General features: G+C 56.6%; 47 protein-coding genes and 1 pseudogene (1 of these 48 cut by a window edge). 18 read left to right on the top strand and 30 right to left on the bottom strand.

The window, feature by feature from the left end; all coding sequences use genetic code 11:
* Nucleotides 1–5: the start of a GH36-type glycosyl hydrolase domain-containing protein gene (locus BN2684_RS03910; protein WP_058300860.1), read on the bottom strand. It extends 2,737 nt beyond the left edge of the window; only the first 5 of its 2,742 coding nucleotides appear in the window; its start codon is at nt 3–5; its stop codon lies beyond the left edge, outside the window.
* Between the two features lie 329 nt (nt 6–334).
* Here BN2684_RS03910 and BN2684_RS03905 point away from each other — a divergent pair, with 329 nt between their 5' ends.
* Nucleotides 335–1,357 carry a LacI family DNA-binding transcriptional regulator gene (locus BN2684_RS03905; RefSeq protein ID WP_058300859.1) on the top strand — a complete coding sequence of 341 codons (1,023 nt, stop codon included), beginning with the start codon at nt 335–337 and terminating at the stop codon, nt 1,355–1,357.
* Between the two features lie 311 nt (nt 1,358–1,668).
* On the opposite strand, the gene BN2684_RS03900 is transcribed toward BN2684_RS03905, so the two are convergent.
* Nucleotides 1,669–2,646, bottom strand: a complete 978-nt coding sequence (locus BN2684_RS03900) for an aldo/keto reductase (RefSeq protein WP_058300858.1) — start codon at nt 2,644–2,646, stop codon at nt 1,669–1,671.
* A gap of 222 nt (nt 2,647–2,868) precedes the next feature.
* On the opposite strand from BN2684_RS03900, the gene BN2684_RS03895 reads away from it, so the two are divergent.
* Both BN2684_RS03895 and BN2684_RS03890 read left to right on the top strand, forming a co-directional pair.
* Nucleotides 2,869–5,040 (top strand): YhgE/Pip domain-containing protein, encoded by a 2,172-nt coding sequence (locus BN2684_RS03895; RefSeq protein WP_058300857.1) that lies wholly within the window; start codon nt 2,869–2,871, stop codon nt 5,038–5,040.
* Between the two features lie 101 nt (nt 5,041–5,141).
* Nucleotides 5,142–6,107: a DUF4850 domain-containing protein gene (locus BN2684_RS03890; protein WP_058300856.1), complete on the top strand. Its 966-nt coding sequence runs from the start codon at nt 5,142–5,144 to the stop codon at nt 6,105–6,107.
* Between the two features lie 95 nt (nt 6,108–6,202).
* On the opposite strand, the gene BN2684_RS03885 is transcribed toward BN2684_RS03890, so the two are convergent.
* From BN2684_RS03885 to BN2684_RS24870, 9 genes and pseudogenes are all read right to left on the bottom strand, one after another.
* Complete coding sequence (locus BN2684_RS03885; protein ID WP_058300855.1) at nt 6,203–11,083, bottom strand: carbohydrate binding domain-containing protein; 4,881 nt, start codon at nt 11,081–11,083, stop codon at nt 6,203–6,205.
* Between the two features lie 718 nt (nt 11,084–11,801).
* Entirely contained in the window at nt 11,802–13,901 is a 2,100-nt protein-coding gene (locus tag BN2684_RS03880) for an elongation factor G (RefSeq protein WP_058301007.1), read from the bottom strand.
* Between the two features lie 175 nt (nt 13,902–14,076).
* Nucleotides 14,077–14,826 carry an ABC transporter permease gene (locus tag BN2684_RS03875; protein ID WP_058300854.1) on the bottom strand — a complete coding sequence of 250 codons (750 nt, stop codon included), beginning with the start codon at nt 14,824–14,826 and terminating at the stop codon, nt 14,077–14,079.
* A 1-nt stretch (nt 14,827) separates the two neighbouring features.
* Entirely contained in the window at nt 14,828–15,562 is a 735-nt protein-coding gene (locus BN2684_RS03870) for an ABC transporter permease (protein ID WP_234340149.1), read from the bottom strand.
* Complete coding sequence (locus BN2684_RS03865) at nt 15,559–16,470, bottom strand: ABC transporter ATP-binding protein (RefSeq protein WP_058300853.1); 912 nt, start codon at nt 16,468–16,470, stop codon at nt 15,559–15,561. Before BN2684_RS03865 ends, BN2684_RS03870 begins: the two co-directional genes overlap by 4 nt.
* Before the next feature lie 747 nt (nt 16,471–17,217).
* The gene (locus BN2684_RS03860; RefSeq protein WP_058300852.1) at nt 17,218–18,621 is read right to left on the bottom strand and encodes a sensor histidine kinase; all 1,404 of its coding nucleotides are present in this window, start codon (nt 18,619–18,621) and stop codon (nt 17,218–17,220) included.
* Nucleotides 18,618–19,325: a response regulator transcription factor gene (locus BN2684_RS03855; RefSeq protein ID WP_058300851.1), complete on the bottom strand. Its 708-nt coding sequence runs from the start codon at nt 19,323–19,325 to the stop codon at nt 18,618–18,620. Before BN2684_RS03855 ends, BN2684_RS03860 begins: the two co-directional genes overlap by 4 nt.
* Before the next feature lie 21 nt (nt 19,326–19,346).
* A complete protein-coding gene (locus BN2684_RS24875) occupies nt 19,347–19,808 on the bottom strand; it encodes a DUF3898 domain-containing protein (protein ID WP_234340165.1) in 462 nt (153 codons plus the stop codon).
* Between the two features lie 240 nt (nt 19,809–20,048).
* Nucleotides 20,049–20,798 (bottom strand): annotated as a pseudogene (locus BN2684_RS24870) (DUF3900 domain-containing protein); the annotation flags it as partial.
* Nucleotides 20,799–21,062: 264 nt separating this feature from the next.
* On the opposite strand from BN2684_RS24870, the gene BN2684_RS03845 reads away from it, so the two are divergent.
* Nucleotides 21,063–22,208, top strand: coding sequence for an MFS transporter (locus BN2684_RS03845; RefSeq protein ID WP_082651761.1), 1,146 nt, complete (start codon nt 21,063–21,065; stop codon nt 22,206–22,208).
* A 21-nt stretch (nt 22,209–22,229) separates the two neighbouring features.
* Here the strand turns inward: BN2684_RS03845 and BN2684_RS03840 are convergent, their stop codons facing one another.
* Nucleotides 22,230–23,441, bottom strand: coding sequence for an SLC13 family permease (locus BN2684_RS03840; RefSeq protein ID WP_082651737.1), 1,212 nt, complete (start codon nt 23,439–23,441; stop codon nt 22,230–22,232).
* Between the two features lie 232 nt (nt 23,442–23,673).
* On the opposite strand from BN2684_RS03840, the gene BN2684_RS03835 reads away from it, so the two are divergent.
* The 5 genes from BN2684_RS03835 to BN2684_RS03815 all read left to right on the top strand — a co-directional run bounded on the left by BN2684_RS03835 (nt 23,674) and on the right by BN2684_RS03815 (nt 27,800).
* Entirely contained in the window at nt 23,674–24,381 is a 708-nt protein-coding gene (locus BN2684_RS03835) for a queuosine precursor transporter (RefSeq protein WP_058300849.1), read from the top strand.
* Between the two features lie 212 nt (nt 24,382–24,593).
* On the top strand, nt 24,594–25,130 hold the full coding sequence (locus BN2684_RS03830) for an RNA polymerase sigma factor (RefSeq protein ID WP_082651736.1): 537 nt from the start codon (nt 24,594–24,596) through the stop codon (nt 25,128–25,130).
* Nucleotides 25,123–26,277, top strand: a complete 1,155-nt coding sequence (locus BN2684_RS03825; RefSeq protein ID WP_058300847.1) for a hypothetical protein — start codon at nt 25,123–25,125, stop codon at nt 26,275–26,277. The genes BN2684_RS03830 and BN2684_RS03825 overlap by 8 nt, the downstream gene beginning before the upstream one ends.
* A gap of 312 nt (nt 26,278–26,589) precedes the next feature.
* Nucleotides 26,590–27,060 (top strand): YcxB family protein, encoded by a 471-nt coding sequence (locus BN2684_RS03820; RefSeq protein ID WP_148449874.1) that lies wholly within the window; start codon nt 26,590–26,592, stop codon nt 27,058–27,060.
* 329 nt (nt 27,061–27,389) lie between these two features.
* Nucleotides 27,390–27,800: a hypothetical protein gene (locus tag BN2684_RS03815; protein ID WP_082651735.1), complete on the top strand. Its 411-nt coding sequence runs from the start codon at nt 27,390–27,392 to the stop codon at nt 27,798–27,800.
* A 144-nt stretch (nt 27,801–27,944) separates the two neighbouring features.
* On the opposite strand, the gene BN2684_RS03810 is transcribed toward BN2684_RS03815, so the two are convergent.
* Nucleotides 27,945–29,771, bottom strand: coding sequence for an ABC transporter ATP-binding protein (locus BN2684_RS03810; protein WP_234340164.1), 1,827 nt, complete (start codon nt 29,769–29,771; stop codon nt 27,945–27,947).
* Complete coding sequence (locus BN2684_RS03805; protein WP_058300843.1) at nt 29,764–31,599, bottom strand: ABC transporter ATP-binding protein; 1,836 nt, start codon at nt 31,597–31,599, stop codon at nt 29,764–29,766. Before BN2684_RS03805 ends, BN2684_RS03810 begins: the two co-directional genes overlap by 8 nt.
* Nucleotides 31,600–32,277: 678 nt before the next feature.
* On the opposite strand from BN2684_RS03805, the gene BN2684_RS03800 reads away from it, so the two are divergent.
* Nucleotides 32,278–32,736 (top strand): DUF1062 domain-containing protein, encoded by a 459-nt coding sequence (locus BN2684_RS03800; protein WP_234340148.1) that lies wholly within the window; start codon nt 32,278–32,280, stop codon nt 32,734–32,736.
* Nucleotides 32,737–32,913: 177 nt separating this feature from the next.
* Entirely contained in the window at nt 32,914–33,228 is a 315-nt protein-coding gene (locus tag BN2684_RS03795; protein ID WP_058300841.1) for a hypothetical protein, read from the top strand.
* Nucleotides 33,229–33,404: 176 nt separating this feature from the next.
* Here BN2684_RS03795 and BN2684_RS03790 read toward each other — a convergent pair whose 3' ends face one another.
* Nucleotides 33,405–34,481, bottom strand: coding sequence for an FAD:protein FMN transferase (locus tag BN2684_RS03790; RefSeq protein ID WP_058300840.1), 1,077 nt, complete (start codon nt 34,479–34,481; stop codon nt 33,405–33,407).
* Between the two features lie 215 nt (nt 34,482–34,696).
* Between BN2684_RS03790 and BN2684_RS03785 the strand changes: the two genes are divergently transcribed.
* Genes BN2684_RS03785 through BN2684_RS03765 form a run of 5 tightly spaced genes read left to right on the top strand, consistent with a single transcriptional unit; the run spans nt 34,697 to nt 38,228 of the window.
* Nucleotides 34,697–35,095 carry a NusG domain II-containing protein gene (locus BN2684_RS03785; RefSeq protein WP_058300839.1) on the top strand — a complete coding sequence of 133 codons (399 nt, stop codon included), beginning with the start codon at nt 34,697–34,699 and terminating at the stop codon, nt 35,093–35,095.
* Nucleotides 35,079–35,624, top strand: coding sequence for a Gx transporter family protein (locus BN2684_RS03780; RefSeq protein WP_058300838.1), 546 nt, complete (start codon nt 35,079–35,081; stop codon nt 35,622–35,624). The genes BN2684_RS03785 and BN2684_RS03780 overlap by 17 nt, the downstream gene beginning before the upstream one ends.
* A complete protein-coding gene (locus BN2684_RS03775; RefSeq protein WP_234340147.1) occupies nt 35,621–36,544 on the top strand; it encodes an ATP-binding cassette domain-containing protein in 924 nt (307 codons plus the stop codon). The genes BN2684_RS03780 and BN2684_RS03775 overlap by 4 nt, the downstream gene beginning before the upstream one ends.
* Nucleotides 36,520–37,383, top strand: a complete 864-nt coding sequence (locus tag BN2684_RS03770) for an ATP-binding cassette domain-containing protein (RefSeq protein ID WP_058300837.1) — start codon at nt 36,520–36,522, stop codon at nt 37,381–37,383. Before BN2684_RS03775 ends, BN2684_RS03770 begins: the two co-directional genes overlap by 25 nt.
* 53 nt (nt 37,384–37,436) lie before the next feature.
* Nucleotides 37,437–38,228, top strand: coding sequence for an energy-coupling factor transporter transmembrane component T family protein (locus tag BN2684_RS03765; RefSeq protein WP_058300836.1), 792 nt, complete (start codon nt 37,437–37,439; stop codon nt 38,226–38,228).
* Between the two features lie 124 nt (nt 38,229–38,352).
* Here the strand turns inward: BN2684_RS03765 and BN2684_RS03760 are convergent, their stop codons facing one another.
* The 9 genes from BN2684_RS03760 to BN2684_RS03715 all read right to left on the bottom strand — a co-directional run bounded on the left by BN2684_RS03760 (nt 38,353) and on the right by BN2684_RS03715 (nt 48,624).
* Nucleotides 38,353–39,252 carry an AraC family transcriptional regulator gene (locus tag BN2684_RS03760; RefSeq protein WP_058300835.1) on the bottom strand — a complete coding sequence of 300 codons (900 nt, stop codon included), beginning with the start codon at nt 39,250–39,252 and terminating at the stop codon, nt 38,353–38,355.
* Nucleotides 39,253–39,474: 222 nt separating this feature from the next.
* Nucleotides 39,475–40,086, bottom strand: coding sequence for a sugar O-acetyltransferase (locus BN2684_RS03755; RefSeq protein WP_058300834.1), 612 nt, complete (start codon nt 40,084–40,086; stop codon nt 39,475–39,477).
* Complete coding sequence (locus BN2684_RS03750) at nt 40,083–41,303, bottom strand: MFS transporter (protein WP_058300833.1); 1,221 nt, start codon at nt 41,301–41,303, stop codon at nt 40,083–40,085. Before BN2684_RS03750 ends, BN2684_RS03755 begins: the two co-directional genes overlap by 4 nt.
* A gap of 153 nt (nt 41,304–41,456) precedes the next feature.
* Nucleotides 41,457–42,597 (bottom strand): IS630 family transposase gene (locus BN2684_RS24150; protein ID WP_234340146.1). Its coding sequence is split into 2 segments (ribosomal slippage): nt 41,457–42,159 and nt 42,158–42,597, totalling 1,143 coding nucleotides; the frame shifts between segments, so codons are not numbered across the junction.
* Nucleotides 42,598–42,869: 272 nt separating this feature from the next.
* Nucleotides 42,870–43,874, bottom strand: coding sequence for an ROK family protein (locus tag BN2684_RS03735; protein WP_058300831.1), 1,005 nt, complete (start codon nt 43,872–43,874; stop codon nt 42,870–42,872).
* A gap of 196 nt (nt 43,875–44,070) precedes the next feature.
* Nucleotides 44,071–45,078, bottom strand: a complete 1,008-nt coding sequence (locus BN2684_RS03730) for a polyprenyl synthetase family protein (protein WP_058300830.1) — start codon at nt 45,076–45,078, stop codon at nt 44,071–44,073.
* A 10-nt stretch (nt 45,079–45,088) separates the two neighbouring features.
* A complete protein-coding gene (locus BN2684_RS03725; RefSeq protein ID WP_058300829.1) occupies nt 45,089–45,559 on the bottom strand; it encodes a hypothetical protein in 471 nt (156 codons plus the stop codon).
* A 188-nt stretch (nt 45,560–45,747) separates the two neighbouring features.
* Nucleotides 45,748–47,631: an NAD(P)/FAD-dependent oxidoreductase gene (locus BN2684_RS03720; protein WP_058300828.1), complete on the bottom strand. Its 1,884-nt coding sequence runs from the start codon at nt 47,629–47,631 to the stop codon at nt 45,748–45,750.
* Nucleotides 47,632–47,721: 90 nt separating this feature from the next.
* The gene (locus tag BN2684_RS03715; protein WP_058300827.1) at nt 47,722–48,624 is read right to left on the bottom strand and encodes an FMN-binding protein; all 903 of its coding nucleotides are present in this window, start codon (nt 48,622–48,624) and stop codon (nt 47,722–47,724) included.
* A 465-nt stretch (nt 48,625–49,089) separates the two neighbouring features.
* Here BN2684_RS03715 and menA point away from each other — a divergent pair, with 465 nt between their 5' ends.
* Nucleotides 49,090–50,052, top strand: a complete 963-nt coding sequence (gene menA / locus BN2684_RS03710; RefSeq protein ID WP_058300826.1) for a 1,4-dihydroxy-2-naphthoate polyprenyltransferase — start codon at nt 49,090–49,092, stop codon at nt 50,050–50,052.
* 146 nt (nt 50,053–50,198) lie between these two features.
* On the top strand, nt 50,199–51,551 hold the full coding sequence (locus tag BN2684_RS03705; RefSeq protein ID WP_058300825.1) for an alpha/beta hydrolase: 1,353 nt from the start codon (nt 50,199–50,201) through the stop codon (nt 51,549–51,551).
* A 120-nt stretch (nt 51,552–51,671) separates the two neighbouring features.
* Here the strand turns inward: BN2684_RS03705 and BN2684_RS03700 are convergent, their stop codons facing one another.
* The 6 genes from BN2684_RS03700 to BN2684_RS23790 form a co-directional block, all read right to left on the bottom strand.
* Entirely contained in the window at nt 51,672–51,872 is a 201-nt protein-coding gene (locus BN2684_RS03700; RefSeq protein ID WP_058300824.1) for a cold-shock protein, read from the bottom strand.
* Between the two features lie 300 nt (nt 51,873–52,172).
* Nucleotides 52,173–53,192, bottom strand: coding sequence for a siderophore ABC transporter substrate-binding protein (locus BN2684_RS03695; RefSeq protein ID WP_058301003.1), 1,020 nt, complete (start codon nt 53,190–53,192; stop codon nt 52,173–52,175).
* 164 nt (nt 53,193–53,356) lie between these two features.
* Nucleotides 53,357–54,115, bottom strand: a complete 759-nt coding sequence (locus BN2684_RS03690; protein WP_058300823.1) for an iron ABC transporter ATP-binding protein — start codon at nt 54,113–54,115, stop codon at nt 53,357–53,359.
* The gene (locus BN2684_RS03685; protein ID WP_058300822.1) at nt 54,112–55,062 is read right to left on the bottom strand and encodes an iron chelate uptake ABC transporter family permease subunit; all 951 of its coding nucleotides are present in this window, start codon (nt 55,060–55,062) and stop codon (nt 54,112–54,114) included. The genes BN2684_RS03690 and BN2684_RS03685 overlap by 4 nt, the downstream gene beginning before the upstream one ends.
* A complete protein-coding gene (locus BN2684_RS03680) occupies nt 55,052–56,008 on the bottom strand; it encodes an ABC transporter permease (RefSeq protein WP_058300821.1) in 957 nt (318 codons plus the stop codon). Before BN2684_RS03680 ends, BN2684_RS03685 begins: the two co-directional genes overlap by 11 nt.
* Nucleotides 56,009–56,370: 362 nt before the next feature.
* A complete protein-coding gene (locus BN2684_RS23790) occupies nt 56,371–57,597 on the bottom strand; it encodes an MFS transporter (protein WP_082651733.1) in 1,227 nt (408 codons plus the stop codon).
* Nucleotides 57,598–57,671: the final 74 nt, after the last annotated feature.

Raw genomic sequence — 57,671 nt, 5'->3', positions numbered from 1 at the left:
GTCATGCTTCTCATCCTTCTCCCTATCAAGAATCCCGGTCCGCCTGCGGCTACCTTTCCGCAAATACTAGCTTCTGCTTTTCGATCCTTTATCAGCATCTTCGATACCCTAATATTCCGCAGCAGTTCACGAAACGAAACCGGTTTCGTTTCCTTCATTATTGCGAATGAGCGGCGGTTTGTAAAGAAAATCTTCTCCCTTCTCCTCACCCAATCGCGACCTATTCGCTTGTTAACATTTGGAGCACTGCGATATAATACGGCTATCGACTGCCCCACTTGTCCGTACTTGCGGATAAGGGGGCCAGGTCGCAAGCGAATCGAGGTTCGAACCCGTGAACATCAAAAAAATCGCCCAACTGGCTGGAGTATCCGTCTCGACGGTCTCTAAAATTATTAACGATTATCCGGAAATTTCGGAGGATACCAAGCTACGCGTCCGGAAGATCATGAACGACACCGGCTATATTCCCTCCAATTCCGCCAAGACGCTCGCCACCAAAACCTCTCATCTCATCGGCGTCATCTTTGCCGGTAAGCTAAATATCGATATGACCCATCCCTTTTTCGTGGAAGTCGTGAACGCCTTCAAGAAGCAGATGGGGATTCTCGGCTATGACCTGCTGTTCTTCTCGAACGAAAAGTTCCAAGGGCGAGGCGATTACCCGGCGCGCTGCCGCCATTTTCATGTCGACGGCTGTATCCTGCTCTCCGGTGAGGAGCTTGAGCCCTCCATCCGCGAGCTTGACGCGAGTGATATCCCCTGCATGGGGGTGGACCTGACGCTAAGCGGCCCAAATTCCGCCCACATCAATTCCGACAACCGCGAGATGGCGGAGCTTGTGGTCAATCACTTCTCCGGGCTGGGGTATGGGCAGTTGGGCTATCTGGGCAGCACAGAAAGCTCGGAGATGTCGCGGGAACGCGAAGCAGGGTATCGTGAAGCCATGAAGAAACAGGGTTTGCCGATCCGGGAAGAATGGTTTCTTCATGCCGATAGCTTCTACGAGGACGCTGGGTACTGGGCGATGAAGCAGCTTCTGACGAAAGGGCCGCTTCCGCGGGCGATCTGGGCCGCCTCCGATCTTCTCGCCTTTGGCGCATACCGGGCCTTGAACGAGCACGGGCTCCGCATTCCGGAGGATGTCGCACTCGTCGGATGCGACGACATCGAAGCTAGCCGGTATATCCGCCCTTCTCTCACGACCATTCGTCAGGACAAGGAAACGATTGGCAAATATGCCGCTCTCCTGCTTTTTGACTTGATCAACCAGCAGTGCAGCAGCCCCTCTCTTAAAGTTAAGCCTGAGCTTATCATCCGGGAATCGTGCGGGACAACGAAGCGCTCGCAGCGGTAACCCGGTCTTTCTCAAGCCTGCCTGATTAGTCGGTGTCGGCCTTTACTCGGATTGAACATCCGAACAGTCGGTTCGATATTTGAGCGCTACCGGATAATTCTGAACGCGAAAAGCCTTTCTCACCAAATGCGTGAGAAAGGCTTTTTTACCGTGTACCGATGCTTCAGGAGCGGTTGAGTTTGCTCGCTCCTCCCCATCGACTCAGCAGCAATGGAAGGACTCCGCTGTTCCCCCTCACTGGTGCGAAGCCCGGAGTCACTCGACCATCCCGTTCTTGGAGAACACGCTCCAGCAGGGGGTTGGATCAAGGTTCAGGGCATCGCATCTCCGCGAGCTCGGCTGTATAGCTTGTACCAGTCTTCCCGGGTCATCTGCTCCGCCACCTTCGCCGAGTCCTGGCAGGCGATGATCCGTTTCGGGTTGACGGACCCGAGGATCGGTTGAATGTTCGCAGGATGCTTCATCAACCAGCCGAGCACAACCGACTCCGGCGTTGTCTCCATCCGCCCCGCAAGCTCATTCACGAAGGCGGCCGTCCGAGCTGTCGTTTCATCTCCGGGGCTCACCGGCCGGCCGGTATACTTACCTTGCTCCAGCGGCCCCCAGCCCTGAAGCTGAATATCTTCCATCTGACAGTATTCCAGAATGCCCTCGCCAAAATTGACGTCCACGCCATCCCTGCGATTGACCCACAAGCCCTGATTGAGAAAATCGAGATGGCCGAGGCCAAGCCGAAGCTGGTTCACGACAAGAGGCTGGGAGATCGCCCGCTGAAGGAAAATCATCTGCGAAGCTCCCATATTGGACACGCCAAAATGCCGCACCTTCCCAGCGCTCGAAAGCTTGAGGAACGCTTCGGCAATCTCATCCGGCTCCATGAGCGGATCGGGGCGATGCAGCAGAAGAATATCCAGGTACTCGGTTCCGAGGCGCTTCAGAATACCGTCCACGGACTGAAGAATGTGATCCCGAGAGAAATTATAGTGTTCCGGCAATACGTCATCCCGGAGAATAATGCCGCATTTGGATTGCAGGACGAGCTTCTCGCGCATGCCGGGGTGGGCGGCCAGCCACTCGCCGAAGGCGGCCTCCGATTTCGTCCGACAGTAGATGTCCGCATGATCGAACATCGTGATTCCGATCGACAACGCCGCTTCCACCGCCTCTGCGGTCCTCTTGCGATCCTCCGCCGTCAGCGGGACCGGCTCCCAATTCTCGGCCAACCCCATGCACCCAAGAACCAGGCGGCTGTCTGAGACTCCGCGTTTTTGCAAAGGCATAACCTTCATCCCTTCACTCCTCCCATCTTCGTACAAGGACAAGTGCTCGCCCGGCCGCTTCCTTCCTCACTTGGCATGCGGTCTCGTCCCTTCCCTTCATTCTAGCAAAAGGGAACTCCTTCCTGCCAGCGCGCATCTTCGCGGCGGATTCATTCTTCTCTTCCGATCCCGCATGAAATCCGGCTGCGGTTGGAAAACTGAATCGGACAACGCTCTGGATCGGAGGCTTTTATGCGCCGCATTCTTTCCATTTACCGGAACGATCTGAGGAACTTGGGCAAAAGTCCGGCGGCCATCGTCATGCTGCTCGGACTTGCGTTCCTGCCATCCCTGTATGCCTGGTTTAACATCGAGGCCGCCTGGGACCCGTACGGCAACACGCAGGGCATCCGGGTAGCCGTCGTCAATGAAGATTCAGGAGCCGAGATTCTTGGTCAGCCGGTCCGGCTCGGCGATGAGATCGTGTCCTCTCTTCAGAATAATCATCAGATTGGCTGGATCTTCACCACGGAGGAAAAGGCTCTCTCCGGCGTTCATCACGGAGAGTATTATGCCTCTCTGATCATTCCGGAGGCCTTCTCCCGCGACATCTCCTCCGTGCTTACCAAGGAGCCCGTCAAGGCGGAGATAATGTATTATGTGAATGAGAAAATCAACGCCATCGCCCCGAAGATTACGTCCAAAGGAGCGAGCGGCATCATCGAGGAGGTCAGCTCCACCTTCGTCCAAACGGCTAGCGAAGCGCTGTTTCGAATGTTCAACACGCTCGGGGTGGAGCTGGCGCGCGAGCTGCCCGTCATCGAGAAGACGAAGACGCTTGTTTTCCGCCTGGAGGATATGCTCCCTGAGATCCACACGGCGATCGATACCGCGGGGAGCGATCTGGACAAGGCCTCTGGCATCGTCGGCAAAGCGCAGAAGGCTTTACCGGTGGCGAATGACATTCTGGGGAACGGAGAGACGTTTGCAGCCGAAGCGGCGAAGGTGGTCGAGCGCAGCCGTGACGTCCTCGCCGCAGCGAAGCCGTATATCCGCCAGGATCTCACCGTCATCCGCGAAACCGCCGATTCGGTCAAGGCGACGGCGTCGCTCCTGGCGGATGCCGCGGCTGAACCGAAGCTGGTGGATGACACACTCGCGGCGGTGATCAAGAAGCTGGAAGGCGCAGCATCGCTCACCCAAGGGGTGCGAGACTGGTTCGCCGGGCTCGATCGCTTTGCCGCAGGCGGCGCATCAACCGGCGGTACCAGCGCCTTCCACACGGAGCTTGCGTCGCTCGATCAGCTCACTAGCCGAATCCAGGGGGAGCGCACGCTGCTCGGCGAAATCCAGGACAGCCGCAAGCAGGGCAAAGCCATTGCGGCAGCTGTCCTCGACAAGCTGTCCGATCGGGCCGGCGAAGTTTCGCAGATCAGCGGCAGCCTCGCCGACCGCTTCGACTCGGACATCGTTCCGAAGGTAAGCTCCGCTTTTGATAGGGCGGACAAGACGATTGCCGAGACCCGCAGCCTGCTGAACGAAGCCGTTGCCGCGCTGCCCGACATTCAGAAGATTCTTCAGGATGCGGCATCCGGTGTCGCCTTCGGCACCCGTGAGTTGGCGGAGGTGCGCAAAGCATTCCCCACCGTCGAAGAGAAGCTGCACGGTATTGCCGACCGGATTCGCGCCTTTGAGCAGCGGGGAGACATTCAGGAGATCATCGATCTGCTCGTGAACGACTTCGAGAAGAAGAGCGATTTCTTCGCCCACCCGGTCTCCCTCGTCGAAAACAAGCTTTATCCCATTCCGAATTACGGGTCGGCGATGTCGCCCTTTTTTACGACACTGTCTCTATGGGTTGGCGCCCTACTCCTCGTTTCTCTGCTCTCCGTCGAGGTTCAGGATTGCCCGGGAGGCTGCCGGGAATATGAGGTGTATTTTGGCCGATACCTGATCTTCCTCCAGACGGCACTGCTTCAAGCACTGTTCGTCACGCTGGGGGACATCTATCTGCTGAAGGCGTATGTCCATGATCCGCTCTGGTTCGTGCTTTTCGCCCTGCTGCTCAGTTCCGTCTTCATGCTGATCGTCTATACGCTGGTGTCCGTCTTCGGCAATGTGGGCAAGGCGATGGCGATCGTCCTCCTCGTGCTGCAGTTGGCCGGATCGGGAGGAACCTTTCCCATACAGGTGACGCCGCCGTTTTTTCAAGCGATCTATCCCTATTTGCCCTTCACCTACGGCATCAGCATGATGCGGGAGGCGACCGGCGGTATCCTCTGGGATATCGTGCAGCTCGATTTCCTGCGCATGGCCGTGTATGCGGGGGTGGCTCTGCTTCTCGGGCTGGCGCTCAAAGCCCCGATCAACCGGGCCTCCTCGTCACTCGTCCGGCAGGCGAAACGCAGCAAATTGATCCATTGAACCATTTGCTCATGAGATGGCAACAACGGAGCCTTCCGTTTCGTCTATTCCGTATAACGGCCGTAGACCGTGATCTTCTGTCGAATCGGGAGGGTTCCGTTTTGAAAAAGTCCATACTCTCATGCTATCTCCTGGCGGGTATCCTGCTGCTGTCCGGCTGCGGCGGCAGCGTCGGTCAAGCAGGCGCTCCGGCCTTCGATCCGCCGGAGGAATCCGTCGCAGCTATCGGTTCTGCGGAGGACGGAACAGCCGCCGCTCCGGCTTCCCCGCCCTCCGAGCCCGCCTCTGGAAGCAAATCCTTGGCATCGGTCGGCGTTACTGCGTCAGCCTCTCCTGCAGACGCTTCCTCTCAACCTCCCGTTTCCTCTGCGCCCGCATCTGAACCGGCTTCTCCCGGAGAGGAGAGCAGCTACTCCTGCGGCGAGCTGACATTGGGAGAGGGAGACGCCGCCGTCAAGCTGCCGCTGTCCTGCATACGCGGGACGTATGGGCTCGATGCTCCCCGAACGCAAGAGCCGCCCTCCCCGATTCAGATTGATGGGTATTCCGTCTCGCCCGCTATGTCCGCCAAGCTTGCCGGCTATTGGTTGAGCGAGGGCTGGGATGATCCCGCGCGGGGGCTCTTGCTTCTCGCCCCGAACCATTGGACCGTGCGCCAAGGGGAAATCGGCGCAAATGGGTCCAGCGCAATCCGGGTGGAAGATCCCCGGGACTCGAATCAATACGTTCGCTTCCAGGATGACGGGGCATGCGTCGGCTGCATCGCAAGCCAAATCGGCGCCTATTTCCCCGAGCTTCGAACATGGGCGGAGGAGTCGGGTTTCCCTCCGCTTAATACACCCGACTTTCAAAAGCAGTCCTTGCTCAACCCGAACTTCATGTTCTACAGCCGAGAACCCAAAGCGAAGGAGCTTGAAGTCCTTGGCGTCGCTTATCAGGAGCATGATGGAGATCCCGTCTTCCGTTCGTTTGAGGTACAGTTGCCAGTCTCCCGTCACGACGAAGCGATTGCTCTACTGCAATTCTTCCTCTTTCAGAACGGGTATTCAGGAGAGCCTTTGAAATAGCGCCACTCGCGGCAAGCAAAAGAACGGGATGCCCCCGGATCCAACCGGAAGCTCCCGTTCTTTTATCATTTCAACCCCGCCACCGTACCGATCGGTCAGGGGGCCGTCACTTCGCGGATAACCACATCCCGGATATAGAGGGTATGCGGACTGTTCGGAGTTCCCGTGACATTGCCGATCAGGAAATTCAGCTTGGCCGTGGAGCTAGTGGCGGTGAACGTCGCTGTATAGACACCCTCCTGACTGGTCAGCGAAAAGCTGCCCAGCCCTTTTCCCACCTCATACTCGGCCATGATGGACCGGGCGAGGGTTGAGGAGGCTTTGAAGGAAACCTGATAGGTCTTGCCAGCGATGATCGGTATTCCCTCCTGATGGAACTGAATCGACCAGTTTTGCGGGCCTGTGGCGGAAATATCGATCTTAGCGCCGCTCGCCTCATACGAGACTGCCGCCGCTCCACCGTCTCCCTCCCAGTGCTTCCAGTCCCCCGAATCGGAGGTGAGCGATCCGTTCAGAACCAAGTTCCCATCCGCGTCCCAGATCGGCTGCTTGAGAAGGGCATCCTTGTAGCCTTCTGCCATGACCTTAATCTGATACGTGCCGGATACGGGGAAATTGTCCCCTTTTACAACGAGCATTCCGCCGTCAAAATAGACCGATTCCGTTACCGTTCCGTTTACGGATACGCCGGTCACCGCGCTCCGCCAAGCTTCGTCACCGTCATACCCGATCTCGACATTCGTTCCCACGATGGGGTGTTCAGGACCGGACGTGAGCTTGGGAGCGGCCTTAAGCGAAGAGGGCAGGCTCGGAACCTGTGCCAGCCTAACATTGTCGATCCACACCGTATGGGCATCGATTCGGCTGTCCTCAGCAGGTATCCGGCCGAGGCCGAGCATGAATTTATACGTACCGTCAGAGGAAACCTCGGCATAAGTCCGGTACGTCTTCCATTCGGTGCCGACCTCCACGGTTTGTTTGCCGGAAGCGCCGCCGACGAGCTCTGCGTAGAGAGGCCGATCGATCGTCGCCTTGGCATCAAACTGGATCACATAAAACCCTTTGGTCATTAGCAGCCCGGTCTGATACAGCTGGATTTGCCAATAATCCCAGCCGACCTGCTTCACATCCGCCTGCATTATTCCATCCTCGACACGAACATCGGCTAAGCCTGCCCACTCCTCATACTGACCTTGATTATGCAGCTTCCACGGCAGAGGATCATCCTCAGAGGCTCCAAAAGCCGTGGTGTTGGCGAAGCTGCCGTCCGCAAGCAGGCTCGCTCCAACCGGAGCGAAGCTGACATTATCCAGGTGCAGCTGATGAGGCACCGGCAAGGAAGCATCGCTGTTCGCTTTGCCATAACCAAAGATAAGGCGGTAGTCCCCGGCGGGAACCTGAACCTGCCATTCGAAGGTCTTACGCTCCGGCGTTATCTCGTAGGATTGCTGCGGGAGGCTATCCGTTCCGTTTCGTCCCTGCAGCTCTACCCGAATGCTCCGGTCGACCGTCGCGCTTAAGTCAAAGCGGACTCGATAGGTTCCGGCTGGGACGGCATCGATGTCCTGATAGAACTGGATATTCCACCAATCCTGGCCCAGATCGGTTACGGTCGCGTCCGCTATGCCGCTCTCCACCGCGAAATCCGCCGAACCGGAATTGCCGCTCGATGCATGGTTATACACGTTCCATCCGGTTAAATCCTGATCGAAGGTGCCATTCACGATCTGACTTGGCGCAAGCTCGACCCATTCGGCGGGCTTGGCGACATGGATCAGCTTCACGCTATCAATCGTGACAGTGCCTGGGGTGCCTCCGAGGAGAAAGCGGAAAACGCCTTCGCTCGCAACCGCTTGCGGCAGAGTCAGCTCGACCGTCTGCTCGGTCATCGCTTCGGTGAGAGCGACCTCCGAATCGGCGTAGATGGCCGAACCGGACGGCTCCGTAAGCTGAACGCGGATCGTCCTTGGGGCCGAAGCCTTGGCCTGGAAGGAGAGCTGGTACTCCCCTTTCGCCGTCAGCTTCAATCCAGCTTCGGACAAGATCGCGTCACTTTGCTGCACGGATTCTTCCGGCAGGGTAACTTCCAACTGCCGATGAGTAGGATTGACGGAAGCCGCCGCGCCTTCCACCGCTTTGGTGAAGGTCCAATAAGTCATCCGGTCGATGCGCCCCAAATCGAAGGAGCCGTTGTAGAGCAGATTGCCGTCCTTCAGCGGGGTTTTCATCGCATTTTCCTTATACGGGTCAACAGGCTCGATCTCCTGGATGCGGACATTGCCGATCCAGACGGGGTTGGCATTCAGCCCCATGCTCAGCTCCAGCCGCGCCAGACGGTCCGTATCCGGCTCCATCTGGAACATGTACTCGTAGGACTGGATTTCGTCCTTCAATGCAGCCGAACCGCTGTAATAAGTGGTGTAGCCGCGGCTCGGACCGCCGCCGACCTTGAAGGTCAGGCTGCGGGTGGCGGATGACTTGGCGTCGAAAGTCAGCTTGTAATAACGCCCTTTTACCGCCGTGAAATTCTGAATCAGCTGGATGGCGTACGACTGATTGCCGGGTTGGGCAATGCTCACCTTGGCAAAGGCTTTTCCATCCAGGAGCACTTTCTCCGCCGTCGCATTCCCGCCGAATTCCGTCATGGCGACAAGATTCCAGCGCGCCGGATCGGTGACGTCGTAGGTTTCGAGCGGAGTCGGCATAGAAGTGACTTTGTTGAAGCCCTGCTCGTACTCGGCGTCATACAGATAGTTGCCATCCGTGGTCGGCAGCTTCGCATTCTCCGGAAGCTCACCGACGGGAATGGCCGGCTCAACGGGGGCTGGATAAGCACCGTTCTTCGGTTGATAGACGCGGACATAGTCGACTTCCATCTGATTCGGGAACAATTCGGGTCCGGGAACGAGATTTGAGACGTAATTCCCGCCGACGGCCAAATTCAATATCAAATAAAACGGTTGATCGAAGGGCGCGGGATGCGCGTATTTGGCCGGTTGACCATCCCCCTTGCTGTTCCAGTTGGTTTGGGTGGAGTAGAGCTGATCGTCCACGTACCAACGGATCGCATTCGGCTCCCATTCTACCGCATACGTATGGTACCCGGTGAACGATTCGCCTTCGGGGAAGGTATAGGATCCGGTCGCCGATTTGTTGTTCGGCCACACTTGACCATAGTGGATGGTCCCCTGCACTTCCTGCGGGTTTTGGCCGCGCGCTTCCAGGATGTCGAGCTCTCCGGAGGTCGCCCATTCCCCGTACACATTGTCCTTCGGCATCATCCAGAAGGCCGGCCAAAAGCCCTGCCCGGCCGGAAGCTTCATGCGCGCTTCGAACCTGCCGTAGGTTTGGGTGAACGTATTGCCGGTATACAACCGGGCAGAGGTATAAGGCTTGCCTTGGTAGCCGTCATTAATGGCGGTGATGATCAGCTTACCGTCCTTCACCTGGGCATTGTCCCGGCGATAGTACTGCTGCTCGTTATTGCCCCAGTCCGTCAGGCCGTATTGCGCGCCCGTTCCTTCCTGATAGCCCCACTTTGTCAGATCCACCTCGGCCCCATCGAATTCATCGTTCCACACCAGCTTCCAGTCCGCGGCAGGACTCGTGGTCGGGGTTGCGGTGGGGGTCACTGTCGGCGTCACTGTTGGAGTCGCTGTTGGTGCTATTGTCGGCGTTGCTGTTGGTGTCGCTGTCGGCGTCTCCGTCGGAGTTGCAGTTGGCGTTGCTGTTGGTGTTACTGTCGGAGTTTCCGTCGGAGTTGCCGTTGGCGTTGCTGTTGGCGTCGCCGTCGGGGTTCCCGTTGAGCCTGGCGTCGATGAAGGTGCAGTGCTTCCTCCGATCACGGTGGTGTAGCCCTTCCCCCGCTTCACGCCATTGATCGTAGCGGAGTCTCCGATAACCGTCAGGTTTTCGACGCTGCCCTCCACGGTCACAACGGCTCCATCCCCTACCAAGACCTGCCCGAACGATCCGATCAGGCGGACGTTCACGTTGGCCGCAAGAGTAACCTTGCCAAATCCTTTCCCAGCTGAAGCTTTGCTTTCGAGAACGGCATCGGATTCAACCGTCAAAGCTTCGATGGAGGATGTACCCTCCAGAGCGATACGGGCGGAGCCGCCCTGTCGGCGAATGACCATCTCGGCAAGCGCGGAGTCCTTCAGAACAAGACCGGGTTCTCCGCCGCCATTGATATAGGTCTTGCCCTTTACCTTCACGCCATCCAGGTGAACGCGGCCTTCGCCGATACCCGGAGCGAGGTACAGATTTCCTTGAATGACCAGGTTCCGCAGAAGCGCATCCTCCGCGTTTACAATCACACTGTTGTTAGCGCTTCCAACTGCAGGCGAGGAAGACGTCACCCAGCGTCCGACGATCCGGTCGAGGATCACGGCGAGCTGGCCGCGAGTCAGCCCATCGTTCGGCAGAAACTTTCCAGCGCTTCCTTGGATAAACCCGAGCCGTACAAATTCTTGCACGGCAGCTTTGGCATAGGGAGCGATGGCCGCATCATCGGAGTAGCTTGTCGCCGGTTCAGTAGCCGCAAGGCCCGAATCGAACTGATAAGCCTTATTCAGTACGACTATCGCCTCCTGTCGGCTGACGACTTGATTCGGCTTAAACGTACCGTCCGAATACCCCTCCATTAGGCCTGCAGCGTGCAATCCCTTGAGGTCGGAAGCATACCAGGCCGCTGCCGGCACATCGGAATACGGCAGCTCTTCGTTGCCCGGGTACCCGAACAAGCGCTGCAGCAATACAGCGAATTCCGCGCGGGTCAAAGCTTGATCCGGCCTTAAGCTTCCGTCGGAATAGCCCTTCAGCAAGCCGGCTCGCTGCCACTTGGCCATTGCTTCGCTTGCATAGTGGTTCCCGGAGCCGGGGACCGCTGCTGCGTCCGCTGCAGCCGTTACCGGCAGGAGCGGAGGAACCAGCAGCAAGAAAGCCAGCAGCAGATGAGTGATGCGTTTGTGCAAAACAATCATCCTCCTTTTGTCTCGTTTCAGGATCAAAAAGGCAAAATCAAAAGCTAAAGAAAGCAGTTTCGCTAAATTATCTTATCAATTGGAAACCACTCCGAATAGGCTCCTTTTTTTGGAATAGGGATGATAATTTCGGAATTTGAAATCGCTTCCACAAATGCGAACACAAAAGAGTGTCCCAAAAGATAACCTTGGAACACACTTAGATTCTCTATACGGTGACATTTAAAAGGAAACCAAGTAGCTAAGCGAGAACAAGCCGCTTAGCTACTTGGTTTTTGTTGTCTACTTCAGCCTTTATGAGTTGATGCAGGCAGGGGAAAGCTCTCCAATCTCCAGACTTACGTCCGGCAAGTCTGGAAGCAGGAACCGCTCAAGCATCGGCTGTTCTCCAGCGGATTCGACTTTAACGGAAGCAGCAGCTGCTAATCAGCTCAAAATGGCACTCTTCTCCATCTGACGGAAATGGACGCCGCTATTTGGCTTCCTTTGGCGTGCTAATGGGCGATTTGCCCCCATTAGCGGCGTGCAGTTCCGCTAGAATTTCAAACCCCTACCTATCGACGAAATAGCGGCCGTGGCCTCCATTAGAAAAACAGCACCAGAGCAGCCTTGGATTAACCCCTTGGTATTTCCACTGGAAAGCCCGATCATGTCTTTGAAAGCACTCCCCTGATCGATCGGTGGCTTTCGTACACCCACAAGGCCGAAATTACGAGAGCGCGCTCCGGGCGGCCAGGATGTACTTGGCCTGATCGAGCGGATTCACTCCCCGGCGCGCTCGCTCGGCGTGAACATCCGGCGGACACTCCCGATACCCGGCATACGAGCTGGACCAGATGCCCCTCCCTTTGGTGAGCGAGCCGATCCGCGCCGGGAAGTCCAGGGAGGTGGCGAGCGGGACCGTGCCGGTGATCTCCATCCTCTCCCCGTGAAGCTCAGGAGCGGAGAATTCGCCTCGCATGACCACGAGCTCGTTCATCAGCTTCCCGCCGAATTCCTCCGGTACAGACAGACGAAACCGCAGCATCGGCTCCAGCAGACGCACTCCGGTCTCCGCAAGTCCGTTCATAATTCCCATCGGCGTCGCCACGACAAAATCGAGCGGGTGCGTATGCCAGACATGATGCTCCCCTTCCAGCAGCGTCACCTTCACATCGGTGACCTCCCACCCGAACAGCCCTTGCTGAAGGGCTTCGGGCACCCGGCGGGCCACTTCGTTCTGATAGCTTTCGAGCAGCCTCTCCGGCCGGGCGAGCGACCGGTAAACGATACCGCTGCCGCGTTCGCCCGGCTCGATGAGAAACCGCAGGATTGCCCAGCACGGCTTCGGCATCGTGTAGGCGATGAAGCCTTCTCCCGTCCGGGCGGGTGTCTCCTTGTAGATCACCGAAGGCGCTCCAAAGCGGACATCGAGCCCGAATCGGCTCTTGACCAGCTCTGTCAGCACCTCGATCTGGATCGGACCCATCACTTTGAGATGGAGCTCACGATCCTCTTTTATCCACTGGAGATCAAGCAGCGGGTCCTCGTCGGCCAGCTCCTGAAAAGCGGCCACCACCGCCATGTAGTCCGCAGCAGGAGGCCACTCGACCTGCACCGTGAGGAGCGGAACCGCGAGCGTTTTTCCTCCCGGAACCTCCGCTTCCGCCCCGAGGACATCGCCGATCCGGGCACGGGACAAGCCATACACCGCAGCGATATCTCCTGCTTCAAGAATGCCGAGGTCCTCCGATCGGCGCCCTTCCACGCGGCGGATTTGCGTCGCCTTCTCGGCAAGCTCCTGCGTCTGATTGTGGACGCTGTCCCGGTTGCGAATGGTTCCTTCATACAACCGCACGTAAGCGATCCGTCCCATGGCCGGGTCCTTTTCCAGTTTAAAGACGACCCCCGCCAAAGGAGACGTCGGGTCGCCCGAGGGGCATGGCAGAAGACGGGCAAGGCCGTCCAACAGCTCGCGAACGCCGATGCCCCGGGCCGATGCGCCGAACAGCACCGGAACGATCCGGCGGCGGCGCGTCAGCTCCGGGAGACGAGAGGCGAGTTCATTCGCGCCGATCTCCCCCTCCTCCAGGTACCGGACGAGAAGCTCTTCGTCCGCCTCCGCCGCCGCTTCCAGGAGCAGCGTGCGGTAAGGCTCGACTTCCCAGCCTTCCTCGACCTCCCGCCCCTCGTCCGCACGCAAGCACTTGTCGGAAGGCAACACCAGTCCTTCCTCTTCCGAAGCGATCCCGCCCCCACCATCGAGGAACTTGGCTAGCGGGGCAACACCGGCGAAGCCTCCCTCCGCTCCGCATGGCGCTTGAAGAGGAGCGGCATTCGCTCCGAGAACCCGGTGAATCTGCCGCAGAGTTCCTTCGGGATCGGCTCCGATCCGGTCCATTTTGTTCACATAGATCAAGGCCGGAAGTCCGCGTTCACAGAGCGCATCCCAGATAACCTCCGTCTGGGCCTGCACCCCCTCCACGGCGGAGACGATCAAGATCGCTCCGTCCATGACCGACAGCGACCGCTCCACCTCGGCAAGAAAATCGACGTGACCCGGCGTGTCCACCAGGTTGATGAGCGTATCACCCCACTCCAGCCGGGTAACGGCCGCTCGCACGGAGATGCCTCTCTCCCTCTCCACGTCGAGAAAATCCGTCTGCGCCGTGCCCGCATCGACGCTGCCCAGCGTGCGGATGCGCCCGCTCGCATACAGCATCTGTTCCGTCGTGGTCGTTTTGCCTGCATCGACATGCGCAAAGACGCCTACGTTACGCAGGCGTTTTTGCAGAGGAGCTCCGGCTCCGTGGCTCGTATTCGCAATCATCCCGTTCATCCGGCCCTACCTCTTTTCTAGCTGTTGGCTCTATTGTACCGGATGGTCCTTATGCGAGTCCATGCAAGCCTTCTCTCTGCAGATTTTGCGGATCATACAGATCATATAATTCAATCCATTTAGGCAGTTTAGGCAGACAAGTTCAGGCGAGATGAACTTCGCCCGTTCACATCTCCTTGCGGTTAAAGTAGAAAAGACCGGATGCCAGGAAAAGGATGGTTCCTCCCGCGATGACGATCAGGACGGTAGACAAGCTCAAATTCAAAGCGGCGAACGTTTCGTGTCCAGCTATACGCGGCATCATCGCCATAAACGGCTGCGCCCACGGATACCAAGGGCTGAAATCCTTGGAGTTCACCACCAAAACATTCGGGATGGTCAGCATGACGTTCAAGGAGAGCGGACCGGCAAAGCTCGTCCAACCGACCGAAACGGCAAGCTGCAGAGCAGCGATCGGCAAAGCCCCGAGCAGGCCGCCTCCAATCCCGCCAAGAACGGTTTGCCAAGGGAGGCTTCCCAACGATAGACCGAGGAGTTTTCCCCCTCCCAGATAAAAGCCGAGGAACAGAAGCTGCATGGCGGCAACCAGGATCAGCACCAGCGTCAGCTTGGCGAAATAGACTGCCGTCCGTCGGACGGGAAGTGCCATCAGCTGCTTCCATCCTCCGTCCAGGTGCTCATAGCGGCAGACGAACGCGGCGAAGATTCCGGTAAAAAGCGGCAAAAACAGCAACCCCTGTCCCGACGCCATATTGAGGAACAGCCCCAGCCACTTCTCATTCTCATTCGCTACCCCCTCCAGATCCAGACTGCCGAGGAGAGTGCTGAGCAGAGGTCCGACCAGAACGAGCAGCCAGATGGAGGATTTGCCCAGCTTGCGCCATTCCGAGGTTAAAACCCTTCCGTACACCCGCATGTCAATTCACGTCCTTTCGGATAAAATGAGCGCAACCGAGTACAAATAACGGTACACCGGCCAGTATGCCAGCGAAGACGGACCATTCCGGCTTGCCCGTATGATTCTCTAGCAGCGGCCACTTCCAGATGACCCAATCCGGAAGCATACCATACATACCTACAACACAGCCGAGAATGCCCACTGTAAGCGATATCGCCTGGTTTTTGAAGGCCACGGACAGCCCGTACTGCAGAACCAGGCAGGCGAGACCGGCCGGCAGCGGGAAGAAGGCTGTTCGGGCAAGCAGAGCGAGCGGTGGAAGCCAGCCGAATCCGAGCAGACCCCCGAGCAGCCAAATGCCGCCAAACAGCAGCAGGCAGGAGAAAGCAAGCAGGAGAACAAGAAGGATCAGCTTCGAAGTGAAGACGCTGAAGCGAGAAACGGGAAGTGCCAGCGTCTGCTTCCATGCGCGCGTCTGATGCTCTTGACCGGCGAACTGGGATGCCAGGAGCGCCATGCCGAGCAGGAGGGCGAGAAAGCTGAGATAAAGCGTATTCTCAATCAGCCCCTCCCAGAGCTTTCCCTCGTATACCTTCGTTAGATAATCGTAGCGGAGGCCAAAGTTGAGAGCGGTGAGGCTGACGACCCCTACCGGCCCCAGAACCGCAAGCGGCACCGCCATCGTTCTCCGAAGCTTGAGAAGATCGGTGGAGAAGACGCGACCGAGCATGCCAAGAGTAGATGTCCGGCTCACAAGCTGTCGCCTCCCACCAGATCGAGGAACAGATCCTCCAAGGATTTGCGGATCTCCTCCACCCGGTATACCGAATGGCCCTCTTGAACCAAGTGAGCAACCAACCGCCCGATCTGCTCATCCGACAGCAGGTCCAGATAAAGCGCTCCGTCCTCAAGAACCGCCCGGCTGTCATATCGCGCAATCGTCAACCGGGCCGTCTCGGGATCGCTCACCGATAGACGAAGCTGACTGGAAGCCTGCCTTTTCAGCATCTCGATGCTGTCCTGGAAGATGAGCTGCCCCTCCCGAATGATGCCCACCCGATTCGCCATATGCTCGATTTCGCTCAGCAGATGGCTCGAGATCAGCACGGTGACGCCGAACTCCTTCGGCATGCTCTTGATCAGCTCGCGAATCTCGTGAATGCCTGCCGGATCGAGGCCATTGGTCGGCTCATCGAGAATGAGCAGCTCCGGATTCCCAAGGAGCGCCGCAGCGATGCCGAGCCGCTGCTTCATGCCGAGCGAGAAGCCCTTCACCGGGCGCCGCTCCTCTCCCGTCAGGCGGACGATCGCCAGCACCTCATCAATGCGGGATACGGGAACGTCCAGAATGCGGCGAATCGTCTCCAGATTCTCGCGGGCCGTCAGATGCCCGTAATAGGAAGGGTATTCCACCAGCGAACCAACTCGCCTCAGGATATCCAGCTTATTCGTGGCAAGGGGCTTGCCGAAGACGTGGACACTGCCCGCCGTCGGGCGGATCAGCCCGAGCAGCATGCGGATCGTCGTCGTCTTGCCGGCTCCGTTTGGTCCGAGAAAGCCGTATATGTCCCCTTTGTTTAAGCTTAAACTGACATTGTTAACGGCAGCCCGGTTCTTATACGTTTTCGTGAGCTGCCGGGTCTCCAATACGATTTCACTCAAGTGTAAGCGCCTCTCTTTCTGTTCTGCGATTGTTCTGCGATCTGTTCACGACTCTCAGTCTATCGCGGTCAGGTTAAAGGAAGAGTGCGCTTCGTTTAAAAAAAGGTTAAAAACCAACACCTGCCTGCGGCAGCGAAATCCCCCATTCTCCGGTCCAACACAAAAAGGAGCTGACCCAAAAGGGTAAGCCCATGCGATAGATCTGATAAGGAAATGCAAAGGAACCTTCAAGGCCACTACATAAGTGGGAATGAAGGTTCCTAATAAAATGTGATCTCACGTATAATGTCGAGCTATACATTCCAAAATGACTTTTGGGATAGCCCCCCGCATCTGGAAATCCGGCAGCCTCCTCATTTCTTACTCGCATGAAAGAGAATGTTGCATTTTATGCACAATTTCACTCCTGATTCCCTATTACTGGCCAATAATGTTGTAATAATTGCATGATTTTCACCATCAAACCAGGTATCGTCTGCAAAATCATGCAATATAAGCAACATTTTTAATAGAAATAGCCTAGTTGTTCCAGGAATGATGCTATTTTTGCATCATTTTCAAAAAAAGACGATTCGAGCTCCATCCTGCTCAGCTACAGAGTAGGTCGTAGACCTTGGCCGCCACACCATGGCGATCCTCTGTCCAGGTTAATTCTCGGAGTAATCCAATGAGCAATCCTCGGAACGAGGTTCGATCTCCTAAAGCCGATCTCGATTGGCAGATCCCGACGAGAAGAGCTACCGCAAATTACCTCGCTTCTCTTGTCGGTCGAATGCGGATCATCGTGCCGTCGGGAGAACTGACCGTCTCGGAGACCAATCCCATCTCGCGGAGCATCAGCTCGACAATAGCCAATCCAAGTCCGGCCCCCCCGCGTTCCGAGCGGGACTCCATGCCCGGTCCGTGGTCGCAGATCTCCACGATTTCCTCCTCCTTGGCTCCGGCCCCCTTGCCGAGCGCAATGAGCCGGATTCCGATGTAACGGCCGTCGGCCGCGTGGCGCACGGCATTCTGCAGAAGATTGTCCAGCACACGGCCCATGAGGTTGGCGTCCACCTGCCAGAAAATCGGGTATTCAGGCGTGTCCAAGTCCAGCTCCATCCCGTTCTGCTCCAAGAGCGGATACCACTCCGCCGCATGCGTTCTCAGCAGCCTCCCCATATCCAACCGCTCAAGCTGGACCGGGTACTTGCCTGCCGCGAGCAGCGTATACGAGAGAAGATCGTCGAGCAGACGCCCCACATCCTCCGCCTTTGCATTCAAGAGCCGAAGCGAATCTCTGCCGCCAGCGGACAGGTTTTCCTTTTCCAGCGAATAGGCGTGGCTTCGCAAGACCGTAAGCGGCGTCCGCAGATCGTGGGACAGGTTCGCGATCAGCTCCCGGCGGAGCTTCTCCTCCTCCGCTTCCCGGGCTCGACCAGCCGCAAGCTCCGTAACCATTCCGTTGAACGCATACTCCAGACGCCCGATCTCATCCTCGCGGCTGATGCTCACCGGCTTCGGAATGCCCCCTCTGTCTTTTCCGGGAATCATCGCCTTCTCCAGCTTCACGAGCCTTCTGCGCAGGCGGAAGAAGAACCACGTCGATATGAAGATAAAGAAGCCCAATAAAATCAACAGCATGACGATAAAGACATGGGCCACGTAGACCGGCACATTCGTTTCCTTGAGCAGGTGAACCGGAACCTGGACAACCATAAAGCCCTGGGTTGTGACATCGCTTTCGGTTTCTTTGCCAATGAATGCGACCACCGTGAACGGGTCGGCGTCGAAGCTCTTTTTCATGAAGGCTACCGTATCACTTGCCGTCCAATGATCGGGGATGGAGGACTGAAAGGGCAGCTCCAGGCGGCTCGTTCCGTTGCCGTCCACCCAGAACATCGAAGCCTCCGGGAATTCATTTTTGAGATCCAGCAGTTTGCTGCTGATTTGAGAAGCTTTCGCATCCTTTAGAGCCGTCGCTTCTCGGTGCCAGCGCTCGGTCATATAGGTTCTGCTTTGATAAGGAGAGGTCGGCTCGTCCTGCCCGGAGACAAAGGGTAAGGAGTAGAGCAGAGAGGATAAGGGGATAAGCAGCGGCCACAGCATGATGGCGGTGAGGAGGATCATCATGTACCGCATCAGCAACGATTTGTACCATTTCGTCCTCATGCGCGCACCCGGTATCCGATTCCCCGGATCGTCTCGATAATCTCCGGCTGTCCCGGGTCCTGCTCCAGCTTCTCGCGCAGGTACCGGATGTGCACCATCAAGGTTTTGTCCCCTTCCAGGAAGGGCTCCTGCCACACCCCTTCATAGAGCTGTTCCTTCGTTAAGATGCGATTTCGGTGCCGTAAAAAGTACTGGAAAATCTGATGCTGCTTCCCGGTCAGTCGGATATCCTCCCCGGTGCGGGAATCGACGATTCGCTCTGCTTCTCCGTATACCTGCAGATGCTTCAGATGGAGCGCCTCCTCTTCCAGCTTGCCGAACCGCCGCATCAGCACCTCAACCCTCGCGGCAAGCTCGTCGGGATGAAACGGCTTCGTCAAATAATCGTCGGCGAACTGCAGTCCCTGCAGCTTGTCCTCGATGGCCGTTCGAGCGGACAGCATCAGCACTGGCAAATCGGGATGAGCCTCCTTCACTCGCCGACCCAATGAAAATCCATCGAGACCGGGAAGCATGACATCGAGAATCACCAGGTCGCAACCCCGCTTGTCCGTGCCTTCTCCCACCAGCGTTTCCTCCAGATGGACGGTCAGCGGACTGCCGTCCGTCAACCAATCCACCTCATACCCGCAGCCGGACAGGTGCTCCGTCACCCAGCTCCCGATCTGCCGATCGTCTTCCACGTACAGGATGCGTTTCTTCAATTGGTTCCCCCCTCAATGCCTTCATTCCCAAGGAAGCTTGTCCGCGCGGGCTTCCCCAGCGAACGGTGAGGGTTCTCCGCTTTCAGTGGAGGAAGTGGCCGCATGGTTCTCGCGGGCCAGCCGTTCCTCCCGCTCACGCCAGCGTTCTTCCCTCTCCTCCACGGTCCGGCGGTCAGCTTCCTCCGCGATGCGGGCGACGACCTCCTCAAACGGCTCCGGGCTGAGCAGCTCGATCGGAGAGATGCCCTTGTCAAAGCGGAAGGCGTCTCCCTCGATGAGCACCACATACCGTCCGTTCAACCTGGCGATGTGAACGCTCTTGCCGTATTCCTCCATCTTGCCCCGGACCGAGATGCCGTCCAGCTTGAAGTTCATCTCATAGTCCGGCTGCGTCTCAACGATGCGCGCAGCGGCATCCGCCACCTGATCGTGGCTCCAGCGTTCCTGAAGCTCCCGCTTTTCTCCCGCGGCCCATATCTCCATGCGCTGCTCTTCTCGCCTGCGCGCGTCCACGGGTGCGGAAGCCGCCCGGTTTCGACCGTCCGGCGAACCCGCTTCACCCAGGCGCACCTCTTCCTCGGATGCCGCAGCCAGGATGCCTTCCGGCGCCGCTCCCGTTTCGTTCTCCGATCCCGCTCCAGCCGCTTCGTCCCAGGGCGGGGTTTCTCCATGTCCAGCTTCGCCCGCCGGTTGTCCGGCATCCAGATCCGTGCCCAGATCCGTACCGTCTTCCTCCGTTTGATAGGAGCCTTCGGAACCATGCCATTTGGCGTCCATGTATTCCTGAACCATCCCGAGCATTTGCTCGGTCACGATGGCCGGCTTCGATTTCTCATAGGTGACGTATTTCAGGAAGTCTTCAAAATAACGAGCATGAGAAGCCTGGTGAATCTTCAGTTCCTCTTCCTCCAGCATCCCCGGCTCCGGCATATAGGGATACTGGATCGACTTGATGCTGCGGGCGCTGATCGCCATTTCCACCTGGGAGACCAAGCTCTTCTCATCCGAAATGCGCGCGATCTTCGGTTCGAAATCGCATTTGAGCACGAAGATAAACGGCTCGTCAAAATACTTGGGCAGCTTCGCAGCCGCTACGATAAAAGCACCTCCGCGCACAGCGCTCGTGTTCAGGTAGGTGCGGATCAGATCATCGCTGACCGCCTGAAACTCCTCCCGGGTCGAGGCCTGCCGAAGGCGTTGAAACAGATTGAAATTGGGGTTGGAGGACGGTTCATAGCCCGGCTCCACAAGAAAGCGGCCGATCTTCGTCGGCGCCTGCTCCGTCTTCGGGTTGCGCTCCGCTTTGCGCTTCAGAATGCGTTCGAGCTCTCCGTGCAGGAATTCCTTCAGCTCGCTATTCTCGTAGCTTTCCCGGTGCAGAGTCTGGAAATGCCGATAGGTCTTCGCTGCCTCCGGGTCTTCGCTCTCGCTTTGAATGACAAAAAAGGACAGGTACTGCATGAGAATGTCCATGAAAATCTCCTTCTGGATACGGGTCAATTCGCCGAAATGGGTATGCTACGAAAATAACTTTACCCCCCGGCGGGCAGGCTGTCAAAGACTAGGTGAAGGGAGGCTCATCATGTGGTAAAGACAGCGGAGGCTTCCCGCGAAGGACCGTCGAGCAACCCCGTAAAACCCGAAGCAAGTCCAAAAAGCCGCCCAGCTCCAGATAAGACAGTTGCCGAAGAGGGCGGCGGAGCAGGCTCCATCCATGAAGAGCGACTTCAGCTCCTCATGCGCTTCACCTTGATGATCTCGGTCCTGAACGGTTCCGTGTTCAACCTGGTGCTGCCCGAGATCGCGCGCCAGTATCGGCTCCCGTCCTCCCAGGTCAGTTGGGTGGCCGGCAGCTACATGCTGGTCTACGCCGTCGGCTCGGTCGTCTACGGCAAGCTGGCCGACCGCTACCGGCTGAAGGGGCTTCTCACCTTCGGCCTGATCTTCTTCGCCGCCGGCTCCTCGCTCGGCGCGGCGGGCCCGGTCGCAGCCGCGCTCATCGCCGGAACCGCCGGCTGGCGCTACCTCTTCCTGCTCGCCAGCCTAGCGCTCCTCGCGCTGCCGTTCCTCCGGCGGCTGCTCGCCCACGAGCCGCCGCTGCACGGCTCGCAGATGGACTGGGCCGGCGCCGCTCTTCTCACCGGCGCGGCCACGTGCCTGCTGCTCGCGGTCACGCGCTCCGGCTGGCTGCTCGCCGCCGCCGGGCTCGTCCTGGCCGGGCTGTTCATCCGGCGCATCCGCACAGCGGAAGCGCCCTTCATCCAGCCCGCCCTCTTCGCGAGCCGCAGCTATTCGCTCGGGCTCGCCATCGCCTTCGCTGCGAACAGCATCGGCTTCTCGCTGCCCTACCTCATGCCGCAGCTGCTCGCCCGTGTGAACGGGCTGTCCTCCGCCCGCGTGGGCTGGGTCATGCTGCCGGGGGCGCTCGCCTCCGTGCTGCTCGGCAGAAGAGGCGGCCGTTTCGCCGACAAGCGCGGCAACGCCGCCCTCATGCGGCTCGCGGCGGCGCTGCAGGCGGCATGCTGCCTGCTCTTGTCCACCTTCGCCGGAGCCTCGCCGCTCTGGACGGGGGCGATCTATGTCGGGGGCTACCTCGGCCAGACGCTGATGCTCGTCGCCCTCTCCGGAACGGTGGCCGCGGAGCTCGGGCCGGAGCAGGCCGGAGTCGGCATGGGCCTCTTTTCCATGCTGAACTTCATCTCCTCGGCCGCCACCGCCACGCTGCTCGGCAAGCTTCTCGACCTCCATCCCACCCGCGCGCTCAATCCGCTCCAGCAGCACCGGGCGGCTTATGGGTTCAGTAATATTTTCGCCGGGGAGCTCGTCCTGATCGCGGTCATCGTAGGGGCTTACCTGTTCTTGCCGAAGCGGCGCGCCTCATGATCGGGCACTTGGCCCCAGGCATTAGCGGATCAGCAGAACGATTCCAAACAAGACGCCTAAGATCAGGAGGCAGCCCACGTTCCATTGAGAGAATTTCCATAGATAGTCCCGCTTCATATGCGGATATTCTTGAGCGAACAGCTTGAAGGCAATCACGCTTGCCAGAGATGCGACGGGTGTGCCAAGCCCGCCGATGTTTGCGCCGTAGAACAACGCCTCACGGTATGCCGTGAACGGGGCAAGCAGGATGGTGCTCGGCACATTGCTGATGAATTGGCTCAGGAGCAGCGAGGACGCAAAGGTTTTGATCGGCGTATCCGTAAGAGCAGTCAGGTGATTCTGAATGATGGCGAGGGATGACAAGTTGCCGATCGCTATGAAAATGCAGACAAAGGTGAGCAATAACCGATAGTCGACTTTTACAAGCAACCGCCTGTTGAGCAGCAGCGTAACCGCCAGGACAAGGGGAAACGTAAGGAGATACGACATCACCCCGAAGACGCTTAACACCGCGAAAACCGATAGCAAAGCGAAAAGGGCGAGCTTCTTTTTTTCAACGACCCGTGCCGTATGCATGGAGAATTGGATTTGGTTCGGCTGAATGAGGAAGCTTAGGATCAGGAGGATCCCCAAGCTTACGGCGGCCAGTGGCAAGGATGAGGCAAAGAAAGTGGTTGTGCTCAGCTCGGCATACGAAAAGAGATATAAGTTCTGAGGGTTTCCGATCGGGGTGGCACTGCTCCCCAGATTCGCGGAGAGGGTCACCAGGACAACGGGCAGCACCAGGCGATAATTGCTCTTGCGCGCAATCGCGATCATGAGGGGGATGATGGTTAAGAGGGCGACATCGTTCGTTAAAAACATAGCAAAGAAAAAGGAGATCAGGCACAGGGTCTGCGTTAAGACTCGTTCATTCTTGCAGCTATTCAAAATGGTCACCGCGATGGACGAAAGCAGCGAGTACTCCTCGAACGCCTTCACGATCACCATCAACTCAAACAGGCAGAAAATGACCTTGAAATCGATCGATTCCCAGCTGGGTGCGTGGAACAGCGAGGTGACAACCGCCGCCAGGAAGGAAAGGAGGAAAAACACATCCTTACCGAAGAAATCCTTGATTCGGTTCGCCCATTCAGCAGCTGGCGAGCTTCCGACTTTTCGTCCGTTATAGGCAGGATCTGCCTGGTGCAGGATCGTTTTTAGGGGGGTCAAGTCTTTTGTCTCGCCCGGCATGTGGCATCTCCTCTTGGTCCGCGTCAAATGGAATCGATTCGTGTTGATGGTACTGGGCTTCTTGGAATCTGTCAATAAGGCGGCCCCCATCTGGCGTTCGTCTGTTCCCCTTCCGGAAAATAACGGTTTTCTCGCGCCGCTCGTTCTGGTATTCTTACAAGGTCCGGCGCTTTGCGACCGGTCCGCGGTTCGAGACCATCCCGCGTCAACAAAACTAGGGAGGAAAGGATTTATGTTCAACTTTTTCTGGGGGCTCTTGTTCGTAGCCGTCAACTTTGGCTTGTTCCTGCTCTGCTACCGCTTGTTCGGCAAGACGGGACTGTATGCCTGGATCGGCTTCGCCACGGTGCTCGCCAACATTCAGGTGGCCAAAACCATCCCCATGCTGGGCCTCGTCATGACGCTTGGCAACACCATCTACACCACGATTTACATGTGCACCGACCTGCTCAACGAGAAATACGGGTCGAAGGATGCGAAGAAGGCGGTTTGGTTCGGCTTTTTCAGCCTGCTCGCCTCGACGATCATGATGCAGATGGCGCTCGTCTTTCATCCGAGCGCGGAGGATTTCGCTCAAGGGCCGCTCACGACGATCTTCGGCTTCCTGCCCCGCGTCGCCGCAGGCAGCTTGGTCGCGTACTTCTGCAGCCAGTTCCTCGACGTGCGAATCTACAGTAAGCTGAAGAAGCATTTCTCCAAGTACAACCAGCTGTGGATTCGAACCAACGGCAGCACGGTGTTCAGCCAGATGGTCGACTCGCTGATCTTCTGCACTATCGCATTCGCCGGGGAGTATTCGCTCGGGGTCTGGGCGCAGATTCTGCTGACCACCTACCTGTTCAAGTTCGTCATCTCCGTAGCTTCCACGCCGGTGATGTACATCGCCCGCAGCTTCAAGTTTCCGGAGGCGGACACGTCGAAGGGCGTCAACCCGAACTGAGGGATCGCCATCTAAGCGGTAGCCGTCATAGCCCTCCATACCACCATCACAAGATTCGGCAGCTCTGTTCGCAGGGCTGCCTCTTTCATTTTATTGGAACGTTTTTCGTAGGAACGTTTTTTGTAGAGAAGTTTTTTTGTGGAAAAGGGAACCTTTCGCTCGTCTATGACAATATCAGGATGAATGGCCATTCAGAAAGGAGCAACAAGCAGTTGGAGCATGCAGAGTTGGAATCCCTTGTGCGGCAGCACGGCAAGGCCGTCTACGGCTTTTGCCTCCGCTTGGCCCCGACCATCGCCGATGCGGAGGATCTCTACCAAGAAACATTCCTGAAGGCGGTCGAGCGGTGCGAGAGGCTCGATGACAGCCGCAATCCGAAGGCGCTTCTGTTCTCCATCGCCGTCGGGCTGCATCGAAACCGGCGCCGCAAAGCTGCCTGGAGGCAGCGGATTGCCCCGACCGGCGAGCTTCTGGAGGATGCCGTACGTCCAGAGTCTCGTGAGCAGCCTTCTGGAACCGCATCACCGGAGGACATCCTGCTCTCCCGGGAACGGGAGGAAGGAATCCGGACCGCCGCGCGCAAGCTCGATGATCGGCTCCAGATTCCCCTCTACCTGCACTACGCAGCAGATATGTCCATTGACGATATCGCAGCGGCCCTGAAAGTTCCCGCCGGGACGGTCAAGAGCCGGCTGCACAAAGCGCGCAAGCGGATCAAACTCATGCTGGAGGCGGATGACCATGAATGAAGAACAAGACCAGTGGGAACGCGCCCTTAAGCAAGCATTCAGAACCTCGGCGGAACCGCCCGACGAACTGAACCGGCGCGTCATCGACCTAATGAAGGAGAGAGAAGCCATGAAGACGATTCGTCCAAGAAAACGGGTTGCGGTGCTCCTTGCGGCCGCCATCACCCTTGCCTTATCGGCTACCGCCATCGCCGCTACCCATCTGCTTGATTCGAAGCAGGTGGTCGAGCAGATGGGCAACCCGACCCTCGCCGCCGCTTTTGCCGGCAAGGATGCCATCAAGCTGGACCAATCCGCCGAATCCGGCGGCTACACCTTTACCCTGCACGGCATCGTCTCCGGGAAAAGCTTAAGCGACTTCGCCCACAAGAACGATGGAAACGTCATCTCCGAGCGAACCTATGCGGTCGTCTCCATCGCCCGAGCCGACGGCAAGCCGATGCCCTCCACCCGGGACGAGGAATATGGGACAACGCCTTTCTTCGTCTCGCCTCTTATTAAGGGAGTGAAGCCTTGGCAGGTGAACATCGCATCCATGAAAGGCGGGTACTCGGAGCTCGTCGTAGACGGAATCCAGTATCGGCTGATTGAATGCGACGATGTGGAAAAGTTCGCGGATCGCGGCTTGTACCTCGCGGTGAGCACCGGCAGCTTCTACGATATCCACTCGTTTACTTACGATGAAGCTACCGGAGCCATCGCGTTGAATCCGGACTTTGAAGGGGCTCATGCGCTGTTCTCCCTGCCGATCGATTCAGCCAAGGCCGACCCGGCCAAAGCCGCGGCCTATCTGGATGAGCTGCTGAACCCCAAGAAAGCGGAGGAAACCGCCGTAGCTCCGAAAGCCGGGCAAGAGCCTTGGCGCGAGGATCTCGCCAAAGGTACAGTAGTGCCGGCCTCCAAGCGAATCCTCAAGGAAGGCAAGGACGGCATGCTGCAGTACGACTACCCGGGTCACTCGCTCTCCGTCTTGGAAAGCTCGTTGTTTACGGACGGACAAACCGGCGAATCTGCCGCCATGAGCTTGAGCGGAAGCGAGGAGGACGGCAACTACGAAGCCATTCGATTCTCCCGCGACGAGAAAGGCGTCGTCACCGCCTGGATCATCAAGTTCCACAGCGAGCACTCAATCGCACCGGAGGAATAGACCCCGCAATGAACAGGCGGACACATGCTCCAAGCGCCTTCGATCCGGCTGGATGCAATAAAACGATCAATCGATTTAATGAACTCGGTATTCGTATGAAGGGGCGCTCGTTTCGGGCGCCCTTTTTGCATACTTATCGCCTGGACACCCTCATTTGACGGCTTCCTCCTCTCTAGCTTGCCAGCCAGGCTTCCTCCTCCCTATAATGAGAAGAACTGCACTGCCGTTGTTCCTACTCTTCTATCCAAAGGCTGGCGATCTTTCTTGAATACCCTTCTCGAAATTCACACTTCCACGAGCACGGAAGAACTTTTGAAGTTCAATCGGTTCCATTTGTTCCGCAAAAACAGGCTGTTTTTCGTCATTCTCGCTGTCATCTGGCTGGCGCTCGCCGCGTATTCCTTTTACCTTGGCGTCTACTGGCTGGGTGCCCTTCTCATTCTCTGGGGGCTTCTTATGCCTGTAAGATCTCGCGCACGCGCAGCCCGCTCCGTCAAGCGTCATGCCAAAACCAACAAGCAGCTGAATCAACCGGATGAAGTCCGCTACCGGCTGGACCCGGAACGAATCACCGTCGAAACGGTCTCGGCGGACCGAACAAGCTCGACGGAATTGAAGTGGAGCGCGATCTACCGCGTCTACGAGACAACCGATAGCTATTACATCTACATCAGCAACATCCAGGCCCTCATCCTTCCGAAAAAGGACATCGTCTCCGGCTCCGCAAGAGAGCTAAGCCAGTGGATGCGCGATTCACTCGGGAAAGCTTACAAGGTTGTTTAGCCTGTCCGTACTCACTCCCTCTACTATAGCTATAGCGGGCTTGGCTCTTCGGTTCCCTTCACGGGTTCCTCGTCCTTGGACCGGTTCTATCCTTCGAATCCGGCCTCCCTTTATCCACAAAAGCGACCGTTCCCCGGCAGAGCTCCGGGAAGCGGTCGCTTATTCGTTATGTGCTTGATCTCGAAATATGCTTTTATTTGAGGAAGAAGCACGATCTTCTGCTTGTCAGTAAAAATACTTCTGACAGCGGAGAAACGCATCTTTACTACCATCCATGTGGATGGTATTATATCCGCATACAATCCACATGGATGATGGAGGGAATGCATATGGAAGGTTTGGATCATGAGAAAACAACTACTGAGAAGATCACCATTAATATTAACGTTGTGGATTTAGGCTTCGTTGATCTCTTGGTGAGCGAGGGGTTTTATTCCAATCGAACGGATTTTATCAAGACATCGATTCGAAATCAGTTGCAGGTACACTCGGATTTTACGAATCGAATGGTGAACAACCCTTTAGAAAAAACGGAAAAATTCGTAGGGATCATTCATATCGGACGAGATTTTATTACCAATCTGAAAGCTTCTAACAAGTTGGTTTCTTATGACGTAATCGGTATGTTAATCATCGCTAACGATATTCCTTTGGAGGAAATATCCCAAGTCATCAAAACCATTCGAGTGTTCGGAGTATGCAAATGTTCGGCAGACGTGAGAAAGTATTATCACCTCTAGGAGGTTATGCGCGATTTTCGAGCAGGAGCCGATAAAACCTTAATGAATTTGTCCAATCCTCTCGGCATCGACCTATCATGGACCTGCTCGAAAATCCAGATTTACCCTCATTCCTCTTTCCTCGTCACGACAGCCGTCCGATCGTCACTTCCCAGCGGGGATCGCTCTTCCCCCATTGTTGCTGAACTGGCTCTGGTACAGGTCATAGTAGAAGCTTCGCTTCTCGATCAGTTCACGGTGCGATCCTTCTTCGACCAGCTTGCCCTCGTCAAGCACGAGGATGCGGTCGGCATTCTGGATCGTGCCGAGCCGATGGGCGATGACGACGCTGGTCCGCCCCTCCATGAGCCGGTTCAACGCCTCTTGAATGCGCACCTCCGTCACCGTGTCGATGCTGCTCGTCGCCTCATCCAGAATGAGGAGCGCCGGATCGGCAAGAATCGCCCGGGCGATGGACAGAAGCTGCTTCTGCCCCTGGCTGATGCCGCTGCCGTCATGGCTCAGCATGGTGTCGTAGCCCTTGGGCAGCCGGGCGATGAAGGAATGAGCATTCGCAAGCTGAGCCGCCGCCTCCACCTCCTCGTCCGTCGCCGCAAGCCTTCCGTAGCGGATGTTTTCCCGCACCGTGCCTTGAAACAGAAACGCGTCCTGCAGCACGAAGCCCATGCTCCTGCGCAGGCTCTTGCGTTTAATCGAGCGTGTGTCGCGCCCGTCGATGAAGATGCTGCCTGCGCTCGGGTCATAGAAGCGCGACAGCAGCTGGACGATCGTCGTCTTGCCCGCTCCGGTCGGGCCGACGAGTGCGACCGTCTCGCCGGGACGCGCATGGAAGGAGATCTCCGAGAGGGTCGTACGGTTCGCCTCATAGGAGAAGGATACGTCCGAGAAGCGGATTTCGCCGCGCATGCCCGAGAGCTCTGCAGCTTCCCGCTCATCCTCTTCCTCCTCCGGCTCCTCCAGCACCTCGAAGACCCGCTCCGCTCCGGCTACCGCCGAGAGGAAGGTGTTGAATTGGTTGGCCAAGTCGTTGAGCGGCCGGGTGAACTGGCGGGCATATTCCGCGAAGGTCAGAATGACCCCGACCGAGATCGCTCCCTTGAGCGCAAGCAAACCGCCCACTCCCGCGATCAGGGCGAAGCTGGCGTTGTTCAGCACGTTCATCAGCTTGGGAATGAAGCCCGAATACGTCTGCGCATAATAGGCGGCCTCGCGAAGCCGCTCGTTCTTGACGGCGAACTCCTCCAGCACCCTGCCCTCGCGTGCGAATGTCTTCACGATACGTTGTCCGGACAACGTCTCCTCGACGAAGCCGTTCAGGTCGCCGATGCTCTTCTGCTGCTCCTTGAACAGCGGTCCGGTCCGCGAGGTGATCCACTTCATCCCGAGGAACATGGCAGGGACGATGGTCAGCGTAACGAGTGTCAGAAGCGGGCTCAGCCAAAGCATGAGGACGAGCATGCCGATGAAGGTCAGCACGCTCGACAGAATTTGAATAAACGATGTCCCGAGCGTCTGACTGACATTATCGATGTCGTTGGTGAGGCGGCTCATCATTTCCCCGTGCCGCCGCTTGGCGAAGTAGGAAATCGGCAGTTGGTGCAGCTTCGCGAACAGATCGCGCCGCAGCGTGAAGACGGTCTTTTGCGAGATGCCGATCATCCAATAGCTCTGCAGCCAGCCGGATACGAGCTGGATGACGTAGACGCCGAGCAGCGCGATCAGAAGATGGATGAGGACGGTCTTGCTCTTCCCGTCGGCAAAATGATCCACGGTCCGCCCGAGCAGATAAGGAGCGAACAGTCCCGCCGCCGAATTCACCAGCACGAGCAGCAGAATGAGCAGCAGCAGCTTGCGGTGCACGGCGAGGTAAGCCCAAATTTTGCGCAGGGCGGCGGCGCTGTCGGCGGGACGCGCCTTCTTGCCGCCGGGTCCCCTCTGCTCACCGCGCATCCCACCCGCGGCTCTATTCATGGCGCTCATGTCCCGCCGCCTCCTTTACCCCGAATTGCGATTCCACGATCTTTCGGTACAGCGTGGATGTGTCCAACAAGGATTCGTGATCTCCCTCGGCGATAAGCCGCCCGTCCTCTAGAATGAGAATCCGGTCCGCTTCCATCGCCGTGCTGATCTTCTGCGTGATAAGCAGCGTCGTGCAGCGGTATTTTCCGAGCGCAGCGAGCAGCCGGGCTTCCGTCTTCAAGTCGAGCGCGCTCGTGCTGTCATCGAGGAGCAGAAGCCTCGGCTTACGAATCAATGCCCGAGCGATGGATAGCCGCTGCTTCTGGCCGCCCGACAGGTTCACGCCGTTCTGTCCGAGCATCGTCTCGTATTGATCCGGCAGGCGCATGATCGTCTCGTGAATTTGGGCATCCTGCGCCGCAGCCGCCAGCTCCTCCGCCGTCGCCTCTTCCTTGCCCCACAGCAGGTTCTCGCGGATCGTTCCCGAGAACAGCTGGATCTCCTGCGGCACATAGCCGATTCCCGCAAGCAGCGTCTCGGCCGGAAGCTCGGCGGTATCCCGCCCGTCCAGGAGGATACGCCCCGTCTTCGGTCGATAAAGACGGGGAATCAGCTGCATGAGCGTCGTCTTGCCGGAGCCGGTCGCCCCGAGAACGGCCACCATCTGTCCCGGCTCCGCCACGAACGAAATCCCTTCAAGCGCTGGCTCCGCCATGCCCGGATAAGCGAAAGAAACCTGCTCAAAGGTAACGCTCGCCGCGCGAAGAGCCGCGGCAGAAGGTCCAGACTCCCCATCAAGGGCCTCCTCCGGCCCCTCTCCATCGCCTGATTCCCGTCGTTCCCCTGCTGCCATTCGGTTCGTTTGATCCGCAGCCCCTTTTCCAGCCGATGTGCTCTCCTCTGGCAACACCAGCACCTCGCCGATTCTTCCCCAGGACGCTCGCGCCCGGGACACGCTCGACAAGATCCATGACAGCATGCCGAAAGCGCCCGTAATCCGGGTCGCATAATTGACCACCGCGACGATATCGCCGACATTGGCGCGGGACGCCTCCACCTCGCGGCTCCCGAACCAGAGGATGAACAGGATGCACAGGTTCATCACGAACAGGAGCACCGGGATCGTCAGCTCCATCCAGCGGCTCGCCGAGATCGTCTTCTCCATCAGCTCGCCGCTCGCGCTCGTGAATCGGTCCACCTCATGCCGCGACCGGACGAGCGCCCGAATCCAGCGCATCCCCGTCAAGCTCTCGCGCATCACCCCGTTGGTACGGTCGAGCCGCTCCTGCACGCTGCGGAAGAGTCCGAAGCCTTTGCGGATCACATGGATCATCGCCAGAATGAGGAGCGGCGTGACCAGAATGAGCGCAAACGATACGCGAAACTGAAGCGTGAGCGCGAGTGTCAGCCCGCCGATCATCATGAGCGGCGCCCGCAGCATGACGCGCAAGCCCATGAAGACGATATTCTGCACCTGCGAGACGTCGCTCGTAATGCGCGTAATGAGGGTAGAGGCGGGAAAACGGCCGAAGTCCGCATACGACGTCTTTTCCAACCGTTCGAACAAAGCTCCCCGCAAATCTGCGCCTACTCCCTGGCTGACCCGAGAAGCATAAAACGAATTGATGATGCCCGCTGCGAATCCGACAAGCGAAATGGCGAGCATAATCCCCCCGTATCGCAGCACTTCTGTCATGTCTTGGGGAATGACTCCCTTATTGATGATGTAGCGCATCAGCAGGGGATGCCACAGCTCCACGGCGAGCTCCGTCAGCATCAACACGATGGCGATAATCGCCGTCTTACGGTAAGGCTTCACAAACGACAGCAGCGTACGCAAACCTCCATAACCTCCACTCTTCTCGCGCGTTCAGCCGATACCCGCCGAACGATTCAAGTCCAACCATCCGAAATTCCGTTTGATCACGCGCGTTAGATTCCCTTATAAGTTCCGGTATTCTCCAGTTGGGAGCTATTATAACACAGGGCTGCCGCGCCTGAACCCCAATCCAGCGAAAACGCCATTGACTCGACCGCAGGACACCCTCGAAAACGGTGAAGTAGAAAGAAGAAAAATCGGCTAAAGCCATTCTGACCCTGGCGAGCGTTCTGCTTCGCCATTATCCTAAAAGGCAGGAGAACACGAAAGGTGGAACTGATCTTGCCTTCATACCTGTAATGGTTAAGCAACCGAATAGCGCCTATTCCGTGCGGATGAAATATCCCTATACGGGAGAAGTGCGCCTATTTTAACCATTACAGGGAACGCTGGATCGAACCGTTAGTCATCTTCCACGCGGAGCATCCCCCTAGGGGTACTCCGTTTTTTGTTTGGGAGAAATTCATTTCTCCTTCTTAATGGATACCTAGCGTTCCTCTAACCATTGGAGGAAACTACCCTATGCTAACCAGCGGGATATACCTTTGTGAAATCATCGCTGAAGAAACCCCAAGAGTCTTGACACACTGCCGACGCTGCAAAAAGACAACCGAGTTCTACTGCAGCGAGAAATTCCGCATGAACGCCCAGCAAAAGCACTTGGATGTCTGGCTGATCTACCGCTGCTCCCACTGCGACAGCACCTGGAATTACGAGATCCTCTCCCGGGTGCATGCCCGCCTGATCGACAAGGAGCTTCACCGGAAATTTGAAGACAATGACCGAGAAACGGCTTGGCGCTATGCTTTTCAAACCGAGCAGCTCCGCAAAGGATCGAGCGGCGTAAACACCGCAATTCCCTATCAGCTCGTGGTAGAACGGATGGAGGAGTGCGAAGGAAGCCTCACCCTCCTCTTGTCCACAAAATACCCCTTTGAATTGCGGCTCGATAAGGTGCTGTCCGAGCTGCTCGGGCTATCCCGGTCTAAGCTGGAGCGAATGGCCGAAGAGGGCCGAATCCGCTTCTCGCTTCCCGGGGCGACGTTGAGGAGCAAGCTTAAGGAAGATTTGCAGGTGACGGTATTGGCCGCTCCTTAACCGGATGTTCTCCGTTGCGTATCCGGCGCAAAATTAGTGATCCAGCCTTGATTACGCAACTTTTTCCATTTTGAAGCGTTTCATTTATATAACACTTGGCAGGGAGCTAGAATTTCCACATCCACATTTTCTTTCCCACTGTCCGGTTTCACCATCCCCCCTCTAGGAGGTCGAACCATGTTCATTTGGTTTCGAAGGTTTGCGTTCTGGTTTACACTGCTCGGTCTGGTGGTCTGTATCGCCGATCTCGCAGGCAGCGAGCTTGCAAATGCAGCGATTCACCTGAATCCCATCCTATCGGCGTTCTTAAGTGACCGGCCTTTTCCGGTCTGGCTCGTGAGTGCTCAGAACCCATTCTTGGATGGAAGCAGCGCCCTCTTTTCCTTTCGGCTCCCGGCTTATCTGATCTATTTCGGGTCGTTCGCTCTCGTCGGATGGTTCCTTGATTCTCTGGCCGGCATGTGGAGGCGCCTGCACTCAAGAACGGCATGACCCCCATCTTTTCTTTTCGGCATACCGGTAAATCAGCATATCAGTATACCAAAATACTAAAAAACCAGTACCGGCCCGGTACTGGTTTTCTCTATGTGACCTTGCCTATACAGGCCACCCGTTCTTAGAGCAGTCCGTTCTCGTATTCTTCAAACGTGTTCAACTGCCTATGGCACTTATTCGCCCATCAGGGTGAATCCGGGATCGCTCATCACCAGCTTGCCCTTCAGTCCCTTGCTCACGTAGACCTTTTGATCCTTCGTGATGAAGACGGCTTCAACGCCTTCCCTTGAATCGACGTAGGCAAGTCCTTTTTCAAGTCCAAGGGCAAACACCCAGTTGTCGAGTCCTTCCCCGACCATGGCCGACTGATCGGTGAGGATCGTGACGCTCGCCAGCTCATTCTGCACCGGAGCCCCGGTGGATGTGTCCATGATGTGGTGATAGCGAACGCCATTTTCAATAAAAAAGCGTTCATAGATGCCCGAAGCGACGATGGCCATCGGCCCTACCTTGACGGTGCCAACCGAGGTTCCGCGGGACTGGTCCGGGTTTTGAATGCCGATGTTCCAGTCGCTTCCGTCCGGCTTTTGGCCTACCGTGAGCAGATTGCCGCCCATGTCGATGATGGCGCTGTGGAAGCCCTGTGACTCCAGATATTCGGCGATGAGATCAGCGGCATAGCCCTTCCCGGTGCCGCCGATGTCAAGCGACATCCCCGGCTTGTTCAGCTTCACGGTCTGATTCGCCTCGTCCAAGGTTACCTCCTTGTAATTGACGAGAGCGAGCGATTTGGCGATATCGCTGTCCGCTGGCTTGTGCGCGCCTTCCTGGCCCACTCCCCATAAGGAAACGATGGGTCCGATTGTCAGGTCAAACACCCCGTTCGAGTCAATGGAATCTTGGAGAGCAGACTTGACGGCCTTGAACGCCTCGGGAGAAACCTTGACGGCTTCTTTTCCGGCCATTTGGTTGACCTTGTAGATTTCACTGTTCTTGTTTTCCCGGTTCAGCCATAGCTCGACGTTATCGAGGATGGTGCCGATATGCGCAAATTGGTCCTTTTGAATCTTCTCGTCATAGACCTTCACGGTAACGACCGTATCGAAGACATAATACGTCTCACTCACCGGAATCTTCGCCTGTCCCGCCGCCGGGCTTGCCGAGGGCGACTGCTTGGCGCAACCGCTGACGATGAGGCATACGAGGATTAAAATCATCACAGGCCATTTCCCGCGTAGTTGCTTACTCATGTGGAGCCTCCTGATGCTGACTCCGGCATCGCTCGCCGAATGCTGTCGCTTGCAGACCGGAGGCGAGCCGGGTATCATTTCTTTTTTCCTTCTTATTATGGTAGGATAAAAGCAAATGGTCAAATCCGATTTGTGACAAATGGTACAGGTGGGTCCCGCTTCGTTTCGTTGTCTGTGAGCGGAGGCGCACCCTTATTCTTATTGGAGTTGGTTTTATGCTGAAGCTGTTCAAAAAAGCTGATCTCATCCTGCTGGCCGCCGTCATCTTGATCGCCTCGGTCTTCATTCTCCCCCCGCTTCTGAAAAAGGATGCCGGCCTTGCCTCCGGAAAGCTATACGCGAAGATCACGGTTGACGGAAAGCCCTACAAAACGGTCGAGCTTGGAGCCGTGGAGCAGGAACTGGAGATCAACACGAAATATGGGTACAACCTGCTGAAGCTGCACGACAGCGGCATTCAGATGATTGACGCCGACTGTCCAGACAAGCTTTGTCTCACTTTCGGCAACGTAACGGCGGTCGGTCAGACCATCGTCTGCCTGCCGCATCGCTTGATGGTTGAGGTCGTCAGCGATACCGGTCAAGGAGGGGTAATCGATGGCGTTGCCTCCTGATCGCGAGGAACTGAAAAATGCGTCCATGATCGCCATTCTCGCCTCCGTTGCCGTCGTGCTCGGCATCGTCGAATCGTTCATCCCCTTTGCGATCGCCATACCGGGAGCCAAGCTTGGGCTCGGCAACATCATGGTGCTGACCTGCCTCTATTATTTCAAAGGGAGAGACGCCGTCTCTCTCATTATTTTGAAGACACTCTTAACTTCGTTCATCCTCGGCACGTTCTCGACGTTCCTGTTCAGCTTCTTCGGCTCGATGGCAAGCTTCCTCGTCATGTTCGTCCTGCTTCGGGTCAAGAAGGATTTCTTCAGCTTGGCGGCCATCAGCATCATGGGCGGCATCGCCCATAACCTGGGGCAGCTCGGTGCAGCGGCACTCGTGCTCGGCACCACCTCGATCTTCTACTACTTGCCGCTGCTCCTTGTCTCGGGTGTGGTGACCGGCTTCTTCATCGGCATCGCCGCGAACTTCCTCATCGGCTCCATCGACAAGCTGGGCCTCCTGCGCCCGGTGGGAGGTGTGCGATGAACCGGACCGAACGAGTGGAACAGCGGGAGATAACCAATCCTTCTGCAGCATTAGCAGCTTCAGAAGGATTAGAAGCTTCCGCATCGCCGGACGCCATGATCCTTGTGGAGGAAATCAGCTGCGCCCACGAGCCGGGCGGACCGAACTTCCTGCAGGGCATCTCCTTCTCGGTGCGCGCCGGGGAATGGATCAGCCTGGTCGGCGCGAACGGCTCGGGCAAATCAAGCCTCGTCAAACGGCTGAACGGCCTGCTCCCCGTGAGCGGCGGGCAGATCACCGTCGACGGAATCCGGCTTACCGATGCGACGCTTGGAGACGTGCGGGAACGCATCGGCATGGTGTTCGCCAACCCCGATAACCAGTTCGTCGGCCTAACCGTAGCCGACGACATCGTCTTCGGGTTGGAGAATCGCTGCATGAGCCGAGAGGAGATGACGGAGCGGCTGAACCGCTACGCCGGAAAGCTCGGCATCATGGATTACCTCGGCCGCCACCCGGCGGAGCTGTCCGGCGGACAGAAGCAGCGGGTGGCGCTCGCCGCCGTGCTCGCGATGGAGCCGAAGGTCGTCATCCTGGACGAAGCGACCTCCATGCTCGACGAGCAGGCGAAAACCGAGATTCTTGGCGTCATCCGTGAGATGCGAGAGGAGGGGGGGTATACCCTCCTCTCGGTCACTCACGATACGGACGAGATGCTCGCCACCGACCGGATGCTGGCGATTGCAGACGGGCATCTCATCGCCGATGGAACGCCGCGCGAGCTGCTGGCCGATCCCGCTCTGCTGGAGCGGCTGAGGCTGAAGCCGTCCTTCGCCATGGAGCTGAGCGGCGAGCTTGCGCGGCTCGGGCTGCCCATCGGCCCGCAATCGGACGAAAGTGAACTCATGGAGGCATTATGGCGCTTCAATTCGAGCAAGTAACCTATACGTACCGGAGCGGAAACCAGGAGCGGAGGACCGGCCTGGACGCGCTCGATCTCGTGCTGGAGGAAGGACGGTTCATCGCCGTGCTCGGAGCCTCCGGCTCGGGCAAATCGACCCTGCTCCAGCACTTCAACGGACTTCTGCTCCCCTCGGCCGGGAAGATTCGCATCCTGGACTTTCTCCTGGAGCCGGGGCTGTCCGGCAAAGGGATGAAGGAGCTGCGCAGACGGGTAGGGCTCGTCTTCCAGTTCCCGGAGCAGCAGCTCTTTGCCGAAACGGTCGAGCAGGACCTGATGTACGGCCCGCTCAACTTCGGCATGAAGGAGCCGGAAGCCCGGGAAGCCGCTCGCAGCGCGGCTCGAGCGCTTGGCCTCGACGACGAGCTCCTCGGCCGCAATCCCTTCCACCTGAGCGGCGGGCAGATGCGCAAGACGGCGATTGCCACCGTGCTTGCCGCCGATCCCGATGTGCTCGTCCTGGACGAGCCCGCCGCCACGCTGGATCAGGCCAGCCGCGAAGAGCTGCTCTCGCTGCTCGCGGACCTGTGCCAAAGCCGGGGGAAGACGGTCATCCTTGTCACACACCGGCTGGAGGAGGTGCTTCCCTTTGCCGAGGACTACGTCCTCCTGGACCAAGGGAAAGCCATCTTCCACGGCCCGCCAGAGGAACTTCTTGCCGACAGCGGACTCATGGAGCAGGCCGGGATCGTCACCCCGCCCGCCGTCCGCTTCCTGCGCGATTTCTCGGAGCGCTTCCAGGTTCCTTTTCCGGAAGGGCCTTATCCCGCCGACCATCTCGCCCGCTTCATTGAGCAGACGGTCCGTGAAAAAGCCTGAGCCCTCTGCAGGATCACTCCATTCTTATCTCGCAACCGAAAGGAACGTTCCGCATGGCCAACCGCATGATTATGGGCAAATACATCGAGACCGGGTCGGCGGTGCATCGGCTCGATCCTCGTGCCAAAACACTTGCTATGCTGCTGTTCATGGCAGCCGTCTTTCTCGTCCGCTCAACGGTCGACCTCGCTGTTCTTGCCGCCTTTTCCATTGGGGTGATGGCCGCTACCCGGATTCCTTTCATCACCTATGTGCGTACGCTGAAGCCGCTTATCTTTCTCATGGCGTTCATCTTCGTCTTTCACGTGTTGTTCGATACCGGCGGCTCCTGGTACGTCGATCTGGGACCGGTGAAGTTTTACTCCGGCGGCCTGCAAAAGGGGTTCATGTCCGTCGCGCGGATGGTGCTGTTCGTCGCCTTCACAGCGGTGCTTACCCTGACAACTCCCCCGCTTCTCCTGACGCAGGGGCTGGAGAGCCTGATGAAGCCGCTCTCGCTCTTCCGCATCTCCCCGCGCAAGGTGACGCTAATGCTGACAACTTCGCTGCGCTTCATCCCAACCGTATTTGAGGAAGCGAACAAAATCCTGCGCGCCCAAGCCTCGCGAGGGATGGACCTGGTTGACCAGAACGTGCTGCAGAAGGCAAAGCTGCTCATCTCGCTGCTCGTCCCGGTCACGGTTGGCGCAATACGCCGGGCGGCAGAGCTGGTCGATTCTATGGAAGCGCGCGGCTATCGGCTGCACGCCCCTCGTTCCCGCTTCCACAAGCTGACCTGGGGCTGGGGCGATACCCTCCTGATCGCGGCGACCGCCCTGCTCATCGTCATCACCCAGCTCGTCTGATTCGGCATTCTGACCTTTCGCATGCGCTATCGCACCAACACGATGATCACGCAAAAGAAACCCCGCCTTTTCCATAAGGAAAGCGGGGCTTCTTTGCTATTCGCAGGCATTGCCAAGCAGCGTCTCAAGCTTTTTGGCACGGACAGAAGTAATGAATCGTCCCTTCCTCCGCCTCGAAGGACAAATCCTTCGGATACACCTCCGCGCTCCAGCCTTTGGAATAATCGGGCTCGTACCCGTTTTCGATAATCCCGCCTACCGTGAGTTCATGAGCATGGCAGAAGACCTCTCCGTTCGCAAAGCTGCCGTTGATGTACCCGTCCCCCACCAGACAAGGGGCCAAGTCCCGGTAGTCGAAGCCCTCGGGAGCCTCGGACCCCGCTGGCAGGAGCATGCCCGCCAAATAAGTAAAGGTATTCGTTTCCGGGTCGTATTCCCCCATCCAGCCGACATAATAGTCGACTACCGGAGAACAGCGCTCTAACGTCTCAAACGCTTGTTCTTCAAAACACTTTGCCCATAAAGCTGGAACCGGATTGTCCGGGTTTTCTCCCGCTCCATTGATGACCTTCCTGCCGATCATGCGAACCGCCGGAAGGTCGAGAAACTCGATTTTCCCCAACATAGCCACCTTGCATCCACTCCGTTCTTTTCCCGGATTTTGCGCCTGAAAGGTCACTTTCTGAAAGAGGGTAAATACGGCGCTCTTGCTTCGAGCCTGGGATGGAGAAAATCCGTGGAACTCTTTAAACGCACGGGAAAACGCGGCATGAGAGTCATAGCCATATTTGAAGGCGAGGTCGAGGATCGCTCCCTCGCCCTGCTGCAGCTCAAAGGCGCTTAACGTCAACCTTCGGCGTCGAATGTATTCCGATAAGGTGATATCGGTGAGATACGAAAACAATCGCGAGAACTGATCCTTGGGACAGCAGGCAATCCTCGCGGCTTTCGCATAATCGATCTCCCCTGTCAGGTTCGCTTCCAAATAATCGATGACTGCGTTCATTCGTTCAAAGGCGTTCAAGCGGATATCCCCTCTCGCTCTTATGGTAGCATGGATTGCTAGATTTGCTTTGCATGGGACGATCAATTCAAGTAAACGGGTCCGTTACGTGATCGTGCTTCTCTACTCATTCCCCAGCGATCTCCGAATTCCTCTCCAAACCAATCAGACAGGAATTGGAAAAGGAACGCTCATTGAAAAAGACAGCAAACCGTCGCCATGACGTCTGCTGTCCTCTGTATTTTACCGATAATCGGTTACATCGAATTCCCGATCCTTGTAGTAATACTTCCGGTCTTCTTCGGTGATTTCTCGAATCGCCTTGCAGGGGCTTCCCACCGCGATTACGTGATCCGGAATGTCCTTGGTCACAATACTCCCCGCGCCGATTACGACATTGTTGCCAATGGTAACACCAGGGTTCAAGATGACGTTGCCGCCAACCCAGACGTTGTTCCCGATGGTGATGCCGATCCCATATTCATAGCCCGAATTGCGGGAGTCCGGGTGAATCGGATGACCGGCTGTATAGATCGATACATTCGGCGCAAACATGACATTGTCGCCGATGATCACCTTGCCTACGTCGAGAATGGTACAGTTGAAATTGGCGTAGAAGTTGTTCCCCACCTCGATGTTATAGCCGTAATCACAATGGAAGGGGGCCTCGATATGAACCTGCTCCCCGGTCTTGCCGAGAATACGGCGGATCAACTCGTTCCTCTTCTCATGATCATCCGGTTCAAGAAGGTTGTACTCCCGAATGTTCTGTTTATTGGCCATTCTCTCTTCACTCAAACCATCCAGCCAGGCTTTGTAAGGCAAGCCCGCCAGCATTCGTTCCTTTTGATTCATCCTCTAGTCCTTCCTTTCTCATGATCGATGCGCTCCACCAAAATCCGATTGACTCTCTCCGCACTCAGCAGCATCAGCGCTAGAAAGGCTAACACGACGTAGGGGAAAAAGGTCATGCTCGTCCGTGCGGCGAGAACTCCAAATAGGGGGGGAAGAAAGGTGCTGCCTACATAGGCCACCGCCATCTGAACTCCCATGAGCTTAGCAGAATTCGCTCGCCCAAACCGTGACGGGGTCTCGTGAAGCAGTCCCGGATAGATGGGAGCGAGTCCAAGTCCGATAAGCAGAATCCCAATGAGAGAAGCCGCAGCGGGAAGCGGAAGCAGCAGGAGAATCCCGCCAGCTATGGCGACCAGCTGCCCATACCGAATCAGCGACTTGTTGGGGATCTTGAAGGTCAGGAAACCGGTAATGAACCTGCCGAGGGTAATCCCTCCATAATACAGGGAGACCCATCCGGCTGCCGTCTCCGCTGCCACCTGCCGCGCGCCTACCAGATAGCTGGCTCCCCACAGCCCCAAGGTACTTTCCGCTCCGCAGTAGAGTAAGAAAGCCGCGAGAGAAGGCTTGACTCCTCGGAGCCGGAGGATATTCCCGTTCACTTGCCCGCTCGGCTCGATAAGCTCACCCGGAGATTCATTTGTCGAGCCGCTCCCTTCGCGGCTCGCCGCGACGCGGTTCCACAGAGGAAGGGTGACGAACAGCACGAAGACCAGCGCGAACTGAAGGATGGATACCGTGGCGTAACCGCCCCTCCAGGAATGGGGACCGGTTAGGGAAGCGGACATGAGGATCGGCCCCATCGTTGCACCGACTCCCCAAAAGCAATGCAGCCAATTCATATGATGAGCCTTATAATGCTCCGCTACATACTGATTCAATCCCGCATCGACAGCCCCCGCCCCGAGACCGAGAGGGATCGCCAGGAGCGCCAGCCAGACGAATGAAGGCGACTGAGAGAAGCCTAACAGCGCGCCTGCGGTCAAAATGCAGCTGATCAAGGTCACTCGACCCGTCCCCAATCGTCGAACGACAGCTCCGCTTGCCAAGCTGGATAGAATGGTCCCCCCCGATACGATCATGGACAAAATCCCGGCCGAGTCCAGTCGCGCGCCCAGATCGAGACGCATCACAGGCCAAGCAGACCCGAGCAAGGAGTCCGGGAGTCCCAGGCTGATAAATGCCAAGTAAATGACAACCAAAAACCAAGTAGCCACCTGTGCACCCTCTCCTGCATGATTTTCACAATGCAAGAAAATTTCAACTAGTACGCTGTCAACTCAAAAACTGTGGACTCCGCACCACTTCCCATACCGATGGACGCCGCTTCGTATCCACACGATTAAGGTTGACAGCGTACTAGTAGCTCTTCAATTCTTAAACCGTGGATAAAGTCGTTTTAGCTTGATGCGAGCGTCCTCGGTAGTAAACTGCCAATCGACTCCCTTTTGGGAAAGGTTGCGCGCCTGTTCCCAAGCAGACATTTCAATGGTCAAGTCGGCAATGGAGGGAATGCGACGTCCCAAACATTGACTCGTCAGAACACTGAGCTCGATCTCTGCCATATTGAGCCAACTGCCATGCTTGGGCGTGTAGTGAACCTCGATTCGCTTAGCTAAACGACGAGCGGTCTGCGGATCAAACGCTTGATAGAGTGAAGCGATCGCATGCGTATTGAGATTATCCATCACCAGCCGAATCTTCGGTGCGTCTTTGTAATGAACGTCCAGGAGTTCCCGGATTTGTTCCGCCCACTCGATTCGCGTGCGTTGCTCCCGAACGCTCACATGACGCCAACTGCCCAAGGGTTCCGTGAAAAGAAAGATACTGCAGGTGCCAACTCGGACATATTCACTATCCTGACGTTCAGGTTGGGCGGGCTTCATAGGGATGGGCTGTCTGGCTTCATCCAACAGTTGGTAGGGTTTCTCGTCCATGCAGATCACGGGGCAATCCGCATCATAGGGCAACCGATAGACATCCAACACATCCTCCATCGCAGCGACAAATGTGGCATTCTGCTCGGGGGGAATACACCAGCATTTATGAAGATGGGGTTTGAGCTCGTTTTTTTAACACTTGCCGGACAGTTTCGTAGGAGAGCCCCTCCACATACTGAAGTTCGACCGCTCGATTCGCCAGCAAGTGCAGGGTCCAGCGGCTTCGTCCCTCCGGGGGTGCACTGCAGCTTAGGGCGATGATCCTTGCCTCCACTTCTCCGGTTATTTTGGGAGCAACAGGGGGAGTCACCCGCTTTTTTCGCTTCACTGCTCCATCCAACCCTTGCTCGGTATACGCTTTACGAATGGCATAGACCGTATTGGGATGCACGCCTAACCGCTCGGCAATCTCCCGTTCTTTTAAGGCCCCGCCTTCACGATTCTTATCGGCCGCCAGCAGAATGTGTGCCCGGCGGATGGCACGAGCGCTTGCCTTTCCTTTCGATACCACCACGGTTAACTGGTTTCGCTCTTCTTCGGACAGTGATATCGGATAGCTTATCGGTCGCATCGTATTACCTCTTTTTGCCACTACTTTACCACAGATTGCATTTTCATACTATTAGAATTGAAGAGCTACTAGTACGCTGTCAGCTTATAAACCGTGCTCTCCGCAGAACTTTCCATACCCATTGACACCGATTCATATCCACACGATTAGGGCTGACCGTGCACCAGTTATAAAATATACTTTATAAAGTATCTTTAGTTAGTATGCGATAAGAGCCGTTCGTTGTCAATACAGGAAAAAGGCTCTACCCGCATCAGCCTTTCAAGGTTCCGTTACGGCAGTAGCGCCAGAGTTGGCTCCAGTTCTTTGAGTGTCAGCCACCGCATGCCAGCCTCAAAATCCTCTTGAAACGTCTCCTTCAGCACCACTTCCGGATAAGCTGGCAGGGGATGATGCAAGCAATAAGACTCCCAGGCCGGCCCCCAGCAGGCGGCCTCAATTCGGTCTTGATAGATCACCACTATATCGGGAGCAAGCACGGCATTGACGCTTTGAATGATTCGGCAAGCCGCATCGATGAAGGTTTCCTGATCCATTTGCCCATGCCAGTCGAGGGGCATCGGAAGATAACGAATTTCCCCCGCCATGCCGTTCTTTCCTTTGACGATCCTTCCGTCGAGATAGATGCCCATCCCGGGTGGATACTTCGCAGGAAAGTAGATCCCCACGGTACACGGTTCGTCGTCCGATTCCTGTTTTGCGCAATATCCGCTTATGGCGGCGTTCATGTCATTTTCCACCATAACCGGCAGTCCAAACTGGTTCTCTATCTCTTCGATCATGCGATATCCCATCAGCCCCTGGTGACCGGTAACCATCACTTCCCCATTCACGGCCTGTCCGGGAATCCCTATGCCAATCACCTTAATGGAAGGGTATGCTTCGAGAAGCCGCCCAATCAATTGATAGAAGGGCTGCCGATCAAACACGGGCATGGCATGCTCCTCTTTCAGCAGAATGCGATCCTCCAGGTTCACGACCGATGCGGTGATCAGCTCCTGGCCTTCTTTTTCTCTCATGTACAGGACAAGCGCGAGGCTGTGATCGAAATTGAACCGATAGGTAAGTGCGGGCCTTCCTCCGTTTGAAGGAACGGGTTCATCCTCCACAATCTCCCCACGATCCTGCAGCTCTTTCACCAGAGAGTTGACCGTCACCACACTGAGCTTGGTCAGAGCGGCCAGCTGCGGCTTGGTTGCCGTTTCGACCCGCTTCATCACCTGGCGCACGTTGTTCAAATTAATTTCCTTCATGAGGTTGGCATTTGCGTTTTTCATAAGTCCCCCTCTTAATTCGATCGGGATGATCCTAGTATACTCTACCCCCTTCTATTGCTCCAAGCCTCTTTCCATTCGGTTAAATCCCAGATTAACATCCTTTTGCGCAAAAAATCCCCCCGTAAGTGAAGCAGCCCGGAGTCGTTTGCTCACGATTGTTCCGAATTGCCTTTCACCATTCACAGGGGGATGTCCTCTATTCCGTAAAATAACGAAGAAAAATGTCCAAGTCCTCCGTCGCCGGATGCGGACGCAGCTTCTCGATGATGCGCGCGGCCTTCTTGGCATAAGCGCGGCTTAGCTCAAGCGAGCGTTCAATAGCACCGCTTGCGGCAACCTGCCGCGTTACTCGGGCGAAAGCTTCATCAGGTGAATCGGCTCCAAGCGACCGGATCTCCCTCGCCAGCTCGGAGTCCTTGTCCTCGAGAGCGTACAGCACCGGAAGCGTGACATTGCCGCCCCGCAGATCCGAGCCTGCCGGCTTGCCAATCTGCTCCGAGGTTTCGCTGTAATCGAGCACGTCATCTTTGATCTGGAAAGCCATTCCGAGCGCTTCGCCAAAGGCATAGAGCCGCTTGCACACGGCTTTATTGGCTTGATTGAGCTCCGCCCCGATGCGAAAGCAATTGGCCATCAGCACAGCGGTTTTGTTGCGGGACTTCTCCAAATAGTCGGGCAGCGTCAGATCAAAGTTAAAGCGGTTGCCCAACTGCTGGTACTCGCCCATACAGAGCTGCATCAGCAGAGAGGCGACATCGGCGAGCCTCGGCTTGTCGCTGCGCTGCTCCCGCCGGTCATCCTCCGCAGGGTCTATTTCCCCCTCCATCGCCCATTCCACGGCGCGCGCCATCATGTAGTTGGCGATATGGGCCGCTTCCGGGATGCCGACCGCTTTATGCAGAGTCGGTTCTCCCCGGCGAAGATCGGAGCTGTCGATGATGTCGTCATGGATGAGCGACGCCATATGAAGATATTCAAGAATGAGTGCGGCTTTCCCCACATGAGTCGGATCGGATTCCAGCCCAAATCGCGCTCCGACGAGGACCATCATGGGGCGGAGTCGTTTGCCGCCGGCTTCTACGAGCCGGGCTACGCTTTCTCCAATCCAAGAGTGTCCTTTGGCGTCCGGATCGGACGCGGCAATCGCAATCAGCTGCTCATTCAATTCCGTGAGATCGATGCGGAGGGCTTCATGAAGCTTCATTGCGGCCTCCTTAAGGGCGTTGTCCTTCCGAACAGCTTGCCAGATAACGTTTAAATTCGGTGAACAGCTCGGCCAGCGCCAGCGTAAGCGGGAGTCCTGTCGCAAGCTCGATCTGAATCTTCTTGTGAACGGGCGACAGGTACGCGAGCAGATCCCGCTCCTCATTCTGGACCAGCCAGCGGATGTACACCCCAAACAGATAATCTCCGGCAAGCAGGCTCCGCGTGCGCTCCTCGCTCTTCTGGCTATCCAACTCCTGATGGCTCTCCAGCCCCAAGTGAAGAAGCAGATAGCTGCCCAGAATGGCGATTTTTCGCTTGCGTGAGATCGGTGTCTCATTAAGCAGGACCGCCAGGTCGGCGAGCTTGCCTTCCCCGTTATCGAGACGGATTCCGGTCGAGGGGTCCATCAGCTTTTCCACTTTGCTTAGCGTGTCCTGAATCAGTTTCCTGTCCATGATCCCCATTCCTTCGTTGTCCATCTATACCCTTCTCTACGGCTTTCCCCGCTCTTCGTCTCAGAAAAAACCTGCATCCCCTCCCGGCACGCCAGGCGGTGATGCAGGCATCCGACAAACGAGGGCTTTCCTGCGACTTCTCAAACGCTGAGAAGAGAGGGCCCGCGCTTCGTTGAAAGCGACAGGCTCCTCTCTCTTCTTGGGGCTTGTGATTAATCCGCGTACAGGTAATAACGCTTGATGATCGGAATGCGTCTAGCCACTTTCTTCAGCCACGGGTAGACGTAATAGTCGAGGCCGAGCGTGCTGCCCGAACCGCCGATCAAGGCGAAGCCTGCGAACAGGTACCAGAGCATTTCGGGCGGAGCCATACCGGACACCCAGATCATGCAGCCCATGGCGATCGTAATGATGGCCGCCGGAGCCGAGAACAGACCGAGGATCAGGAGAGCGCCGCAGATCAATTCCGCACCGACCATACCGAATTGGAACACCTTGGCGAGGCCTGTAAAGCCGCCGTCATTGGTATAGAAGAACAGGTTCATCGACCAGTCGACGATCTTGTGAACCCAGTCCCATACCGGAAGGGCGGACAGGGCTTCCGATGTAGCCTTGGAAGCAGCTGCCACAGCATCCGCTCCGACTGCCTCAGCACCGGCTTTCGTCGCTTCGGCAAGGGAAGCCCCTGCCGTTCCGTCTTTGGCTACGCTGGACGCCGGAATCAAGAAAATCTTGTTCGGATCGTCCATGATCTTACCCAGCTTCTCCCAGCCTTCCTGGAACCATTTGACTCCAATGAAGATCCGGAGAGGGACGAGCCAGAAGTTCGGCGAACGCTTGGAGAAGTGGCCGCCCAGGAAGCTTCTGCGATGCTTCACATGGAAGATCTCATGCAGAAGGTAGGAGTACACCTTGTTGAAGCCAAGCACTTGGGACAGGTACAGGATGTTGATCGCATGCTTTGAGAGCATGGCCATGAAGCCGGTCAGCTGGAACATCATGTTCGGGAGACCGACATTGGCAACACCGTAACGGCTACCGATACTGACCATCATACCGTGGAAGCTCGGCTTGTAGGATTTCTTCGGCTTGCCGAGGAATTCCGACGCGATGTTGTGGGCGATGATCGGAGCGGCCTGTTCGGCGTTTTCGACCATCTGCGGAACCGGAGCGGTCGCGCCTTCCGGAATGTAGAAGATATTATCCCCGACAACGTACACTTCCGGACGATCCGGAACTTGCAGCTTGTCGTTGGTGAGCAGACGCTTGCGGCCCTTCTGCTCGACATCAAGGTTGCCAGCCAGCTCGGAGCCTTCGACACCAGCCGTCCAGATGACCGTCTTGGATGCGATCGCCCGGTTGCCCAGTTGTACTCCTTGCTCGGTGACTCCCGTAATTTTCGAACCCGTGATGATGTTAACGCCCAGCTTCTTCAAATAACGCTCGGACTTCTTGATGAGCTTTTCAGGAAGAATAGGCAAGATTTTGTCGACCATATCGACAACGTAGAGGTCCACCTCGGAACGCTCGATATGATGCTCTCGGCAGAGATCCTGAACGTATTCAGCCAGTTCGCCGATCATTTCCACGCCAGTAAAGCCGGCGCCAACAACGACAAACGTAAGCATTTCCTTGCGCTTCGCAGCGTTCCGTTCTTTTACACCGTTCCGGAACATGTTGAGAATCTGTTCTTTCAGGTTGACGGCGTCATCGAAAGACCACAGGGAAAACGCATGCTCCTCCGCCCCCGGAATTCCGAAGTAGGTCGGCTTGCTGCCCGTGCCGATGACCAGATAATCGTAGCTATAAGCCTTGGTGTCGCCATGGAGCTTCTTGGAATCGAAATCGATATGAGCGATTTCATCTTGTACAACATCGACATTTTTGAAACCGGCAAAAACCTTCTTCAGATCGACCTTGATGGAATCCTCGTCCACCCGGCCGGCGGCAACTTCATGCAATTCAGTCAGAAGGGTGTGGTAGGGGTTTCTGTCGATGAGGGTAATGCGTACATCTTGCTTCTTCAGCTGCTTTCCGAGCTTCTTGGCCGTTAAGACGCCGCCGTAACCGCCGCCCAGGACAACGATCTGTTTCATACGATACACCTCACGATAGATTCAGACTGGATGATTTGAACCCGCGGCGCATAGTGCCGTTGCCGCGGGTTCCGGATGGATGCCACTTGCTTATTTTGCTTGATCAAGAGCTTTCTTAGCCAATTCTGCGAAGCCATTTACATGAACGGATACGCCGGAGATTGCGTCGGTTTTGCCTTCGCTGTTCGTCGTGATCGCAGCCGGATCTTGCTTCTCAAGCAGGAACTGATCGGCTTTAGCTGCTTGTTCATGCCATTCGGAGGAAGCGCCGCCGGCTTTCATGCCGTATTCGCCGCTCTTCGAACGGGTGATCTTGTCCGTGCCGCCGTCTTTGTTGACGCCGTTCCAATCAACAGCAAGGATCTTGCCGTTCAGAACCGTCAGGACAACCGTTTCTTTCCAGCCTGTTTTGGCATCGAAATCAGCGGCTTCGGCTTTGTAGGTGCCGTCTTTGTAAGGACCTGCTTCAACCGGTCCAGCGTCGAGAGCCTTCTTGGCGAGGGTAGCAAGGCCGCTTACGTGAACGGATACGCCGGAGATCGCGTCGGTTTTGCCTTCGCTGTTCACCGTGATGGCAGCCGGATCTTGCTTCTCAAGCAGGAATTGCTCGGCTTTAGCGGCTTGCTCATGCCATTCGGAGGAAGCGCCGCCAGCTTTCATGCCGTACTTGCCTTCGACGGAATATTCCTTCTTGTCGATACCGCCGTCTTTGTTCAAGCCGGTCCAGTTAACGGATACGATTTTGCCGCCTTCGACCTTAAGGCCGACAACTTCTTTCCAACCGGTTTTGGCATCGAACTCGTCGCCTTGAGCGTAATATACGCCGTCGGCATATTGGCCTGCCGGAGCTTGAGATGCGGCCGGAGCCGTGGAAGCCGAAGGAGCCGTAGAAGCCGAAGGGCTTGCCGATTCGCTGGATTCCTTGCTGCCGCAACCTGCTGCCAGAGCGGCGGTGAGCGTCAGAGTTAAAAAGATTGCTGCTGATTTCTTCATTGCAGTGTTCCTCCCCTTTTTGTTCGTGTTCTTAACTGTGATTCATTTCACACGTAGATTGATTATATCAACAGTTGAGAAAAAAATATAGTGATTTTTATCACTTCATGCTTATAGAATCTGTGAATTTCTCCTCGACCCATCATTTCGCTAATCCGGGGCAAAAAGCATCGTTTTCGGAGCGGATTTTCTAACCCTCCCCTATATTACCCCAATTTCATGCTTATGAGTTTGGCTTTCGAAAAAAAACATCCGTTCAAGAGGAACAAGCTCGTTTTCGAGGAGGAAGCACATTGCATTCGAAACACCCTCATCCATTATGACAGAAATTATTGTGAAAACAAGAATCATTTTCATTCCTATGGACAAATATCTCTCTGCACGATATGATCGGCAATGGAACCTGCCTCACCGCAGGTTTTTGTCTGTATCCGAACATCCAGAACTCGTAAGCAGGTGATTTTCTTGAACATACGCAGCTTCCTTAAGCTGGTCGAAATTCAAACCAAAGCAGCCAGTATCATTCCATTTGCTATCGGAACGCTGTATGCCTACTTCCGCTTCGAACGGTTTGATCTGCTGTCCTTTTTGCTCATGTTGATCTCGCTTCTGTCCTTCGATATGGCCACTACCGCCATCAACAATTATATGGATTACAAAAAAGCAATTAAAACGAGCGGCTACGGATATGAGAGCCACAACGCGATCGTGAGCCACCAATTGCGGGAAAAGACGGTGGTGACGACCATCCTGCTCCTGCTTGCCATCGCCGCCGCGACTGGCATTCTCCTCGTCCTGAACAGCGATCTTCTGGTGTTCTTCCTAGGGGGCCTGTCCTTTCTGGTCGGAATTCTCTATTCCTACGGACCTGTTCCTATCTCGCGCATGCCGCTCGGCGAGCTCTTTTCCGGCCTGTTCATGGGCTTCGTGCTGCTCTTCATCACCGTCTTCATCCAGACCGATGCCGGACAGATCGCTCAGCTGGATCTCACCGCAATCCGCGACGGCATCGTCAACCTGCGCCTTAATCTTGTCGAGATCTTGGCTGTTTTTGCCATCTCCATACCGACGATAGCAGGCATCGCCAACATCATGCTGGCGAACAACATCTGCGACATGGAGGACGATCTAGAGAACCGGCGCTATACCTTGCCCCAATACATCGGCAAGAAGAATTCGCTGCTCCTGTTCCGGATCATCTACTACGTCTCTTACGTGGACGTAATCGCTCTCTTCCTGCTCGGCATCCCGCCCTATCTGCTGCTGATCATCCTCGCCACGGCAATACCGCTCAGCCGAAATATCCGCCGCTTTGAACAGCAGCAGGTCAAAGCCGTCACGTTCAGCCTCTCGGTGAAAACCTTTATGCTGCTGTCCTCAGCCCGCATCGTGGTGCTGGTGTTAGCCATCTTCATCGGGCGGGGTTAAAGAACTTGACAGCTCAGCGGTTTTCCCTTATAACGAGGGAGAATACAAAAGGCACTGTTTACCTGCAAAGGTACAACCTCGGACGCTTGATTGCCCGTGGGTTGTGCCTTTTTTGTATTCCATTCGTTCAATAAGGAGGAACCCCCATGCCATCTGCTTCCCCTTCGCAAGTCATCCGTATTCCCGATTTCCCCTCCGCTGTGCTGAACAACCGCCGGGACCTGTACATTTACGTGCCGCCGGGCTATGCGGAGTCAGAGGACACCCGCTACCCCGTGCTGTATATGCATGACGGCCAGCACGTCTTCGGCCGCGACGAGCGAGGAGAATCCTGGGAGATGCATCGGACGGCGGACCGGCTGATCGCGGAAGGAAAAATCCGCAAGCTCCTCATCGTCGCACCCGCCAGCATCCCGGAAATCCGTCTGCATGAGTACTTTCATGACTCGGAAGGCATCCGGGAGCTGTTCGGTTCCGTCGCTCAAGGCGTGAACTACGAGAAGTTCCTGATCGAGGAAGTCAAGGCGTACATCGATGCCGCTTACCGCACCTTGCCAGGTCCCGCCGATACCGCCGTCATGGGTTCTTCTGCCGGCGGACTGGTGAGCTACAACCTCGGCTTCCGTCGCCCGGATGTGTTCGGAATGGCAAGCATTCTCTCCCCGTTCTTCGTGAGAGCGCAGCTGTCCGGCAAATCCCCGCAGCACCTGCTGGGAGAGGAAACCGCACTGTACCAGCGTTATCCGAGCAAGCCGCCGATCCGGGTCTGGTTGGACATGGGCGGGGCGGAAGGGCTGCTCATGGCCCGTCACGCACGCGAAGCCGCCGACATGTTGATCGATCAAGGCTTTCGGGACGGCGACGATCTGATGTATTACCTCGACGAATCCGCCGGCCATTCACAAACCGACTGGGCCGCCCGCATTCATGCCCCGCTGCTCTATTTCTTCGGCGACATCGGAAAGCCGGTCTCCCTTTCTTTCCAGAAAAGCTACTCCATCGGTTTGCAGGGCTCGCCGATCCGGGCCAATCCGGTGCTCCGATACAGCAGTGGCTTCATGCGCAGCCTGCTCGCCGCCGATTACCGGACCATGCCCGCTGGAATTGTCGAAGTCGCGCAGGACGGCCTGCTCACGAGCAAAGCGTCCGGCTCCACGATGTTGGTCGCCGAGTACGCCGGGCTCGAAGCGAGCTCCGAGGTCACCGTGGAAGCAACTCTGCCGGAGCAAGTGAGGGTGTCTGTCGTAGTGGAGGTCCCGTCCTCGACTCCGGAGGAGACCCGTGTCTTTGCCGGCATCGAGACCTTCCGCCGGCCCGACGGCTTCTATGAAGGCACAGCCCTTCTTCCGCGCGGCCTCACCTTCCGCTTTGCCGTATCCAAGGGCTTTGGCGACAATGAGCGGCGGTTGGACGGTTCCCTCCCGCCCCTACACGAATTCACAACCGATCGCGATCAATCGTTACGCTATCAAGTGGAGAGCTGGCACGTATTAACCTGATCCCCACCTTGCTTCCACTCCCTCGCCCCCGAATCGCGGGGTTCTTCCGAACAGCAAACAGGGGTTGCTCCGGCCGTTTGAAACGGCCTGCGAGCAACCCCTGTTGACGAGAAATGAAGCTTACAGCTTTACAACGTTCTCAGCTTGCGGTCCGCGGTTGCCTTGAACTACGTTGAATTCTACGGCTTGGCCTTCGTCCAGCGTCTTGAAGCCGTCGCCTACGATTGCGCTGAAGTGTACGAATACGTCGTTGCCGCCTTCCACTTCGATGAAGCCAAAGCCTTTCTCAGCGTTGAACCATTTTACTGTTCCTTGTTGCATGGGGATATACCTCCAATAGTTTATTTAACATGGAGCTTTTTTATTTGTCACATAATTGGCTTACGTTTAAATAAAAAATTCACACATTCCAAAAGGCTTCATTACCAGATGAGAACCCTTTGAAATACGTGAATTTCAGGCTTCATTTGTTAACTGTCTCAGAATAGCACATCTGGAAGGGGAACACAAGCGCGAGAATAGGAAAGCAAGCTGAAGAACGGAAAGAAGATAGAGGGGCGCCGAAAACCGGGTCGGCACTCCCCCCAGAACTTGCATTCTTCCTTCTCTCTAACCAACGCGTTACTTCACTCCGTTTGACACTTCCTTGATCATCTCTTCCACGGACAGGAGTCCGCCGCCGGACAGATACCAGTAGTTCGGGTCAAGATAGATGATTTTGCCGTTCTTGTAGGCATTCGTCTTTTTGACCAAGTCGTTTTCGACGACCGACTTCGCCGGAGATGCTCCATCCGACGCCACAACGGCATCCCGATCGACGACGAACAGGTAATCCGGATTCTTCTCCGCCACATACTCGAAGGAGATGCTCTGGCCATGCGTATCCGCTTTGATCTCCGTATCGACCGGAGCGACGCCGAGCTCGTCATGAATGATTCCGAATCGCGAGCCCGGACCATAAGCGCTGACCTTACCGCCGGTGGTGAGCACAATCAAGCCCTTCTTGCCGGAGTTCACATTCTCCTCCTTCAGCTTGGCTGCCGCATCCGTGAGCTTGGTGACTTCTGCCGCCGCTTCAGATTCCTTGCCGAAAATTTGCCCCAGAAGCGTTACATTTTCCTTAAAGGAGCTCATATAAGCATTTGCATCCACACTTACGAACAGGGTCGGAGCGATCTTGGCAAACTCCTCGTAGCTCGTCTGCTGTCTGCCTGAGATGATGATGAGATCCGGCTTCAGGGCATTGATCTTCTCGAAGTCCGGCTCCATCAAGCCTCCGACGCTTTCATATTTGTCGTCCTTGTATTTATCGAGATAAGAGGGCAGATTGCTCTTCGGCAATCCGGTGACTTCTACCCCCAGCTTGTCAAGGGTATCCAAGGTTCCGAAGTCGAAGACGACGACCTTGGCAGGGTTCTTCTTGAGCTTGATCTCGCCCAGCTTGTGCGTGATGGTCAATTCCTCCGAATCAGCAGCAGCGCTGGTCGGCGCCGTCGTCGCGGCGGAGGGCTCTGTACTAGCGGATGGCGAAGCCGAGGCTGCATTTCCTTCCGACGTTGATTTGCTCTGCCCGCAGCCTGCCACTAGAAGAGCGAGGATGAAGAACAGCAGGATGGGAGCAGCTGTATATTTCTTTTTCATCATGGACTCACCTCATATTGAATTTGGAATTGCTATCTATGATTACAGTTGGCCGTCTCAAACGGGGCAGAATTTAGCCTTGACCGGAGGGGGGCCCTCCCTCCCTGTCTCCTACGCCTTATTCACTCTGCCGCTTGATGGAAAGCCAATACAATCAACCGCGATCAAGAGAAGTAGACGCCGATTTTTCGCCCGCCTATCGTCTCGATGGGAATGTCCATGTCGTAGATCTCCCGAAGTGCGCCGGATTCGATAATCTCTTCCGTGAGGCCGTCGCGGACGATGCGCCCGTCCCGCAATGCGACGATCCGGTCGGAATAGCAGGAAGCGAAGTTGATGTCATGAAGAACGACGACAATCGTTTTGCCTCTCTCCTCCACCAGTTGACGGAGCAGCTTCATGATCTGCACGGAATGCTTCATATCCAGGTTGTTGAGCGGCTCGTCGAGCAGGATGCAGTCGGTATTCTGCGCCAGCACCATGGCGAGAAATGCCCTCTGACGCTGACCTCCGCTCAATTCGTCGATATACCTGTCCCCCAGCTCCACCATGTTCATATAATGAAGCGCCTCTTCCACCTGCTCTCGATCCTCCGGCGTCAGTCTGCCTTCGCTATACGGGAACCTCCCGAACGATACCAGATCTCGAACGCTTAACCGGATCGACAGAGTATTGGTCTGCTTCAATATGGAGAGCTTCTTAGCGAGCTCGTTCGGCTTCCATTCGTCGATGGATTTGCCTCCGATCCGAACCTCCCCTTCGCTTCGCTTGACTAACCGGCTCATCAGGGAGAGCAGTGTGCTTTTGCCCGCCCCGTTCGGGCCGATAAAGGAGGTGATTCGCCCCGGAGGAATCTTGAGCGAGACATTGTCCACGACAGCTTTGCTTCCATAATGCTTGGATACATCGTTAACCTCTATCACAGGGACCGATTCTCCTTTAGCAGCAAGTAGAGAAAATACAAGCCGCCGACAAAATTGATGATGACGCTGATCGTCGTCGTAAATGAAAAGACCCGCTCTACGATCAGTTGGCCGCCGACGAGCGCAATGATCGCGAGAAGCGCCGCTCCGGGCAGGAGCACGCGGTGCCGATGCGTTCCCAGCCATTCACGGGCGAGATTGGCGATCAGCAGCCCAAGGAAGGTGATGGGGCCAACGAGAGCCGTAGAGACCGAGACGAGCACCGCCACGAGGAGGAGCAGGCGCTTCACCTTGGCGTCGTAAGCCACGCCGAGGTTGATCGCGTGATCTCTCCCCAGCGAGAGCGTATCGAGAACGCGGACGGACTTCCAGGCCACCGCCATCGCTGCAAGAAGGGCAATGGCCGCGAGGAGCAGAATGTCGGTGTTGATAGCGCTGAAGCTTGCGAACATCTTCCCCTGCACGACGAGAAATTCATTCGGGTCGATCAGCACCTGCATGAAGGTCGAGAGGCTTTGGAAGAACGTTCCAAAGATCATGCCAACCAAGATCAAGAAGAACAAATTGCCGCGCTCGGAACGAAACATCAGGCGGTAAAGCAGGGCTGAGAAGAGCATCATCATCCCTACCGAGATGAGGAAGTTCAACCTTTTGTCCGCGACTGCCCAACTCGACGAGCCGAGAATGAACACCGCTGCTGTCTGAAAGAGCAGATACAAGGAATCGAGCCCGATGATGCTCGGCGTAAGAATACGGTTGTTGGTCAGCGTCTGAAAGATCAACGTCGAGAGAGCGATAGCGGTTCCCGTCAGAACCATCGCGGCGATCTTCTTCCCCCGGCTGGGTAGAATGTAATCCCAGTTGCCACCGGCGCGGATGGTCATGAAGACGGCAATCAACGTTACGGCCGCAAGCAGCAGAAGAAGGAGCTTGTTCCTATTCGCCATAAGCGCCTCTTTTCCGCAGCAGCAGGAACAGGAAGATCCCGCTGCCCAGCACCCCGACCGTGAGTCCGATGGGAATCTCGTATGGGTACAAGATGAGCCTGCTGAGGATATCGCAGACCAGCACGAACGCCGCGCCGAGCAATGCGGTTTCGGATAGGCTCTTGCGCAGGTTGTCGCCGAGATAGAGCGTGACGATATTCGGGACAATCAACCCGAGAAAAGGCAGCGTACCCACCGTCAGCACGACCACGGCGGAGACCATGGCGACGATCGCGAGCCCAAGGTTGACGACTTGGCGGTAGTTGAGGCCGAGATTGACGGCAAAATCCTCGCCCATCCCCGCTATCGTAAACCGGTTTGCGTAGAGATAAGCTAGACATAGGAGCGGCAGGCTGATGTACAGCGCTTCATACCGACCGGTCATGATGACGGAGAAGTCGCCCTGAAGCCAGGCGGACATATTCTGGATCAGCTCGAATTTGTAGGCGAAGAACGTGGTAAACGAGCTGATCACATTGCCGAACATCAGCCCGACGAGCGGGATGAAGACGGCATCCTTCAGTTTGATGCGGCTGAGCAGCTTCATGAACAGCATCGTTCCCGCCAAAGCGAAGACGAACGCGATCAGGATCTTCGTGAGCATGCCAGCCGAGGCAAACAGCACCATCGATACGAGGATGCCGAGCCGAGCAGAATCCATCGTTCCGGCAGTGGTCGGCGAGATGAACTTGTTGCGGCTCAACTGCTGCATGATCAACCCGACCACGCTCATGCTCATCCCGGCAATCAGGATGCTGACGAGACGCGGAATCCGGCTGATCAGCAGCACTTCCAGCTGGTCTTCGCTTAAGGAGAAGATATCCAGGGGAGAGATGTTCTTCACCCCGATAAACAAGGAGGCAACCGAAAGCACGGCGAGGAGTACGATCCAGTAACGTCGTTTCATGTGATTCTCCAGTTGAATGAGATGGCAAGCGATGCGATTTGCCATGCTAGATTAGAATGATTCTTAATTGTGATAATGATTCTCATTATCACTCATGAATAGTAGTATAGCATTGCTCGGACTTGGATTGTCAACCCTTTCTTTCACGAATTCTTCACAATTATCAAGCACCATTCGATGCCCGCTCCCCTGATCACCGGATAGACCCACACGGTCTGCGCATAACAAAAGACCGGCTGATCCAGCCGGTCTTGCGAGAATAATCAATGCGCTGCTCGATGCAGGTGCCGGTGCGCGTGCGGAACGCGTTTTCCGGCGACAGTTTCTTCCAGATTCGCTCTTTCAACTCGAGAAGCCCGGTTTCACTCTCGGTTTCTCCGCAAAAGCATAGGAGCTCCGGTGAGGAGCATCCCCGCTCCTGCCAGCACACCGAGAAATAAAAAGCCGGCATACAGGCTCATCGAATCAGTGAAATACCCGAAGCCAAGGCCCACAGCGGCGGTCGCCGCTTTCGTCCCGAGCGATTGGAAGGACTCCGCCGTCGCGCGCATCGAGGAATCGATGCGATGGTGCAGAAACCCTGCGACGACCGGCTCAAGCACACCCGCCAGCAGGAAAGCCGATGCCATCGCCGCCAGCCCGACAGCCCCGGGTACAAGTCCAGCAGCGAGAAGCGCCAAGACGATCCCGACACCGGCACCCGTGACAATGCGGATTGGCGGCACCCTGCGAACCAACCAACCTGCAAGCAGGCTTCCGGGAAGCCTCACCGCCAGCAGCAGGCACGAATACGCTCCGAACCAGATAACGGGAATGGAAAGCCGGTTCAAATAGAGCTGCCAGAACTCATCCAGATAGACCAGACAGGCTCCGAGAAGCATCCCCTGCAAGAGCACCATGATCAGGACGGGACTGCTTCCAAAGAGGCGAACGGAGGCCCGAACGCTACCTGAGCGGGCAGAGGGCAACGCCGCCTGGTTCTCTCTTGCATCGAGAGCATTGAAAGGCTTCTCGCTCTCCCCGTTCGCATGCAGAGGCGGCTCGCGCAACGTCAGCGCGGCCCAGAGCGAGAGAAGCAGGCTGGCTGCCGATAGAACATAATTCCATTCCATATTGACCTTCGCCGCAAGCGCGCTGCCGCCAAGTGCCGCCATGACGGCGGCCAGGATGCCGCAGGCGTTCATCCGGCCGAGAATGCCTTCAAATTCCTTCTGCCGCGAGCTCGCCGCGAGAGTATCGTAGAGCAGCGCGTTCAATGCTCCGCTCGTGCAGGCTTTCGCAACAGCGGCTATCAGGACGAGCGCCGCAAAATGCCAAAATCGGTGTGCGCCAAGCAGGAGGGCCATCTCAAGCATGGCGAGGAAAGCCCCTGCCACAATGAGGGGCTTGCGGCCATACCGATCGGCCGCTGCTCCCGACGGGATCTCCAAGAGGACGACACCGGCGGCATAGAGGATCTCACAGATCACGACCTCTTTTACACTCATGCCGCGGGATTCCCAAAAAAGCCTTTCGATCACATACGCGGGAATCAGGCTGTGAAAAAACTCAAGCAGATAGAGCTTGATCAGGTTCTTCTGTACGTTCATCCGGTTTTCTCCCTCTCCTAGATGGATGCGAATGAGCATCCGTCAGGCGGAGGTCGGGCGAACCGGACATTCCA

The organism is Gorillibacterium timonense, assembly GCF_001457415.1.
In the GTDB taxonomy this organism is placed as follows: Bacteria; Bacillota; Bacilli; order Paenibacillales; family NBRC-103111; genus Gorillibacterium; species Gorillibacterium timonense.
Note: the sequence above shows the minus strand (reverse complement) of the source record. Positions and strands in the feature narration are given on the sequence as shown.

Excerpts from the sequence above, each read along its gene's own strand:
- BN2684_RS03775 (WP_234340147.1), top strand. The coding sequence starts at position 35,621 with ATGAACCGGACCGAACGAGTGGAACAGCGGGAGATAACCAATCCTTCT.
- BN2684_RS03720 (WP_058300828.1), bottom strand. The coding sequence starts at position 47,631 with ATGAAACAGATCGTTGTCCTGGGCGGCGGTTACGGCGGCGTCTTAACG.
- BN2684_RS03815 (WP_082651735.1), top strand. The coding sequence starts at position 27,390 with ATGGAAGGTTTGGATCATGAGAAAACAACTACTGAGAAGATCACCATT.
- BN2684_RS03730 (WP_058300830.1), bottom strand. The coding sequence starts at position 45,078 with ATGAAGCTTCATGAAGCCCTCCGCATCGATCTCACGGAATTGAATGAG.
- BN2684_RS03700 (WP_058300824.1), bottom strand. The coding sequence starts at position 51,872 with ATGCAACAAGGAACAGTAAAATGGTTCAACGCTGAGAAAGGCTTTGGC.
- BN2684_RS03780 (WP_058300838.1), top strand. The coding sequence starts at position 35,079 with ATGGCGTTGCCTCCTGATCGCGAGGAACTGAAAAATGCGTCCATGATC.
- BN2684_RS03895 (WP_058300857.1), top strand. The coding sequence starts at position 2,869 with ATGCGCCGCATTCTTTCCATTTACCGGAACGATCTGAGGAACTTGGGC.
- BN2684_RS03875 (WP_058300854.1), bottom strand. The coding sequence starts at position 14,826 with ATGCGGGTGTACGGAAGGGTTTTAACCTCGGAATGGCGCAAGCTGGGC.
- BN2684_RS03725 (WP_058300829.1), bottom strand. The coding sequence starts at position 45,559 with ATGGACAACGAAGGAATGGGGATCATGGACAGGAAACTGATTCAGGAC.
- BN2684_RS03825 (WP_058300847.1), top strand. The coding sequence starts at position 25,123 with ATGAATGAAGAACAAGACCAGTGGGAACGCGCCCTTAAGCAAGCATTC.
- BN2684_RS03695 (WP_058301003.1), bottom strand. The coding sequence starts at position 53,192 with ATGAAAAAGAAATATACAGCTGCTCCCATCCTGCTGTTCTTCATCCTC.
- BN2684_RS03845 (WP_082651761.1), top strand. The coding sequence starts at position 21,063 with ATGCGCTTCACCTTGATGATCTCGGTCCTGAACGGTTCCGTGTTCAAC.
- BN2684_RS03835 (WP_058300849.1), top strand. The coding sequence starts at position 23,674 with ATGTTCAACTTTTTCTGGGGGCTCTTGTTCGTAGCCGTCAACTTTGGC.
- BN2684_RS03795 (WP_058300841.1), top strand. The coding sequence starts at position 32,914 with ATGTTCATTTGGTTTCGAAGGTTTGCGTTCTGGTTTACACTGCTCGGT.
- BN2684_RS03800 (WP_234340148.1), top strand. The coding sequence starts at position 32,278 with ATGAACGCCCAGCAAAAGCACTTGGATGTCTGGCTGATCTACCGCTGC.
- BN2684_RS03765 (WP_058300836.1), top strand. The coding sequence starts at position 37,437 with ATGGCCAACCGCATGATTATGGGCAAATACATCGAGACCGGGTCGGCG.
- BN2684_RS03770 (WP_058300837.1), top strand. The coding sequence starts at position 36,520 with ATGGCGCTTCAATTCGAGCAAGTAACCTATACGTACCGGAGCGGAAAC.
- BN2684_RS03785 (WP_058300839.1), top strand. The coding sequence starts at position 34,697 with ATGCTGAAGCTGTTCAAAAAAGCTGATCTCATCCTGCTGGCCGCCGTC.
- BN2684_RS03735 (WP_058300831.1), bottom strand. The coding sequence starts at position 43,874 with ATGAAAAACGCAAATGCCAACCTCATGAAGGAAATTAATTTGAACAAC.
- BN2684_RS03715 (WP_058300827.1), bottom strand. The coding sequence starts at position 48,624 with ATGAAGAAATCAGCAGCAATCTTTTTAACTCTGACGCTCACCGCCGCT.
- BN2684_RS03790 (WP_058300840.1), bottom strand. The coding sequence starts at position 34,481 with ATGAGTAAGCAACTACGCGGGAAATGGCCTGTGATGATTTTAATCCTC.
- BN2684_RS23790 (WP_082651733.1), bottom strand. The coding sequence starts at position 57,597 with ATGAACGTACAGAAGAACCTGATCAAGCTCTATCTGCTTGAGTTTTTT.
- BN2684_RS03840 (WP_082651737.1), bottom strand. The coding sequence starts at position 23,441 with ATGCCGGGCGAGACAAAAGACTTGACCCCCCTAAAAACGATCCTGCAC.
- BN2684_RS03705 (WP_058300825.1), top strand. The coding sequence starts at position 50,199 with ATGCCATCTGCTTCCCCTTCGCAAGTCATCCGTATTCCCGATTTCCCC.
- BN2684_RS24875 (WP_234340165.1), bottom strand. The coding sequence starts at position 19,808 with ATGGAGATATGGGCCGCGGGAGAAAAGCGGGAGCTTCAGGAACGCTGG.
- BN2684_RS03880 (WP_058301007.1), bottom strand. The coding sequence starts at position 13,901 with ATGATTGCGAATACGAGCCACGGAGCCGGAGCTCCTCTGCAAAAACGC.
- BN2684_RS03810 (WP_234340164.1), bottom strand. The coding sequence starts at position 29,771 with ATGAATAGAGCCGCGGGTGGGATGCGCGGTGAGCAGAGGGGACCCGGC.
- BN2684_RS03900 (WP_058300858.1), bottom strand. The coding sequence starts at position 2,646 with ATGAAGGTTATGCCTTTGCAAAAACGCGGAGTCTCAGACAGCCGCCTG.
- BN2684_RS03685 (WP_058300822.1), bottom strand. The coding sequence starts at position 55,062 with ATGGCGAATAGGAACAAGCTCCTTCTTCTGCTGCTTGCGGCCGTAACG.
- BN2684_RS03680 (WP_058300821.1), bottom strand. The coding sequence starts at position 56,008 with ATGAAACGACGTTACTGGATCGTACTCCTCGCCGTGCTTTCGGTTGCC.
- BN2684_RS03755 (WP_058300834.1), bottom strand. The coding sequence starts at position 40,086 with ATGAATCAAAAGGAACGAATGCTGGCGGGCTTGCCTTACAAAGCCTGG.
- BN2684_RS03860 (WP_058300852.1), bottom strand. The coding sequence starts at position 18,621 with ATGAGGACGAAATGGTACAAATCGTTGCTGATGCGGTACATGATGATC.